The sequence below is a fragment of the Gilliamella sp. Pra-s60 genome (assembly GCF_009795755.1).
Lineage (GTDB): Bacteria > Pseudomonadota > Gammaproteobacteria > Enterobacterales > Orbaceae > Gilliamella.
Genome location: NZ_WTFA01000002.1, coordinates 1 through 57,671, shown reverse-complemented (window position 1 = coordinate 57,671; position 57,671 = coordinate 1). Strand labels below are relative to the sequence as shown.

Genomic DNA, 57,671 nt, shown 5'->3' with positions numbered 1-57,671 from the left:
CTTCGGCAAAATTATCACCGATACCCAAGTGGTTACTCAAACCGCCATTACTATTTAAATCACCATTATTATCTAAATCGGCATTATTCTTAGCGCCATTGTTGTTATTGTCGTATACGCAGGATACAGAGGCGTTAACGGCTTATACTTCAAGGGCTATCGAGGGGAGTGCGCCGTATTTAACGTTTGATGGAGGGGTAACAAAATTAACGAATACAGACCGTTTATTGTCAATAAAGTTGCAGGATGGAACGGTATACACAAGGTCAACCAACCCATCCACACCAACTAATCCAATCAGGTTGCCATATGTGGGGAGTAACTTAAGTCATATAGAGACGATAGTACCGCCATCAAGGAGTTCAATCACGATGAATGATTTGGTCAGTCAGGGTTATTGGGGTGATAATGATGGCGACGGACAGGTAACGGCATCGGGGAGTATATCGGTGGCGTTTAGGGATAAAAACGGTACTACGGTTAATCGTACTGATGCATTGGATATATGTAATGCACCGTATAAGGTAACTTTAACAAGTTCAGGTGGCACATTAAGCACGCAGTATGGGGTACCAAGAAGTAGTAGTTTTAGTGGCGCTACGGTGGATTATTATATTAATCCAAATGACGATATCCGTATTTGTTCGGTCAGGCCGAATTTGTTGAGGGGTGGAACAACTGGCATCGTTTCTTGGGACGACCCCCACTATGCAGGTCCAGCTAACATATGGAATCCTAGTAAGGGCTTTTTAGTTCAGTCAACGAGTCCATCATCTTACGACAGGAACTTTCCAACGACTGGTGCAGATGGTTTGTATTTTGATTTGGATATAGGTGGGCTTGACGCAAGTCAGTTAAGTTGGACAGTTAACACAAGTGGTAGTATAAGAGCAACGGTGAGTTGGATAAGGCCGCGTTCTGGTACATTCACAGACCCAGATAACCGTACTATCCAAGCTGATGAATGGATTATGGATAAATCCAAAAATGTAACACGGGTAACGTTGCATGGTCCAAGGGCAAGTAGTAGTCAAATAAGCTCAAGTAATCCACGTTCACTAACACGTCCATCTTTGCCACAGACGTTCGAGTTGGTGGGTAGAGGTAGTAATGGTAATGAGGTTCGTTACGGCTTTGTGTTAAAGCAGTGGTTCGTCAATCGGGGTGGTCAATGGAAACCTCATAATGACCAATCAGCATGGTGTAGAAGTTTGGGTTATCGGATGCCTAGGGTAAGGGATTTAACCAATGCGGTTTGTTCTGGTTGGAATATGAATAATAATTATCCTTGTACTGGTGCAGTAGGCGCTACGCCGTCGTCTAGTGGTAATGGTTACCAGCGTAACATAGGAGCAGGCTTTTTCACGGAGTGGGGGCTTATGTCCGACTACGATGCGGGCTTCGTCCGCTACTTCTACTGGGCGAGTGACGCAGCAGGTAGCAACAAGTTCGCTGTCTCTTCGACCTTCGGCAAGTTCGGCAGCTTCAGTGCCAGCGACCGCTATCACGCTGCTTGCACCGCACCTTAGCTTTTAGCGTTTAGTTCTTAATCCTTAGGGCGCGGAAGGGGGTTACGGTGCCTGAGAGGACAATATAACAAAGAATCAAGCCCCCGCGTAAGTTGGGGCTTTGAGCAGGCAAAGCCTGCGGACTCAGCGGTTTTATGACTGAAGGTCAAAAAACCGCGGTCCGATTTCACAGACTCCGAGCCAATAGCCGAAACCGCACTGAGCAACATAAATAAAACATTAACATTACAACATTTGCTGTTTTTATCATCATGGCAACCTAACAAATATCCCCCGATTGTGGATAGTGCGTTTATTCAAGAGTTAAAAAACTATTTCAGCCAATAGCAGCGCACACGGTGCCCGATGGGGCTATTGTTTTGGGTGTGTTTTTGCTAAAAACACATCAAGAAAAACTTCAATAAAATCAATACCTTTCCTGACCGATTTTTTAGCGGAAAATCAAGCCTTTTTTGTTTTTGTGAATAGAGTGGATTGAGTGCAGAGGTTTCGGACGTTTGGGCTTTGGTGAACAAAATAGCTACAGTGACCACGTCCGAGCAAAGGGAATTAAAGCGAATTCCCTTTGCAAACCCACGCTTTGGCTACAGAATGTGGCCTTCGGCTACGCTACTCGTATCATCATGATACTCGCCTCTACGAGGCCATCTTCGCTATGCTCAGGTGTTCAAATTTGTTCCAGACAAATTTGTCCGACGCCGAAACAAGACAACAACATAACCTTAGGTCTTTTTTGTGAGTTGTTTTTGTGTTAAAAAGCAATGCAAAAACCGCAAAAAAGCGGTCAGGAAAGGTATTGATTTTATTAAAGTTTTTATTTAACTCTTTTCAACCAAAATCAACTATTATCCTATGACTTAGTACATGTTTAAGTATATTTCTTCAAATATTCAAGATATGATATAGCAAAATAACCAATATAAAACAGAACAATGAGTAACGAAATCGAATTAAAATTTGAAATCAATACCAACGATATTGCCAGTTTAAAATATTATTTAGATCAATGGGCTGATTGTGACGAGGCCGAATTTTCGGCATCGTCAGCATTATCATCAACAAAACGCTGTGTTACCAAACAAAATTTGACCAATACTTATTACGATACTAGTGATTATTACCTGCGTAATCATGGTTGTGGGCTACGTGTAAGAGGGGGGGATGATGGTTTAGTAAAACGTTTTGAAATCACATTAAAACGTGACAAAAAATCGATTGCGGGGTTGCATGAGCGTGCTGAATTTAATGTCGATTTGCCAGATTCTGTTCCTGATTTAACTGTATTACCTTGCCATGCTTTGCCAAATGACTGTGATATTGCTGAGCTACAACGGAATTTACTGCCTTTGTTTACCACTGATTTTGAGCGGCAAGCGTGGTTAATTTCGTTTGCAAGTAGTGAAATTGAAGTTGCGTTAGATCAAGGGCAAATTAGTTCAAATAATCAATCTATCCCCATTAAGGAAGTTGAACTTGAAATCAAGCAAGGCAATACACACGATTTACTTAATTTTGCTATTGAGCTAAGTCGATTTAATTTACATCTATTTTCACAAAGCAAAGCTTCTAGGGGGTATCGATTATTGAATAATTTGGCACCTAAAAAGTGCGCTTATGCGCTTTCAAGTCAATGTGATTTGCCTAAATTGCTTGAGTTTTGGCAACAAAACGAAGAATATGCGTTAGAAGTGAATGATTTAGAATACTACAAGCAAACTTTAAATCAGGTAAATGATCAGTTAACCAATAAACTACTTTTTAACGAGCCGGAGTTTGCTCAATGGCAAGCGGCATTGTTGGTTATTAATTCTGTAAAAGAATTTGCTTTTAGTGAGATAAATACGAAGCTAAAACTAATGCTAATTATTGCAATAAATAAAACGAACGTATAAATATAAGGATATAGAGATGAAAACGTCATTTTTTAAATTACCTTTATTACTCGTTTTATTCTATTGGGTATTTAATATTGTTTTTGTTGTTACTTATTGTGTTGGATTTGATGATTATTTTTTTATATCGTCAGATATGACAATCTATCAGATTATTATAAAATTTATTAAACAAATATTACCCAATTTCTTTTTACAGTTGCCTAGTTCATTTGTACTATTTACGACTTCCGCATTGATATTGAATAAATATGCTATTAATCAAATCAATCAAAAAAATATCATCAATAGCTTATTTATTGCCGCATTAATTACATTAGGCGATATTGTTGGCCGATTGTATTGTTACCCCTATATTTATGAGTGGATGCAGGCTGGACGACAATATTTAAATCCCAATATATATTTCTTTTTTCCTAACTATATAACTAATCTTTTAAAGATAACAATAGGTTATTTTTTTATAGTATTGTTAACTTGCTTTAGCATCAAATTGTTTAATAAAAGTTATATGCATAACGACAATGCATTAACTCAAAACGAGAGCCAACAACTACATTTAGGTTTATTTATAGCACTTTATAACTGCTATTTTCTTACTGCATTATTTGCGCTAATTTTTTTATATGAAGATATGTATTACAGTTATTACAGTTTTAGAAAAATCATTATTGATATAGTTGGTTTAACTGTATTTTTATCAGTTGTGAATTTGCTTGGTTATTTTTTGTTAAGACGATGTTTTACTGGCGTAACGGAAACTATCGCTTTTAAAAAGCTTGTTTTTAGTTCAATAGGCATTTTTCTATTAAATCTTCTATTAAATTGTTTATTATTGATCGTATTAGTCATTTTTAGTATTTCATTAATAAATTATTTGAAATATTGGCACAAAATAAGTGACTTAGAAATAATAATGATTTGTTTTATGATCGTAGTTATTTTACTTATTTCAAGCTGTGTATTGGTGAGAATAGCGGTTAAACTACTATTTGGTAAAATGGATAAAAATTATCAAAATATGTCAGTCTAAATATAATTATTTATTAGCTAGCACTGCTTTTTATTATTGTGAATGAATTCTAAGAGAGCTTGCCCATGTCAGAATTTAACTCGTCGTTTTCTTCTTTGTTTGAACAACAAAAGCAAAAAGTCGCCCTTCAACTTGAACAATGCAATCTAGCTCAAGTGCAAGCTCACCTTGATATTTTGGTGCAGAGTGATTTTTTGGTCGATGCGTTTTGTCGATTCCCTAATTGGTTTGCCGATATAGTACAAAACCCACCGCAAGCCGATGAACGGCAATTTTATCAATCTTGGTTAGATGCACAATTAGCAGATGTGACGGATGAAGCTATTTTTATGAAAACGCTTAGGCTGTTTCGGCATTTTATGTTAGTGCGCCTTGAGTGGTCACAATTGGCTAAAATAAGTCATGATGAGCAGATTTTATTGCAATTGACCGAATTGGCCGAGGTGATTATTGTTACAGCTCGCGATTGGCTTTATGAGCTTAGTTGCAAAGAGTGGGGAACACCTTGTAATGCTCAAGGTCAGGCGCAGCCACTGCTGATTTTAGGTATGGGTAAATTGGGCGGTGGGGAGCTGAACTTTTCGTCCGATATTGATTTGATTTTTACTTATCCAGAACATGGGCAAACAAAAGGTGGTCGGCGAGAATTAGATAATGCTGTCTTTTTTACTCGATTAGGTCAACGCTTAATTAAAGCGCTCGATCAAATTTCCGAAGATGGTTTTGTGTATCGTGTAGATATGCGTTTACGTCCGCTTGGTGATGGGGGGCCTTTAGTTCTGAGCTTTTCTTCTATGGAAGATTATTATCAAGAGCAAGGTCGAGATTGGGAACGTTATGCTATGGTTAAAGCCAAAGTTCTTGGTGATCAGAACGCCCCTTATGTAGGTGAACTGTATCAAATGTTGAAGCCTTTTGTTTATCGTCGCTATATCGATTTTAGTGTTTTACAATCATTGCGTAATATGAAAAGCATGATTGAACGTGAAGTGCGTCGTCGTGGTTTAAAAAATAACATCAAACTTGGCGCTGGTGGGATTCGTGAAATAGAGTTTATTGTGCAAGTTTTTCAGCTTATTCGTGGCGGACGAGTAGTAGGGTTGCAAACTCGTTCGCTATTAAATGCACTTAATGTGATTGAACAAGAATCGCTACTTGCATCGAATGAAGTATCGTTATTACGAGAAAATTACCTGTTTTTACGTCGTTGTGAAAATCTTCTACAAGCTATTGCCGACGAACAGACCCAAACCTTGCCAGATAATGCACTGGACCAAGCTCGTTTAGCAACAAGCATGGGTTTTAATCATTGGCATGATTTTGAACAAGAATTATCAGTGCAAATGCAATGTAATCGCCAAATTTTTAATGAACTTATTGGCGAAAATGAATCAGAATCTGCTTCAACAACCAAGTCTTATAATGATCAATTTGACGATCTTTGGGTGCCAGATCTTCAAATAAGTGATGTCAGTGCCGTGTTACCCAATTATTCAGAAACACAAGCCACACAGATCCATCAAATGCTAATACAATTTCGTGATGATATTGGTAAACGTACAATTGGTGTACGGGGGCGTGAAATACTCGATCAATTAATGCCACGTTTATTAGAATCTATCTGTAGTGAAAAGCAAGTAACAATCGTGTTATCAAGAATTTTGCCGTTACTTGTTAATATTGTTAGTCGTACTACTTATTTAGAACTGTTACTTGAATATCCAACCGCTTTGAAGCAATTAATTCGTTTATGTAGTGCTTCGCCAATGATTAGTGATCAACTGGCTCATTACCCTATATTGTTAGATGAGCTTATTGATATCAATTCGCTTTATCAGACCGTTGCTCCAAATGAATATAAAAGCCAGCTTTATCAATATTTATTGCGTATTGAAGTGGATGATGAAGAACAACAACTTGAAGCTTTACGCCAATTTAAGCAGATGCAATTACTGCATATAGCAGCTGCCGATGTTGAGCATGTGTTAACTACTATGAAAGTTAGCGATCATCTAACTTATGTAGCCGAAGCTTTATTAGATTTTGTAGTGCAAATGGCATGGAATCAAATGATTGCTCGTTATGGCAAGCCTGAGCATTTGGCTGATAATCATAAAGGCTTGGTGGTAATTGGCTATGGTAAATTAGGCGGTTGGGAACTGGGTTATGGTTCGGATCTCGATCTGGTTTTTTTACATGATTGTCCTGTTAATAGTGTCACCGATGGTGATAAGCAGATCGATAGTCGTCAATTTTATTTGCGCCTTGTACAACGTATTATTCATTTATTTAATGTACGTACTAGCTTTGGTATTTTATATGAAGTTGATGTAAGACTCCGCCCTCAAGGTGATGCAGGACTTCTTGCTTGTAGTTTAGATGCGTTCGAAGATTACCAAATAAATGAAGCGTGGACATGGGAACATCAAGCTTTAGTACGAGCCAGAGCTGTATATGGTGAAGCCGAATTAATCGATCGTTTTAATCAAATTCGTCATAATGTACTTTGTAAAAAGCGTGATGAAGTTGTATTAAAAAAAGAAGTGCGTGAAATGCGCGAAAAGATGCGAGCACATCTAGGTAGCACACAAGATAATTCATTTAACTTAAAAATTGATGAGGGTGGAATTGGTGATATTGAATTTTTATCACAGTATTTGGTGCTTAATTATGCTTACCTGCATCCCCAAATGACAAAATGGAGTGATAATGTTCGTATTTTAGAGCTCGCAACAAAATATCAAATTATCGATAGTCACGAAGCACAGCAACTAACACAAGCTTATATTGATATGCGCAATAAAATCCATCAACTTGCATTGCAATTATTACCAAGCACGGTGAATGGTACACCGTTTAAGCAAGAAACACAAATAGTTAATCAAAGTTGGCAAAAGTGGTTAACGTAATTCATTGACTTTTATTTTAATAGTTTATTTTACTATCTCATTGATTTAAAAAATTTAGAGAATATAAAAAACAATGCCACATTAGTGGCATTGATGAGAAAATAGTTTGAGTATATGTAATACTTAGCAACTATTTTGCTTCTTTCCATAAAATCAAATCTTGATCTTCAAGATCTGAGCTATCAAAGCCTACAATCGGTTTGATATCTTCACGGTCAAAAGCGATATCACCACCATTCACGGCAAGATCACCTTTTTTAATGCCTTTAAAATCAAACAAATTAGTATCACAAAGATGGGATAAGGTAATGTTTTGTGTGGCACGGAACATGGTTTCAATTCGTCCCGGGAATTTTTTATCCCATTCATTAAGCATCTCTTTAATCACTTGCCTTTGTAAGTTTGGTTGCGAGCCACAAAGGTTACAAGGAATTATTGGAAATTGCTTAATTTCGGCATATTTAGCAATGTCCTTTTCTTTGCAATAAGCCAGTGGACGGATAATGATATGTTCGCCTGAATCATTCATTAATTTAGGTGGCATTGCTTTGAGCTTGCCACCATAAAACATGTTTAAAAAGAGCGTTTCTAAAATATCGTCACGATGATGTCCAAGGGCAATTTTAGTTGCACCAAGTTCGGTGGCTGTGCGATATAAAATGCCTCGGCGTAGTCGTGAGCAAAGTGAGCAAGTTGTTTTTCCTTCAGGAATTTTATCTTTGACAATGCCGTAGGTGTTTTCTTGCACGATTTTATATTCAATGCCTAACGAATTTAGGTATTCAGGCAATACATGTTCAGGAAATCCCGGTTGTTTTTGATCTAAATTAACCGCTATTAGGTCAAAATGTACTGGTGCGCTGATTTTTAAGTTAATAAGAATATCAAGCAAAGTATAACTATCTTTACCACCTGATAAGCAAACCATAATACGATCACCTTCTTCGATCATATTAAAGTCAGCGATTGCCTCGCCAGTTAAGCGACGCAATCGTTTGTGTAGTTTATTTTGATTATATGTATTCATCACAATTTTATTGGTTATTCAGCTCGGCTCATGTAACGGCGTTCAGCAATATGAACTTTGACTTTTTCGTAGTTATCAATATATTCAGGAACCTGAATAACAAGCCCTGTTGATAAGGTAGCCGGCTTGGTTCGTGCACTTGCTGAAGCACCTTTAATACTTGGCGAGGTTTCAATAATTTCTAGATCAACGGTTTGCGGTAATTCTAATGCAATAACTTCATCATCAGCCATTAATACCTGCATTCCATCCATTCCACCTTCTGGAATAAATAAGAGTTCTTCTTCAATTTGTTCTTTTTTGAAAGTAAATGGTGTGTAGTCCTCGTTATCCATAAACACGTATTCGTCGCCATCAATATACGAAAAGCTAACAGGACGGCGTGATAGTTCAATCGTATCAAGAATGTCATCGCCCTTAAAGCGCTCTTCCACTTTGCCACCATTTTTGACATCGGTAAAACGCATTTTATAAAGCGTGCTAGCTCCTCGTGCGCTTGGGCTTTGTACATCGATGTCTTTAACCAATAATAATTTGCCATTATAAGTGACAGCATCGCCACGTTTTATTTCATTTGCTTTAGCCATAATATTTATTCTTCACAATTAATAGAAAGGTTAAAAAATTAGCTCGCTATTTTACCGCTAACTTGCTATTGTCACCATCAAAATTTATTGGTTATCCTTAAAATGAAGGAAATATCGTGACAGATTTAGCAATATGTCGAAAAAACTGTGGAGCTTGTTGTATTGCCCCTTCAATTTCATCGCCTATCCCTGGCATGCCTAAAGGAAAGCCAGCTGGTGTGGCTTGTATTCATTTAGACGATAATTATCAATGCAAATTATTTTTGCATCCATCAAGGCCAACCGTATGCGGTCATTTAAAACCTTGTGTTGAGATGTGTGGCAATAATCAAGCACAAGCATTGAATTATTTAACTCAATTAGAACAGTTAACTAAAGGCTAGGTATTGCTTAAATTTAACAAACCAATTCAATTATTAGAATTATTTATCTCGCACTATATTTTTTTTGATAAACTTCTCGCACTTCATTAGAAAATGATAAATATCAATAATTTTAAGTTCGATTTTTGGTCATTAATTGCTTTATAAGCATATCAAATAATTGACTAATTTATTATCAAGCTTAATCCTTTTAGACAGAAGAAGTAACTATGAAAAATAAATTAAAACGAGATTTAAAAGCACGTCATTTAGCAATGATTGCTATTGGTGGCTCAATTGGTACGGGGCTATTTGTTGCATCGGGTGCAACAGTTGCACAAGCTGGTCCTGGAGGTGCATTACTTTCATACGCTGTTATTGGTGTAATGGTGTATTTTTTAATGACTAGTTTGGGTGAACTAGCTGCTTATTTACCTGTTTCAGGCACGTTTGCTACTTATGGTGCACGTTATGTTGATGAAGCCTTTGGTTTTGCTATCGGCTGGAATTATTGGTACAACTGGGCAATTACTGTTGCTGTAGACTTAGTTGCTGCTCAGTTAGTCATCTCTTATTGGTTTGATGCAGGGGCTTATAGTTGGTTATGGAGTTTTTTGTTTTTAAGCATTATCTTTTGCCTAAACTACATTTCAGTTAAAGGTTTTGGTGAAGCTGAATTTTGGTTTTCATTAATTAAAGTTGTCACAGTTATTATTTTTATTGTGGTTGGTTTATTAATGATTATTGGTATTTTTCATGGTGCTGAAGGGGCAGGCTGGAAAAATTGGACTATTGAGGAAGCCCCTTTTGCTGGTGGATTTTCAGCAATGATTGGCGTGGCGATGGTGGTTGGTTTTTCATTCCAAGGCACAGAACTTATTGGGATTGCCGCTGGTGAATCAAAAGATCCAGAAAAAAATATACCTAAAGCTATGCGCCAAGTATTTTGGCGAATATTATTATTTTATATTTTTGCGATTTTAGTCATTAGCTTGATCATTCCTTATACTGATCCTAATTTATTACGTAATGATGAAACCGATATTAGTGTCAGTCCATTTACTTTGGTGTTTCAAAATGCGGGATTATTGTCAGCGGCGGCATTTATGAATGCTGTTATTTTAACATCGGTATTATCAGCAGGTAACTCAGGACTTTATGCTTCAACGCGTATGCTTTATGCACTTGCCAAAGAAGGTAAAGCGCCTAAAATCTTTGCTAAATTGTCATCTTCGGGCGTGCCACGCGTAGCGTTATTGGCAACAACATTTGTGGCTATGCTTTGTTTTTTAACTTCTATGTACAAAGATCAGCAAGTCTATTTATGGTTACTAAATATGTCAGGCATGACAGGATTTATTGCTTGGCTTGGTATTGCCATCAGTCATTATCGCTTTAGAAAAGGTTACATAATGCAAGGTAATAATATTAATCAGTTACCATATCGTTCAAGTTTTTTCCCATTTGGTCCTATTTTTGCCTTTGTATTATGCCTAATTATCACTCTTGGGCAAAATTACGAAGCTTTTTTACAAGATACCATTGATTGGAATGGCGTAATAGCTACTTATATTGGTATACCACTATTTTTGATGATTTATTTTGGTTACAAAATAGTGAAGAAGACAAAATGGGTTAAATACGAACAGATGGACTTTTCTAAAGAAGAATAATTCATTCGTGTCGTTTAATCTCTTTCTCTTTCCGTCGACTAGGGTCGACGGATTTTTTATTAAAAAAGAGAAAATAAACCGTTATATAACTTAAACTCGTTTATTTTGATAACGATATTAGCGACTACGGAAGATGATACGTGCTTTAGATAGATCGTAAGGTGTCATTTCAACAGTAACTTTATCGCCTGTTAAAATACGAATGTAGTTTTTTCGCATCTTACCAGAAATATGTGCCGTAACGACATGACCATTTTCAAGTTCAACACGAAACATCGTGTTTGGAAGTGTATCAAGTATGGTACCTTGCATTTCAATGTTATCTTCTTTTGCCATTGGGGCCTCTTAATAATAAATACAAATTAAATATATTTAACTGACTCATCTACCTTATCACGCTAAGCGTACAATAACAAAACAAGAATGATGCTTTTATATCATCTTATTAGTGTGTTATTTGATGATTTAGCAAAGTTAAATATAAACACAAAAAACTGAATTTAAAATATATAAACACAGCGGCGAAATAATGCCGAAAAAACTGTCAGATGTAAAGTTCTTTCTACTTTTTCTTTGTACCATAAAGTCCTTGTGTATGAATATATTGCCAAACTTTAGGTGGTAGCAAATTTTTACAACTTTGTGAGTTGTTGATATTTTGTCTGATCTCTGTTGCCGAAATATTCTCAAGCGGTGTCTGCGCCAAATAGATATAACCATATGGTGAGTCGTGTAAATTTTTTACATTGGTGGTTTGGTGCGTATCAACCCATTGTTGTAATGTTGCATTATCAGTCTTGTCAGCATAACCTGGTCGGCGGCAAATTAGCAAATGACAATAATTAAGCAACGTTTGCCATTTATGCCAAGTTGGCAATCCTAGTAGTGAATCTTGTCCCATTATAAATGCTAGCGGATTTTGGTTACCATGTTTGCGTCGCCATGCTTGTAGGGTTTCAATAGTATAAGACGGGCGAGTCGATGTTTCGGGTAAGATCTCACTTACATCTAATGCAAATAAAGGTAAATCTTCAATAGCTAATGATAACATTGCTAAACGTTGCTCTGTATTAGCTTCTGGTTGTGGTTTATGGGGAGGAATATGATTAGGCAACAAACGAATTTGTTTTAAACCAATTTCATTAGCTAATGAAATAGCAGGGCGAAGGTGTCCATAATGGATCGGATCAAAGGTTCCGCCTAATAACGCAGTTAACATTTATCTAAACCCATAAATTGCATGGATAAACTAAATATAGCATCCCATATTTGCACTTGGTTATCATGCTTTAAGCTAATTTCAATTTCGGTCAATTTTGCGAGTAAATGAAACAGGCTTTTAAGATCGCAACGATTTAGATAGTTTGTATAAATCGTTCTTTTATTTTGCCAAACTTTATACTCATCAAAGGTTTGTTTCAATGATTTGTGTTGCAAACCTTTTTTTAAATTAATTAACAATATTAACTCACGTTGAATAATCCGTAATAAAAATAACGGCTCAAACTCATTTATTTTTAGCTGTTGTAAAATATGAATAGCTCGCTTAGTTTTATTTGCAAGCATTGCATCAGTCCAATGAAAGGGCGTAAATATGGCAGAATCGTTAATATTGCTTTCAACTTGATCATAAGAAATGTTTTGGTCTGGATACAACAATTTTAATTGTGCAATAACCTGTGTTAATGCTAATAAATTCCCTTCATAATAGTAACAAAGTAACTCAATTGCTTTTGGTTCAATGGTTATTTGTTGTTGCTGTAAATGGTTTTTAATCCATTGTGGTAATTGCAAAGTATCTGGTGTTGTACAATTAACCACGACTAACTTATCTGATAGTGTTTTATACCAAGTAGCGTTTTCTTGTGATTTTGTAATTTTATTGAGCGTAATTATTAGTGCAATATCCGGTGTTAAAACCTCACTTAGCGTATTAAGTTTGGCACTAGTACCTGCATTTAATGCGCTATCACCAAAATCAAGCAAAATCAAAGTATTGTTTGAAAATAGATTCATTGCTTGGCAACTATCCAAAATGACCGCCCAGTCAGTTTGATTATCAATTACAAACGTCAGTTGCTCATCAAATCCCGCATGGGTAAAGGCTTTTCGTAACTCTGTTTGAACGTGATTTTGTAAATAAGGATCACTACCTAAAATTAAATAATAGGGTGATCCTAATTTATGGCTAATTTGGTCAGCATTAATTTTAATCATGACAACGTTAATTTACCGCATCAATCGATTTTAATTTACGAATAACTTGTTTAGCAGCTTGTTTAAACATTTCATTTTCAATCAAATCTTGTTCGACTGTTTTTGCTAATGCCTCCGATGGATTATCAAAGAAAGTCCTAAAGACTCGAACATTAATTGGGTATGTTTGTTGACCTGCGATAACAACTTGTGCATCAACCGTTAACACTAATTGATATTCAGCCGCTTTACCATCTTGATAAATCGAAATTGTATTGCGACTGAGGTTTTCGCTTAACATCCTTAATGATGGCACTTTTTCAGTCGCATTACTCGTTAGCGTTACTTTGTTATCGTGTAATAGTTCTTTCATTTCACGAGACAGTCGTCCATAAGGATCATAACTTATATAAGAGAGCGTCTTAAATCGCTCCGGGACTTCTGTCTCATGCTGTAAATGAAATCCACATCCTGTTAAGGATATTGCCAATAACATCAATAAAGCTAAATACTTTTTCATATCTATAACCGCCTAAATTTAGTTATCAAACAATATTAACCAACAACCAAATTTAACAGTTTACCTGGAACATAAATTACTTTACGGATAGCAACATCGCTCAAGTATTTTTGAATATTCGGTTCTTGTTTTGCTTGTGACACAACAAAATCCTGATCTGCATCAGCAGGTACTGTAAATTTGCCACGGACTTTACCATTAATTTGTACAACAATGAGTTTTTCGTCCTCGATCATTGCCGCCTCGTCAGCAACAGGCCAAGTAGTATCATCAATCGACTCATTATGGCCTAAAGCTTGCCACATCACAAAACAAGCGTGTGGCATCATTGGGTAAAGCAAACGAACAATTGCGTTTAATGCCTCGTTCATTAGGGCGCGGTCTTGCTCGGTTTCTTGTGATGCTTTTTGTAAGCGGTTCATAAACTCCATGACAGCGGCAATAGCAGTATTAAACGTTTGACGACGTCCAATATCATCACTCACTTTCGCAATGGTTTTATGTAACTCACGGCGTAATGCTTTTTGTTCACTATCCAAAGCAGCAACATCAAGTTTAGCGGTTTGACCTTTTTGCGCATGTTCATACACTAAACGCCACACACGTTTAATAAATCGGTTAGCACCCTCAACGCCAGATTCTTGCCATTCTAGTGTCATTTCAGCAGGAGACGCAAACATCATAAATAATCGAACGGTATCAGCGCCGTATTTTTCAACCATTTCTTGTGGGTCGATACCATTATTTTTGGATTTTGACATCTTTGTCATACCCGCATGAACTAATTCATTACCCTGTTTATCAACGGCTTTAGCAATTCGACCTTTATCATCACGTTCAATGGTAACTTCAGTTGGCGATACCCAAATACGCTCATTGGTTGGGCTGGTATAATAAAATGCATCGGCTAATACCATGCCTTGGCATAGTAAACGTTTTGCTGGTTCGTCTGACGATACCAAACCAAAATCACGCATTAATTTATGGAAAAATCTAAAATAAAGTAAATGCATAATGGCATGTTCAATACCACCAACATACTGATCGACTGGCAACCAATAATTTGCTGCTTTTTCATCTAACATACCTTTATCATAATTCGGGCACGTATAACGGGCATAATACCAAGATGATTCCATAAAGGTATCAAAAGTATCAGTCTCACGCAGAGCAGGTTGACCGTTTACGGTTGTTTTTGCCCAATTAGGATCAGCCTTAATTGGACTGGTGATACCGTTCATTTCAACATCTTCTGGTAAAATAACCGGTAACTGATCTTCTGGCGTAGGAATGGTTGTACCATCTTCAAGGGTTACCATTGGAATTGGCGCGCCCCAATAACGCTGACGTGAAACGCCCCAATCACGTAAACGATAATTTACTTTACGCTGACCAATACCCAGTGAAACTAATTTATCGGCAACAGCATTGAATGCTTGCTCAAAATCAAGACCATCAAACTCGCCAGAATTAAATAATTTTCCGTGTTCAGTATAAGCTTGTTGTGAAAGATCTGGTATGTTACCGTCTTGCGTTAAAATAACAGGATTAATTGGTAAGTTATATTTTGAAGCAAACTCATAATCACGCTCATCATGTCCAGGTACAGCCATTACTGCACCTGTGCCATATTCAATTAACACAAAGTTAGCGATCCAAACTGGAACTTTTTTACCTGTTAGAGGATGAATTGCATAAAATCCTGTCGCAATACCTTTCTTTTCCATCGTAGCCATATCAGCTTCGGCGGTTTTGGTATTTTTACATTCAGCAACAAATTCAGCAATTTTAGGATCATTTTTTGCCGCTAATTGTGCAAGAGGGTGCTCTGCGGCAACCGATACAAAGCTAACACCCATTAATGTATCAGGACGAGTTGTGTAAACACGTAATTTATCAGCATAATTTTCAACAGCAAAATCAAACTCAACCCCTTCAGAACGACCAATCCAGTTACGTTGCATGGTTTTTACTTGCTCAGGCCAGTTTTCTAATGTATCTAAATCGTTTAGTAACTCTTCGGCATAGTCTGTAATTTTAATAAACCATTGAGGGATCTCTTTACGTTCAACTGGTGTGCTACAACGCCAACAGCAACCTTCAACTACTTGTTCGTTAGCAAGAACAGTTTGGTCGTTAGGACACCAGTTAACGGCAGAGGTTTTTTTATACACTAAGCCCTTTTCGTATAACTTAGTAAAGAACCACTGTTCCCATTTGTAATATTCTGGACGACAAGTTGTTACCTCGCGATCCCAATCGTAACCAAAACCTAACAGTTGTAATTGCTTTTTCATATAAGCAATATTTTCATATGTCCACTTTGCAGGCGCGGTATTATTTTTAACAGCAGCACCCTCAGCAGGTAAACCAAATGCATCCCAACCAATTGGTTGTAAAACGTTTTTACCATTTAAACGCTGATAACGTGAAATCGTATCACCAATAGTATAATTACGCACATGCCCAAGATGCAAACGCCCAGAAGGGTAAGGAAGCATCGATAAGCAGTAATATTTTTCTTTTGATGGATCTTCTGTAACATGGAAAGTTTTATTTTCTTGCCAGTGTTTTTGTACAGTGGCTTCGATTTCATCTGGGCGGTATTGTTCTTGCATGACGAGTTAATGTCCTATCTATTATTGCTAATAAAAATATGTTGCTAATTGTATTGGTTATTGACAAGTTTTACAAACAATATATAAATCACGATATTGATTTTTTGCCATGATAAATTTAAACATCTATTGGTTAAAATAATCGTTATCAGAAAGAATATTGTGTTACACTTGAAGCTATAGAAAAAGCTTGCAAGGGTAAATATAAAGGTCATGAACATACTAGAGGTTATCCCCTAAAAGAAGTATCAAAAATTGTTTGGTAAAAAATATTTATTTTGGGGATGGTTTGTTTTGTGATTAACTTATCAAAGTTAACTTATCAAATTCATCATTAGCATTAGCCAATAAAGAAAAAACATTATGATACGTTTGTTTGCAAAAAATAATTTAAAATGTTGGTATCGCTACTTGATTGCTATTTAACCAAAATTAAATAGCAATCGATGTGATTTAAAATAATGATTGAAATTTAAATTAAAACAGCCTAACCGCCATTAAAAACGCTAGTAAAGCGTGATAGGAACGATTTTTCTTCTTGTTTTGGCATGTTTTCAATATTGGCTTGAATTAGCTGATCAACTTTTTGTGTTTCGTTAACTAAACCTAACTCGTTATAAGCATTACGCATTAATAGCAATGCCTCTTTTGTTGAATCGGTATCAGGGAACATCGATAGCATGTCAGTCACACGATTAATTACCGCTACATAAGCACCGCGCTTAGTATAAAACTGAGCTATTTTTAACTGATAGCGTGCTAATCTATTTTTCAAAAAAACAAGACGTTTTTGTGCATCGGCCGTATATTGACTACTTGGAAAACTTGATACTAAATAAGTAAAGTCCTTAAATGCAGCAGCTGCATAATCAGCATCGCGGTCTGAACGATCAACGTTAAACCAACCTTGGATCATGTTATCATCTTGCGCCATATTTGAAATACCACGCATATAAATAACCCAATCAATATTTTGGTGTGTTGGATTCAACTTTAAAAAACGGTCAATTGATGCAATTGCTAATGGTAAATCAGCTGACTTATAATAAGCATAAATCAAATCAAGTTGTACTTGTTGTGAATAAGGACCAAATGGATAGTTCTTGTCCATAGTCTCTAATACAGCAATACTGGATTTAATATTTCCATTTTCAAGATCTGATTTTGCTTTATTATAAAGCTCAATTTCAGGTACATTTTCAACATCGGGTTTGGATGACGTACAGCCAATTAGCATGCCACTTAAAACAATTGCTAACAAAGAGTGTAAACGTAGTTTCATTCAGTTTTCAATCCAAATATAATTAAACATTAAAGACCATGATTGGTATATAATACTCTAAAACATAATAGCTTAAAATAGATAAATTACACATGCATAAGTTAAAATTATCAACCGAAATTGAACAAACCCAATTAGGAATGCGCTTAGATCAAGCTTTATCAGCGCTTTTTCCTGATTACTCACGCTCAAGAATAAAAGATTGGATCGTCAATAATAAAGTTACTGTTAATGATGTTATTGTCAATAAACCCAAAGAAAGAGTGCTAGGTGGTGAAAAAATTATAATCAATGCTGAAATCGAAGAAGAAACCTATCACCAGCCAGAAGATATAAAACTCGACATTGTTTATGAAGACGACGATATCCTTGTCATCAATAAACCTCGAGATCTTGTCGTACATCCTGGTGCAGGTAATCCTGATGGTACGGTATTAAATGCGTTATTACATTATTACCCCGACATAGCTCGTGTGCCACGAGCTGGTATTGTTCATCGACTCGATAAAGACACTACAGGTCTAATGGTGGTTGCTAAAACCATTAATGCGCAAACACATTTAGTTGATGCACTTCAACATCGTGAAATTACACGTGAATATGAAGCTGTCGCTATGGGCATTATCACTGCAGGAGGCACGATTGATCAACCTATCACTCGTCATCCAACCAAACGCACTCACATGGCGGTATTTCCGACAGGAAAACCTGCCGTAACACATTACAGAGTGATGGAAAAGTACCGCCTACATACTCGCTTACGTTTGCGCTTAGAAACTGGTCGAACTCACCAAATTCGTGTACATATGGCGCATATTGCTCACCCATTAATTGGCGATCCCCTTTATGGTGGGCGCCCAAGACCCCCTAAAGGTGCAAGCGAATCGTTTATTCAAACCTTGCGTGATTTTGATCGTCAAGCACTGCATGCAACCATGTTACGTTTGTATCACCCTATTACAGGCGAGCTTATGCAATGGAATGCTCCAATACCGCAAGATATGCAAACGCTAATTCAAGCCTTGCAAGAAGATACCGAACAACACAAAGACGAACTAGATTGGTAACCAACATGATAAAGTCGATTTTCCCATATTGGATAGCGCCAAAAAACATCCATGCTCTGACCACAACACGAATAGGCGGTGTCAGTCTGGCACCATTTACGAGCTTAAATATGGGAAGTCGAACTGGCGATAATTTAAAAGATATAACCCAAAACCGACAGCGTGTTATACAAGCGGAACAAATACCCAGCGAGCCCTATTGGTTAACTCAAACCCACAGCACCATAGTGCTAGACATATCGCAAAATCCCTTAAAAGCAGCAACCGGTAATATCCCTAATCAAACGGTAGAAGCCGATGGATCGTATACTAATCAACCCAAACAAGTGAGTGTTGTACTGACAGCCGATTGCCTGCCAGTCTTATTTTGTACAACTAAGGGGGACGAAGTTGCAGCAGCACATGCAGGATGGCGTGGATTATGTAACGGAATATTAGAAGAAACCGTCAAAAACTTTTCTTCATCACCGTCAAATATTATCGCATGGCTTGGACCAGCAATTAGTGCTAAAAAGTTTGAAGTTGGTATTGAAGTCAAGGAACAATTTGAAAAAATTGACCGCAATGCACAAATCGCTTTTAAATTAATCAATCCTACTGAACAAAAATACCTAGCTGATCTTTATTTAATTGCGAAACAACGCTTACAAGCAATGGGCATAACTAAAATTTTTGGTGGTGATTTTTGTACTTATACTGAACAAGACAAGTTTTTTTCATACCGTCGGGAAAGCAAAACGGGTAGGATGGCGTCAATGATCTGGTTTGAGTGAGTTTTTTGTAAAAAACAGCAAAATAAAAAATTTAATAAAATCAATACCTTTCCTGACTGATTTTTAGGGTAAAATTAAAATGTCTGAAATTATAGTGTCGATCTTATTTATTGTTCTGATAAAATTTTGGATGAGGATTGATTTTATTGATGTTTTTTATAGCTGTTAATCCCTAGCTTCTTTTTATAAAAAATAACCCGCTTAAGCGGGTTAGTCTCAAAAAATACCGTGTCTTTAATTTGCGATTAAAAATCAATATCCATCCCTAATTGGAATGTCCTACCTGGTGCGGTAAACATTTCTAGGTATTTATAATTTGATGTTTTGTATAATTTATTATTGCTCAGGTAATCCCAGTATTTTTGATCGGTAAGGTTATAAATACCACCACTTAATTTTACGTTTTTAGTGATATTAACATAACCTGTTAAATCAATAATTCCATGGCCTGCAATTCTAAAATAATCATCAGTTGAGTCTTTAATTGGTTTACCATCGTTGTTATATGTTTCACGAGTTGTACCGTCAGTTTTTTTGCCTTTTTGGAATGTTGTTGTCAATGCAAAACCGTAGTATTGGTTAGGGTCATCCCATGCGAGTCCAATAGTGCTTTTTAATGGCGCTATGGTGTCCATTTCAATGTATTTGTCGCCCAAATAACTTGATTTTGATTTGCCTTGGTTGTAGCCGATGGCAAATCTTGCACTTAAGCCATTGACTGATTCAAACCACGTTCCGATGTTAAATTCGCTACTTAGTTCTGCACCGTAAATGTAGGCTTTATCTCGGTTTTCAGATTGGTAGACGATTCGGTTACCGACTCCTACAAAGTTCTTTTTGTAACGAGAATAAGCAATAAAGTTTTTGTATTTATTATAAAAAGCCGCTGTCGATAATGTAATGCCCGCTGTCGGTTGTCCTTTTAGGCCTAGTTCAAAGTTATCGCTGGTTTCAGTTTTTAGATTTGAATCCCCCACAAGTACATACATTTGGCTATGTGCTAAATATGAGCCATATAATTGGTTTTGATTTGGCATTTGTGCACCACGTTTGTATTGTAAGTAAGTGGTGAAGTTGGGGGTAATGTCGTACATGAATGACAGCGATGGTAGGATTTTGAAGTCACTGTTGCTGCTGTACTGTTTGCCAAGTTGGTTTGCGTTGATATTAGTTACGCTCATGTTTTCAAGATGTTGAGGTTTTGTGTTTTGGTATATTGCTCTTGCACCCGGAACTAAATAAAAGTTGTTGCTGTTGTTGATATTAAAACTAATACGGTCTTCAATAAATCCACCTAGTTGATAACTACGGCTGTCTGCTTGTGGTTTTGTGTAATCACCATCAGGGAAGAAATTTCCATATTGTGATTTTGCTGATGTATAAAATGGTGATTCGTCTTTGCCCCATTTTGCATTTAAGCCTGCGCTGATTTTTTGGTTGTCATAGCTTTTTAGTAAGGTGGTGATGAAGTTGTAGGTTTTTGTGTTGTAGTGTGTTTGTGTGTTGAAATTGCCTCTAGATATATGTTTTAGGTCTGTGTTATCGTAAACGTGAGTTTGTTGGTAGTTGATTTGAGTCGTTAGGGTATCAATCCAGCTAATGTTAGTTGGTTTCCATTGATCTTTGAAGGCTAGATTAAAGCGATTATTTTTGCTTTTTTGGTGATCAAGAGATTCAATTTTTTTGCCGTATTTATCCCATGTGTTGTAATGAGCATTTTTTGTTTTTGTGTTGTAATCAATAGTAGTATTGAAAAGGTGTTCACTATTTATTTGCCAACCAAAACCCGCTAATAGTGAATTTGAGTGCCAGTTTTCTGGGTAGTTGTTGATTGAGTCGCCATGATTACGGCCTTGTTGACCATCGCGTCGGCTTAATACTAAGATACCATTTAAGTCGTCATCACCACCAGCCATAGTTAGTCCTTGATGGTAACTTCTATCAGTACTGTCATAATTGTTTTGGTAACCAAAGTAACTTGTTTTACCTGGATATAGATAGTAGCTAGCAGTTTTTGTTTGGAATGATACCGAACCACCTAATGCATTATTGGCGTTACTAACCGATGTTGCACCTGATTGGATATCAACGTTGTTGTACATGTAGGTATCTATATAATCGCGACCAATACCATAAGTCCCAAAACCAGCTCTACCCACTGAGTTGACGCGTCCTTGTGCGATGGGTAAAGGCATGCCATCAATGTCAATAGAAACTCGGTTGGCGTCTAATCCACGGATGTTATAACCTGTAAACCCTCCACGATCCCAACTACTTTTGCCACTGCCTGAGCCAGAAATGTTGCCCGGTGCCGAAATGAGTGGTTGATAACGCATGAGTGTGCCAAAATTAGTGCCACCATCGCGTCTGATATCTTGTTCTGATATTTCCGTTTTGCTGCCGGGCTTTTTTGTTGCTTCGTGCGCAGTAACTGTCATGACGTCATTGTATTTTTCATTGTCATTATTTTCTGCTGCAATTGTTGGCATGGCAAAGGATAAACTAAAAGCTAATGCACTAGTTTTTTTTAAATGAGTAAAGTTAAGCATTTTATTCCTTTCAAACATAATAAATTAAATAATACGCTTCAATTGCTTCGCTTAAAATTGTTATAAATCAAATATAATTATTATGTTATAAACCATTTTCCCAATATTATTTAGGGTAAAAATGTTGGTAAAGTATTTGCGCTACTTCGTCAACTCTTGGTCCTATACCAAATAGGTAGCTGTCATCGATGGTAATGATGCGATTATTTTTAAATGCTGATGTTTCGGTAATTCCCGCAATGGTATTTAGTTTTTCGATCCCGCCTAATTGTTCAATTGAATATTTATTTAATACGATAATTTCAGGATTCATAGCAATTAAAGATTCTGCGGTATAAGTTTTGTAGCTGGTATGTTTGGCAAGGTTTTCCCCACCTGCGATGGTGATTAGGGCATCAGCTGTGGTATTTTTACCGGCGACTGAATTAGTCCCCCCCATGCTCATTAAAAAAAGCACTTTTGCTTTATTAGGATGGTTGTTGGTTTTTTCTTGAATTTTAGTTATGTTAGTTTTGATTTTATTGATTAGCTGTTGCCCTTGAGTTTGTTTATTTAGTTTGTCAGCAATTTTTTCAATATTAGTATAGAGTAAATCAAGTGTACCTGGTACACGCTGTAATGATAGTACATCAACTTTAGCTTGATTGACTTGGCTGATTATGTTATCCGGTTCGACATCGCTTAATGTAATAAATAATGTAGGTTTTAGAGATAAGATCCCTTCAATATTGAGTAATTTCCAATAGCCAATTTGTGGGAGTTTTTTTACTGAATCAGGGTAACTACTTGTTTTGTCAACCCCCACAATCTGATCACCTGCACCAAGGGCAAAGACGATTTCAGTTAATGCCCCCCCTGCAATTACAATTCGTTCATTGGCAAAACTGTTATTAAAGCTGTTAAGGGCGAATATGAATAAAAATAGCCCGATTTTTAATATAAAATTTTTTTTCATTGGTTAATCTCTATCCTTGTGTTTTTGAAAAAAACACCAATCACTATAATTAAAATGATAATCATTATCAATAAAAAATATGGTGTTTATTTACATTTTGTTACTTTATTAAGAACAATTAAATTGATCTTTAAAGATTTTTTTTATTTTTATAAGACATTTATCAATATAAATATCAAATGGTTATAAAAATAACTAATAAAAAATGTTGCTAAATGATAATAATTATTATTTAATTTATGGAGATTATTTGTTCAAGAAATGTTGTTATGAGATCATTAGATGTTAGTGCGTTTTATGCAGAAAACGCCGCGTTACCTTTTAAAAATCGTTGGGCAGTCATGCCTTTACAAGCCAGTTTACCTTTATCTCCACAAGATGTTGTGCCTCAATGGGAAGTTATCCAAAATACTGCTTTAGTCGGTAAAAAAAGATTAATTTATATTCATATTCCTTTTTGTGATATTCACTGTCAATTTTGTGGTTTTTATCAAAATCCGTTAAGGAAGTTTAATACTGAAACTTATATTGATTATCTATTGAAAGAAATATCACTAGAAATCCATAGTAAAGCGATGCAATCAGCTCCTATTCATGCTATCTATTTTGGCGGTGGTACGCCATCGGCTTTAGCCGCTGGGCAAATTGCACGAGTGATTCGTTATTTTAAACAACATGCTCCTTTGGCTCCCGATTGTGAAATTACAGTAGAAGGGCGCATTTCTGATTTTGATGATGAGCGGGTTGATAGTTATATTGAAGCTGGTGCAAATCGGTTTTCAATAGGAGTGCAAACGTTTAATTCTGAAATTAGGCAGCGGTTAGGTCGTGAATCAAACGAAGCTCAAATTATTAAACGCTTTGAGCGCATTGCATTGCGCGATAGTGTTGCTTTGGTATGTGATTTAATGTTTGGTTTACCCAATCAAACCACGCAAACTTGGCAGCGAGATTTAGATATTGCAAACGATTTGCCATTAGACGGTGTTGATCTTTATTCGCTAAATTTGTTACCGACAACGCCATTAGCTAAGGGCGTTGAGAATAAACGTATCGAGATCCCGTCTGTCACTGATAAGTGTGACTTTTACCATCAAGGCGCTGAGTTTCTTGCTAAGCAAGGTTGGGTTCATTTGACTAATGCGCATTGGGCAAAAAATAGTCGTGAACGTAATTTGTATAATTTTTTAATTAAGCAAGGTTCAAATTTTTTTGCTTTTGGATCTTGTGCTGGTGGGCGCTTAGGCGGGCAATCGTTTATGATACAACGTGATTTGAACACCTACTATGCGCAGCTCGATCAAGGAAGAAAACCCATAATGATGCTAACGGGGAAACCGTTGGTAGGTGAATGGTTGTATCAATTACAAGCCGGTATTGAAAAAGGGCGTATTGATTTAACTCAGCTAACTGAACATTTTCAATTGTTTGATCCTTTGATTCATCAATGGTATCAAGTTGGGCTTTTGCAAAATAAAAGCCATTGTATGCTTTTGACGTTATCGGGACGTTTTTGGTCAAGCAATATTTTGCAAGCCTTGCAACAATTATTGTTACAACTTAATAACCCTGAATATATCCAATTACAACAAAAAATAGCACAAGCAAAACAATCAAAACAATCAAAACATGGTCAAGTTGTAATGCCTCATTCTGCTGTTAAAACAGTAAAAAATCCACATAACATTTAGTCATTAAAGGAATTATTATGGTAGATAAACAATCACTTTTAGCCAACTTAGCAGCTTATATGCAAACCAACCCTGAAGAGTTATTAGAAAAAATTGCTCAGGATCATCATGTTACTTTGACACAAGTTATTCAAGCATTGCCGGATGCAAAAATCGTTGAAGGTTGTCATTTTGATACAATTTGGAATGAAGTGACAACTTGGGGAGAAGTGCTGTTTTTAGTGCATACCGGTGATGTCATCGCTGAAATTTCGGGCGAATTGCCACCGGGATCGTATAGCCAAAAATATTTTAATTTACGTCATCAGACAGGGTTAAGTGGTCATATCAAAGCAGATCATTGTCAATATATTGCTTTTATTGAACGCAAATTTATGAAAATGTCTACAGCGTCAATGATATTCCTTAATCATAAGGGGCAAGCAATGTTTAAAATTTTTGTTGGCCGTGATGAAAAACATCAATTAAAAGCTGACCAACTAGAAAAATTCAGAGCATTATCTAAAAGAATTGATTGATTTTAAGAAGTTAATATTATGAAAACATTATTGATCTTTGGGGTAAGCTCAAAACTTGGAACGGGCTATCAAGTTTTACAGTTAGCAAAGCAAATTTATCCTAATTGGCGGTATATTGTTTTAGTTCGAGATAATGATTTTGCCAAGCAATTATCAAGTCAAGGTGTTGAAAGCTATGTCGGCGATGCGACTGATGTTTCACTTGTAAAGCAGTTGTGTGAGTTAGCAAGTGCAGATGCTACGATTGTGTCAACCTTGGGTGGCGAAACAGGAAACTATCAAGCACAACGCGTCATTATTGATTGTGCCGAGCAAGTTGGTATTAAGCAGATGGTTTTAGTTACTTCGTTAGGGTGCGGCGATTCGTGGCCTACGTTATCAGATAAAGCTAAACAGGCTTTTGGTAATGCTGTAAGGGAAAAGTCATTAGCTGAACTATGGTTGCAAACCAGTACGTTAAATTTTGTTATTTTAAGACCAGGTGGTTTGCGAGATGGTGAAATGACACAACATGCCGAGTGTTATTATCAACAAGAAGTTCATGGATTTGTTTATCGTATTGATTTAGCGAAAATAATTATTGACAAAATTGCCACAAATCAGTTTGAACAACGTGCTTATAGTGTTGTTGATCCTAGTTTGAATGTGACTTATTGATGGGTGGCATGACGTGAATCAATCGAAACAAAAAAGAGGTTAGTGGGTGCAAAATAATGATCATCGTTCCAATCGCCATCGTTCGTTGTTATGGGGATTAATCGGTCTACTTTTGGTACTTGTTTTGTTTTCTGCCAATTTAGGTGCTTTGAAGTTGTCTATCACACATTTAATAAGTAAGCCATTTGATGATCCTTTGTGGAATATTTGGCTTAATGTTCGTATGCCACGCATTATGTTAGCAGTTATTGTTGGTATGGCGTTAGCCAGCTCTGGGGCGGTGATGCAAGGTTTGTTTAGAAACCCATTGTCCGATTCAGGTTTATTGGGTATTAGTAGTGGTGCATCTTTAATGGTTGGATTATCGATTTTGTTTCCTACGGTCTTTCCTCCTATTATGATGCTTTACGGTAAGATGGTTGCTGCGTTTACTGGTAGTTTGTTTATTTGTCTGTTGATTTATGTTTATAGCTTAAATGCGCAATGTAATTTGGCCAAAATGGTTTTGTTAGGCGTGGCGATTAATGCCATTATTGGTGCGATTATGGGATGCTTAAGTTATATTGGTGATGAAATCCAATTACGGCAAATTTCGTTGTGGTCGATGGGTAACTTGGGTAAAGGGTCGTGGGATCTGGTTTTAGTTGCAGTATCATTGATTATTCCTGCTCTGTTTTGTGTTTTTAAATTGTCTCATGAGCTTAATATTCTTCAACTTGGTGATGAAGATGCGCATTATTTAGGTATTAATGTACAGCGAATAAAACGTTATCTGTTATTACTGTGTGCAGTTTTAATAGGAACTTCGGTCGCAGTTAGTGGTATTATTGCTTTTGTTGGTTTAGTTGTTCCGCATATGATTCGCTTGCAAGTAGGGGCAAATCATCGTTGGTTATTACCTGCCTCTGCACTGGGTGGTGCTTGTTTGTTGCTACTTGCAGATACTTTTGCACGAACTTTAGTTGCTCCTACCGAAATCCCTGTTGGGCTTTTTACAAGTTTGATTGGTGGTCCTTATTTTCTATGGTTAATCTTAAAACATAAATAATAGATGGAATCTGATTATGTTAACTGCTGAACATTTGACTTTTAGTTATGCAAATCGCACTTTAATTAATGATGTGTCTTTAACGATAAAAGCTGGTGAAATTATAATTATAATTGGACCAAATGGTGCAGGTAAATCAACACTGTTGCGTTTGTTAACTGGGTACCAAAAACCATCATCGGGAGAGTGCTATTTATTTGATAAGCCGTTATCACAATGGTCAGAAAAGCAGTTATCTAAGGTCAGAACGGTGATGTTACAACAAAGCCACTTGACCTTTCCTTTCAAAGTGAAGGAAGTGGTTGCAATGGGGCGTTCTCCTTATGGCAAGGCCGATTTTAATCAAGCTGTTCAGGAAACCATGTCACAAACTGATTGCTTAAAGCTAGCTGAGCGTGATTACCGTAGTTTGTCAGGGGGGGAACAGCAACGTGTACAGTTAGCTAGAGTTTTGGCACAATTGTGGCAACCGAAGCCAACCGAAAAATTGCTGTTTTTAGATGAACCGACCTCTGCACTTGATTTATATCACCAGCAACAGACTTTAAGATTATTAAAACAACTTGCGTGCAAACAAAAATTAGCAGTGTGTTGTGTTTTGCATGATCTTAATTTAGCAGCATTATATGCCGACAAAATCCTATTAATTAATCAAGGAAAAATTGTTGAGGAAGGCTCTCCTAAAGACGTTTTAACCGCTGATAATGTTGAGCGTTGGTATGGTGTGGAATTGGGTATTTATCATCATCCTGACAATTCTTGTATTCCACAAATTTATTTAATGCCTTAGGGTAGAATATAAACACTAATTAGTAGCTCCATTTTAATCTAAATTCAGTATATAATTTAAAAAAACCATAACAAATGGGGTTATAATGACGAATCAAAATAGTGAAAGTGTTATTTCTGTTTCTCATCTTTTAGAGGCTAATCCAGCATTTTGTTGTCAATTAGATGGTAAAGGCAAAGCTATACCGCTTAATGAACATAGCATTCCTTCTGTTTCACAACCCTTTTGGATTCATTTAGACTTTGCTAAACAAGAAACGGTCAATTGGATAAACACCACTCCCCTAATTCCTGATTTAATTAAAATTGAGTTAGTAAAGCCAAATCAAATATCCAAAGAAATCCGTTTTGATTCGGGGGTTTTAGTAGTATTAAAAGGCGTTAATTTTATTCCCAATGAGCTTCCTGATCCTATTGTTACCTTCCGTTTTTTTATTACCGATAACATGATCATTTCAACTCGACATCAACAAATTTCTGCTATTGCTGAATTAAAAGATCATCTAGAAAAGGGTATTGGTCCTGTGGATGTAGCAGATTGGTTGATTCAAATGTCTGATTTAATAAGTGATCAAGTTAACTTATCTTTTGATAGTGTCCACAATAAAATTATTAAGCTAGAGGATTCTGTATTAAATCAACGTATCTTTTCTTATAAAGAGATCGGTCGAGTTCGTAAACAATTGATCGTTTTACGCCGATTATTGTCGCCACAACGTGATATTTTTGTAAAAATTTCGACTGAAAGAATATCATGGATTGACGATAACGATCGTCAAAGGTTGCATGATATTTCTTATCAACAAAATCATTATGTATCAGATATTGATAGCTGTTTGTTGCGGTTAGCTTCAATTATGGAGCAGATTAATAGCTTTTTGGCCGAATCAACCAATAAACGAATTTACTTAATGTCGCTATTTACCATTATTTTCACACCAATTACGTTTTTAACCAGTTTACTTGGGGTCAATTTAGCAGGTATTCCTTTTAGTGGTGAAGGTTGGTCTTTTGTTGGATTAATATTGTTACTTGTTATTATTTGTATTATTTCGGTTATTTGGCTTAAATATAAAAAATGGTGGTAATTAGGCTAATCTTTTTTGTAAAAAACGAATAAGCGTTTATAATTTTTGGTATTTTTAATGAATAATTGTTGTTATGCAGTCTAATCAGCCCTATCGTTTATTTATTGCTGAAAAACCCAGTTTAGCTCGGGCCATTGCTGATGTGTTACCAAAACCTCATCAAAAAGGTAATGGTTTTATTAAAGCAAGTAATGGTGATGTCGTTAGCTGGTGTATTGGGCACTTGCTTGAACAAGCCTCCCCAGAAGTTTATGATCAGCGATATAAAAAGTGGGTAATTAACGATTTACCCATTGTGCCTGAAAAGTGGATATTGACGCCAAAAAATACGACAGAAAAACAATTTAATATTTTGGTGGATCTCATTAAATCGGCCGATCAAATTGTGCATGCAGGTGATCCGGATAGGGAAGGGCAGTTGTTGGTTGATGAAGTTTTAAATTATTGCCAATTACCACTAGATAAACGCAAATCAATAAAGCGCTGTTTGATTAGTGATTTAAATGCTAGCGCTGTTGAAAAGTCATTACAGCAATTACGCAGTAACCAAGATTTTATCCCTTTGTCTACATCAGCCTTGGCAAGAGCACGAGCCGATTGGCTTTATGGTATCAATATGAGCCGACTTTGTACTATTGTTGGGCAAAAAAACGGTTATCGGGGTGTATTGTCAATAGGGCGAGTACAAACGCCTATTTTAGGGCTAGTTGTTAGGCGTGATTTGGAAATAGCACAATTTGTACCAAAGCCATTTTATGATGTGTTCGCTGTTCTGCAAACCAAAGATAATGAAATTTTCAAAGCCAAATGGCAACCAAGTGAAGCTTGTGCCCCTTATCAAGATGAAGAAGGGCGAGTATTAGTCAAAAAATTAGCCGAAAACGTTTGTCAGCGTATTAACCACCAACCTGGAACTATTGATAAAGTCAGCAATAAAAAGAAAGAGCTTGCCCCGCCAATGCCATTTAATTTATCGGCACTGCAAATTGAGATGGCTAAAAAAAATGGACTGAGTGCTCAAGATGTGCTTGATGTTTGTCAATCGTTATATGAAAAACACAAATTAATTACCTATCCAAGATCAGATTGTCGATTTTTGCCTGAAGAGCATTTAAAACAGATTGCTGGTATAAGATCTGCCATTGAAAATAATTGTCCAGAACTGCAAACCGCAATTAGTAATGCCGATTATACTTTACGCACTAAAGCGTGGAATGACAAAAAAGTAGAGGCGCACCACGCTATTATTCCAACTTTACGTAAAGCAAAAATGGATAACCTAACTGTTAACGAAAAAGCTGTTTATCAAGCCATTGCAACGCAATATTTAGCGCAATTTTACCCCGCTTACAAGTACGCTGAATTACAAATTGATGTTGATATCAAAGGTGGTAAATTTGTTTCTAAAGCTAACCAAATGCTTGATGAAGGTTGGAAAGTTTTGTTTCGAAGTAAAAACAACCAAATAGAAGCTAATAACGACGATAATGAAAGTAATGGTTTATTAACTAAATTAGTTAAAAAAGGCGAAACAGTGCAATGTATTGATACTGAACTGGTTAGCAAAGAAACGCAACCACCAAGGCCGTTTACCGATGCAACACTATTGTCGGCAATGACGGGGATTGCTCGATTTGTTAAAGATCCTGAAATCAAAAAGATACTGCGTGAAACTGATGGACTAGGCACAGAAGCAACTAGGGCAGGGATTATTGAATTGTTATTCAAACGACAGTTTTTAACCCGTCAAGGTAAAACAATACGCTCAACCGAGGTGGGTAAAAAACTAATTTTATCGCTGCCCGATATAATGTCCATGCCCGATATGACAGCCCATTGGGAATTACAATTGGATGAAATTAGTAAAAAAGCATTTTCGTATCAGCAATTCATGCATCAACTCAATTCATCATTGTTAGATCTTGTTAATCAGTTAAAAAACACAAGATTAAACATTCGTGCTTAGTTGTTATCTATTAGTTGTTATCTAAAAAACAGGATGAAAAGTCATGACTATAATTCACCCTGTTGATTGAATTGTTATGGATTGGTTATTTTTCTGATTCTGTTGTTTCTTCTAACATTGAGGTGTTATTTTTATCTTTTATTACTTTAGCCAATTCATTATTTGCTCTTTTTAAAAAGCTGTTATCTTTTAAAATTAAAAGATAAATTTTGAATCGTTTTATTGGTGCTAATGCAAAGCGAAACAATGCTATGATGATGATAAAAATAGTTAAAATAGCAACCATAACATTGATTATCCAAGAAGAACTAAAGATCGTAATTATATTAGATAACAACACAATAAAGGCAAATGTAAATGCTGCACCGCTAAGTATAACTTCTTTAATTAAATAAGGTTTTATTGGTATTATGCTATTATTTTTAATACTAAAATATTGTGTTAATAAATCCAATTGAGTTAGTTCTATAAGGTTATGAACGTCAGCATTAATTAACGAAATAGCAATACTTTCTTTATCAACATTACCCGCTTTATAAAAGCAGACCTTGTCCCAAATAAGTTTCTTTTTGATATTATTTAAATAATCTGTTTGATATTGGGGATGGGGTGTTTTTGCTAAAATATCAGCATATTTAATAATATTGTCAAAAACATCATTTTGTGGACGTTTTTTATAAATAAACGTGACTAAAGAAAGCATAAAAATAGTGATTAAATTGAACCAATTGTCATGGAGTAATTCAGAAATATCCATTTTAAATATTCTCATTAATTAATTGTGTTACGATTTTATCTTATATTGGATAAAATCGGTATTAATTCCGCATCAAAATGAGTATGAAAAAGACGAAAAGTGCTGTTTTCCAACAATCACTACTTTCTTTTTTCTTTATGGGTTGACTTTTGCCTCTTAAAAGCGTATAAATTGCCCGCCTTTTGAGCTTTTCTTCCTTTTTTAGCTATGGAAGTTAAAAACGAGGGTGAAGGGAAGTTGAAATATAAAGTGAAGAGTTCAATTTACAGGAGAAATATGGACACTCAATCGGGTCACCCCAAATGTGGGGGAGATAAATTTAAACACATCATTATCGGTTAATGAACCTGTCTAAATCATCATTTTTTCAGTTCACAAACCGAAATTGATAAAACGGTAATGGTGAACGATATGCATTTTTTTACACGCTATCACACAAATTCAAAACATCAATGCGCACACAGCTTTATGCAGTGTATTTTGCACCTTTCAGAAAAACATTTAGAACCACCGAGTTGTATCTAAATTCTTAATTAACACTTTTGCTAATTAAATTTAATGCTTAGGGCTAGCTATACAAAGTAGCTTTATAGGCTAGTTTTGCTATGCAATAAAATTTTAGCTTATCACAAAATTTAATCACTTATCGTTATTTGATAACAATGAGTTGGCATGCTTTTGCCGAAATTATGAATATAGGTACTAAAGATGACAAAAAATGTATCAAAAAATAAAGCACAAAATAGTGCAGATATCAAAGCTATCAACGAAGCGCAAAGCAGCCTTGATAGTATTTTATCTAAATTTCAATCTAGCCTTTCTGGTTTAACGCAAGAGAGTGCAAAATCACGAATTGAACAATATGGTAAAAATGAAGTTGCTCGCGAAAAGGCGCCGTCAATTTTAGTGCAATTATTAATGGCATTTAATAATCCATTTATATTTGTATTATTAGCGTTAGCTATTGTTAGTTTTGTGACTGACTATTGGTTACCTTTGCAAAATGGTGAAGAGACTGATTTAACGGGGATTATTATTATTCTAACGATGGTCTCACTCAGTGGGTTATTGCGTTTTTGGCAAGAGTTTCGCTCGAACAAAGCGGCTGAAGCCTTAAAATCAATGATTCGCACAACAGCAACCGTATTGCGTCGTGCGCATAAAGATATGACCCCAGAGCGCATTGAAATTCCATTAAGTGAAATTGTTCCGGGGGATATTGTTTATTTATCAGCGGGGGACATGATTCCAGCAGATATCCGATTGATTGAATCTAGGGATTTATTTGTTAGCCAAGCGGTGTTAACAGGGGAATCAATTCCTGTTGAAAAGTATGACACTTTAGGTGCTGTAACGCAAAAAACGACAGATAACATTGAACAAGCAAACATCGACAAAGATAATGCCCTTGATGTCAATAATATCTGTTTTATGGGCACCAATGTGGTTAGTGGTACTGCTACTGCCATTGTAGTTGCCACAGGTGCTGATACGCATTTTGGTTCGTTGGCAAAGTCAATTGTTGGTTCCCGTGCTGAAACTTCGTTTGATCGTGGTGTTAACAGTGTGAGTTGGTTGCTTATTCGCTTTATGTTAATTATGGTACCAATTGTCTTTTTTATTAACGGTTTTTCAAAAAATGATTGGGGTGATGCGGCACTGTTTGCACTAGCGGTTGCTGTTGGTTTAACACCAGAAATGTTACCAATGATTGTAAGTGCCAACCTAGCCAAAGGCGCGGTTGGTATGGCAAAACGTAAAGTGGTTGTTAAACGCCTTAACGCTATCCAAAATTTTGGCGCAATGGACATTTTATGTACCGACAAAACAGGCACTTTAACGCAAGATAAAATTATTTTAGAGCATCATCTTGATATTAATGGACAAGTTGATTCATCCGTTTTAGAGCTAGCTTGGCTTAACAGCTATTATCAAAGCGGTATGAAAAACTTAATGGATAAAGCCATAATTCGTTTTACCGAAGAAAAGACCCGTATGAAAAAGGTAGGTACCGGCCTATACAAAAAAATTGACGAATTACCGTTTGATTTTGTACGTCGTCGTTTATCAGTAGTAGTACAAAATGGAAGTGATAATCATTTGATGATTTGCAAAGGTGCCGTTGAGGAAATGTTATCTATTGCAAGTCATGTTTATGAAAATGGCGAATATTTACCATTAGATGATAAACGTAAACAAGCATTAATTGCTTTAGCGCATGACTATAACAAAGATGGTTTTAGGGTATTAGCGGTTGGTATAAAAGACATTCCCGCTAGCGAAACAAAAGCACAATACACTGTACAAGACGAAACAGCCCTTGCGATTCGTGGTTTTTTGACCTTTCTAGATCCACCAAAAGAAAGCGCATTTGAGGCTATTTCGGCATTGAGTGAACATGGTGTCGGCGTTAAAGTGTTAACAGGTGATAACGAAATCATCACTATCAAAGTGTGCCGAGAAGTCGGTTTAGAACCAGGTACACCATTACTCGGTACTGAAATTGAAAAGATGGATGATGCTGAACTTAAAATACAAATCGAACAACGTACTATTTTTGCTAAATTAACGCCATTGCAAAAATCAAGAATTATTCGATTATTGCAAGATAATGGTCATACCGTTGGATTTTTAGGGGATGGTATAAATGATGCGCCAGCCCTTCGTGATGCCGATGTTGGAATATCAGTTGATACCGCAACTGACATCGCTAAAGAGTCGGCCGATATTATTTTGCTTGAAAAGAGCTTAATGGTGTTAGAAGAAGGTGTAATATGTGGACGTGAAACCTTTGGTAATATCATGAAATACTTAAACATGACAGCAAGCTCAAATTTTGGCAATATTTTTTCAGTATTGGTTGCTAGTGCGTTTCTACCATTTTTACCTATGCTAGCGATACATTTACTCATTCAAAATTTGCTGTATGATATTTCACAACTATCATTACCATGGGACAAAATGGATGATGAGTTTTTACAAAAACCACGTAAATGGGATGCGTTAAATATTAAACGATTTATGATCTGGATTGGACCTACGTCGTCTATTTTTGACATCTCAACGTATGCTTTAATGTGGTTTGTTTTCAGTGCTAATAGCATTGAAATGCAATCATTATTCCATTCGGGGTGGTTTATTGAAGGGTTACTATCACAAACGTTAGTGGTACACATGCTTAGAACACAAAAAATTCCATTTGTGCAAAGCACTGCGGCATTCCCCGTAATTGTGATGACATTGCTAATTATGGCTGTGGGTATTTATATTCCGTTTTCTCCACTTGGTGGGGTAATTGGATTAGAACCATTACCTTGGTCATACTTTCCATGGCTTTTAGCAACCCTATTTAGTTATTGCTGTGTTGCACAATTGATGAAACGGATTTATATTAAACGCTTCGGACAATGGTTTTAATGCACCAATAACAACTGATTAACAATAACGGCTAAGCGATATCAATATCGCTTAGCGATTTTAAAATTTATATAGTAAAAATTATTAAAAAATCAATTTATTAACCATATAATTATAACAAAAGGAAATAATCTATGAAAAAACCACATAAAAATTTAATTATGTTGCTCAAAAGCCGAAAACAAAAAAAAGCACAAGCGCAGCTAAACAATTAAAACCAAAAGGTTAGTATAAACAATTAGGTTTAAAGATAATAAAAAACCCCAGCTATTGGGGTTTTTATTTGCTCTTTTTATAATAAATTAATTAAAATATTGGATTATATGGCTCAATCCGTATTAGACACCTTTTTCAAAATTTCATAAATTTCATCTTTAATTTTTAGTTTTTGTTTTTTTAATGCTTCTATCGTTTCAGTTGTATTGATAATAATGCCAGATTCAATATTTTTGATTTTTTGATCAAGCTCATTATGTTGATCAAACAATTTTTGAAAACGTAAATCGGTATTTTTTAATTTAGAAATGATTTCTCGATATTCTGGAAACATAACGCCTCCTTATATAGGCAAGATGGAATAATAACAATAGCGACTATTGCTAATTCAGAATACAATATTATCAGTTGTTTTCATAGAGAAATTGTTTTGTGACAGATTTAACAGTATAACGATATCTTTTAAACACAAATTAATAAGGGGTAAACCCATGAGTGAATCGATTGTAATTGCCAAAAGCCAAGGCAAAGATTTATCTATTATAGCGGCGTTAGCTAACCGTCATGGATTAATTACTGGCGCAACAGGTACGGGTAAAACAGTAACATTGCAAAAAATGGCTGAAGGTTTTTCGAAAATTGGTGTACCCGTCTTTCTTGCTGATGTAAAAGGTGATCTGACAGGCATTGGTGAACAGGGCATATTATCTGAAAAGTTAAGAGCTCGCTTAGCTAGCATTGAAGTAAATGATTGGCAACCCGATTCATCACCGATTGAATTATGGGATGTGTTTGCTGAAAAGGGAACCCCCGTTCGCAGTACAGTGTCAGATATAGGACCGATTTTACTTAGTCGATTACTCGATTTAAATAACGTTCAATCAGGTGTATTACAGCTGATATTTAAAATTGCTGATGACAACAACTTATTATTAATTGATTTTAAAGATCTTCGTACATTAATTCAATTTGTGGGAGATAACGCAAAAACTTTCACAAACCAATACGGCAATATTTCGTCATCATCAATTGGTGCAATCCAACGAGGATTATTAACATTAGAACAACAAGGTGCTGAATTTTTTCTTGGGGAACCGATGTTAGATATTCAAGACCTAATACAAGTCAATGATCAAGGTCGTGGTGTCGTTAACATACTATCGGCAGAAAAATTATATAATTCACCAAAATTATATTCTATCTTTTTATTATGGCTATTGTCCGAAATTTTTGAACACTTGCCTGAAGTAGGCGATCTTGATAAGCCTAAACTTGTTTTCTTCTTTGACGAAGCTCATTTTCTTTTTAACGATATTTCCCCTGCATTATTACAAAAAATAGAACAAGTTGTACGCTTAATTCGTTCTAAAGGTGTTGGTGTTTATTTTGCCTCTCAAAATCCGACCGATATCCCTGATACAATCTTAGGACAATTAGGCAATCGTGTGCAACATGCCTTACGAGCATTTACCCCTAAAGATCAAAAAGCAGTCAAAACAGCCGCTCAAACTATGCGAGCTAACCCAAATTTTGACACCGAAAAAGCAATTATGGAACTTGGTGTTGGTGAAGCGCTTATTTCATTTCTAGACGAAAAAGGCCGCCCAAACATGGTTGAGCGTGGTTATATTATTGCACCCAGTTCCAAAATGGGGGCAATGTCACCAGATAACCAATCATTGATTATGCACCAATCTTATTTTTATAAGAAATATGAACAAACTTTAGACAGGAAATCGGCCTATGAAGTATTAAAAGCGGGATTTTCGTTAAATAATATGTCTAATCAAAATACTGATAAGAGTGATAAAAAAGACGATGAAGATACCAACAATAAACAACATAATGGCGGGTTGCTTAACTTTTTAAGCACGCTTCTTTTTGGCTCAAAAGGACCAAAAGGTGGACAACATGATGGCATAACCCAACAAATTGCCAAAAGCGCAACAAGACAAGTCGTTAATCAAATTGGCAAGCAGATTACTCGTGGTATATTAGGCAGTTTAAAAAAATAATCGTGCTGAATTTATTACCTTTAAAAGTTAGCAAAATAGGAGTGTTTTAATGTTAAAAATGTTTATTGAATGGTATAAAAAGCGCTTTAGCGATCCGCATGTCGTATCACTAATGGCGGTTATTATTGGTTTATTTATTATCATCTATTTTTTCAATAAAATTCTTTTGCCTGTTTTTATTGCTATTGTGCTTTCCTATTTGCTTGATAGTCCTGTTAACTTTCTACACAAAAAAAATATCCCAAGAACGCTGGCTGTTGTAATTGTATTGTTGCTTTTTATTCTTGTAGTATTGGTAGGATTTATGATCTTATTACCACTAATTTGGCAACAAAGTATTAGTTTGATCACCAATATTCCAAACATGCTAAATTTTGCTAACAATTTTTTAACTACTTTGCCTGAACATTATCCAGAGTTGATTGATGTAGGCTTGTTTGATTCTATTATTCAAGGTATTACCAGTAAAGTAGTACAAACAGGTAATTCATTGTTGCAGTTTTCAATTGTCTCTTTATTAGGATTAGTTTCGATTGCGATTAATGCGGTATTGGTACCAATTATGATGTTCTTTTTATTAAAAGACAAAGCCAAAATATGGGGGTACTGCTCAAAAATTTTACCTAAAAATCGTACAATCTTAAATAAAGTCGCTATTGAAATGGATATGCAAATAGCTAACTATATTGTTGGTAATGTACTACATATTATTATTTTAACCATTTGTGTTTACCTCCCTTTTTGGTATTTTGGTTTAGATTACGGACTTTTATTAGCTGTGATTGTTGGTTTATCGGTATTGGTGCCTTATGTTGGTATTATTATCTCAAGTATTCCTGTTGTTCTTATTGCACTCTTTCAATGGGGATTAACCGCTCAATTTGGCTATTTGTTGTTTTTCTATATTTTAATACAAGCATTAGATGGTAACTTATTGGTACCGTGCCTGTTTTCTGAAAAGCTTAACTTACATCCACTGGTTATTATTTTAGCGGTGATTATATTTGGTGGTTTATGGGGATTTTGGGGAATATTTTTCGCAATTCCATTAGCGACATTGGTTAAAGCAATTATCAATGCTTGGCCAAAACAAGACGAATTAAATAACGTAAATGGCGAGAAAAAAGCAGATTAGTGGCTAATCTGCTTTTATTTAATAAGACTATTTGGCGTGGTTTTTAAGATAATCTAAAACCACTTCATGATGGTTAGCAGTTTTAAAATCATTAAACACTTTTTCAATTTTACCGTCTTTACCAATTAAAAAGCTAATACGGTGAATACCATCATAGGTTTTACCCATAAATTCTTTTTCACCCCAAGTACCAAATGCTTGGGCGACTTCGTGATTTTCGTCAGAAAGCAATGTAAAATTTAACAACTCTTTTTCAACAAAACGAGATAATTTTTCTGGTTTATCAGTACTAATGCCAAGAATTGCTACATTATACTTTTTAAACTCATCAGCACAATCACGTAAATTACAAGCTTGCACAGTACAACCCGGTGTCATGGCTTTTGGGTAAAAATAAATTAAAACACGGTGACCTTTAAAGTCTTTTAAACCCATTAGCTCTCCGTCTTGGTCTGGTAACGAAAATTGAGGCGCTTGTGCACCTTCTTTAAGTGGATTAACCATATAATTATTACCTATTTTAAGTTAAGTCGTTTAATTTGTTATTTCTTTGGGTATATTAAAAACAGCATCATCTTTTTAAATTACTAAAAAAACGGTTTGCAGCATCAATTGTGTGATTGATCTCTTTATCTGTATGTTTAAGTGACATGAAGCCCGCTTCAAATGCAGACGGTGCAAAATAGACACCTTCTGTAAGCATATGATGATAGAATTTTTTGAATAATTCAACATCACACAGCATCACATCTTGATAACTGGTTACTTCAGGAGCAGTTGTAAAAAACAACCCAAACATCGCACCCACATAATTCACCACTAATGGCACATTATGCTGTTTAGCTACTGCCAATAAACCATTGGCAAGCGATGCGCTTTTATCTTCTAATTCCTGATATATACCAACTTCCATCAACTTTGTTAATGTCGCATATCCTGCTGCCATGGCAACAGGATTACCTGAAAGCGTACCAGCTTGATAGATTGGTCCTGTCGGTGCTAATTGTTTCATAATATCTGCACGACCACCAAAAGCGCCAACAGGCATACCACCACCAATAATTTTACCTAAACAAGTTAAATCAGGCACGACATCATAATAATCTTGAGCACCACCCAGCGCGACTCTAAAGCCTGTCATCACTTCATCAATAATCAACAACGCACCATATTCATCACAAAGCGCACGCAAGCCTTGTAAGAACGCTTTTTTTGCTGGCACACAATTCATATTGCCAGCAACTGGCTCAATAATAATGGCGGCGATATCATTAGGATATTGTGCAAATTGTTTCTTGACTGATTCTAAATTGTTATAGTCACAAACTAAGGTATGTTTAACAAAATCACTAGGTACTCCGGGCGATGTTGGGTGACCAAACGTAAGGGCGCCAGAACCGGCTTTAACTAATAAATAATCGGCATGCCCATGGTAACAACCTTCGAATTTAATAATCTTATCTCGCCCTGTAAAGCCACGCGCAACACGAATAGCACTCATGGTTGCTTCGGTTCCTGAATTTACCATTCGCACCATTTCAATGGACGGCATTAATTGTGAAACCAAATTAGCCACTTTTATTTCAATCTCGGTTGGTGCGCCATAACTCAGCCCATTATGCACCGCATTAATGACCGCATTGGCAACATCGGGATCGTTATGTCCAAGAATCATTGGTCCCCAAGAACCGACATAATCAATATAGGCTTTATTATCTACATCATAAATATATGCACCGTTTGCACGCTCAATAAACAAAGGTGTACCGCCTACACCATTAAAAGCACGAACAGGTGAATTAACACCACCGGGCATAACGGATAAGGCTTGATGGTAAAGCGTTTCTGATTTAAAAGTATTTAGCATAGTTAAGATAATCTTTCTAAAAAAATTTGTTGTATTTATTCATAAAATCAAAACAAATTCAAGCTAGCTAACAAAAATTTATTTAATAGAAGTTTTCTATTTTGTATTTTCATTTAGCAAAGGTATATAATACGAAGATCACTATATTAGGAGAAGAACATGAGCGATGCCTTACCAATCAACTTTACTGATGCAGCCGCCAATAAAGTTAAGTCACTTGTCACCGAAGAAGAAAACCCAAACCTTAAATTAAGAGTTTACATTACAGGTGGGGGATGTAGTGGATTTCAGTATGGATTTACGTTTGATGAAAAAGTAAACGAAGATGACTTAGCAATCGAAAAAAACGGCGTATCACTCGTTATCGACCCAATGAGTTTGCAATATCTTGTTGGTGGTACAATCGATTATGTTGAAGGTTTACAAGGCTCTCGCTTTGTGGTTGACAACCCTAACGCAACAACCACTTGCGGTTGCGGTTCATCATTTAGTGTTTAATTTATAAAATTAGACTTTAGCCTTTTATTAAAGGCTAACCATTTTTATAGTTAACAATAAATTCTATTTTTTTAACTTTTAAAGCAAAAGGTTAACAAACCACATAAAATGTGACAAACATTGAGCAGTTAAACAATAATTTGAATTTTTTTGTTGACGATAAATTTAAGATGAGTAAAATGCACAGCATTCAAAACGCAATTACTTCTTTGTAATTAGTTTTGAGCCCGGGTGGTGAAATCGGTAGACACAAGGGATTTAAAATCCCTCGGCCTTTTTGGCCGTGCGAGTTCAAGTCTCGCCCCGGGCACCACTTCTTACCTATGCGGGAATAGCTCAGTTGGTAGAGCACGACCTTGCCAAGGTCGGGGTCGCGAGTTCGAACCTCGTTTCCCGCTCCAAATTTTAATCTACAGATGTCCAGTGATGTCTTAAGTCCTAGGTAATAAAGACGTTACGTATCTAATTTTTCCAAGTAAAGCCATTAAAATGTACTCAAATACATGTCACATAAGTACATCTTTTTTCAATTTAAGTGCTTCGGTACTCATTATCTGATTTAGTCTGATTCTGTAAATATCCCAAACTTAGTACACAACTCACGTAGAAAATTAAGCTGCTTGTTTTAGTGTTTTATACTCAATCGGTGTCATGTTATTTAATGCCTCATGCGGTCTTTCGGTGTTATAAATCGTTAACCATTCTTCGATTATTCTCCTTACCTGTTCCAGATTATTAAAAAGATATAAATCCAATACCTCTGTACGGTACGAACGGTTAAATCGTTCAATATAGCCATTTTGATAAGGGCTACCGGGCTGGATATAATCAATGGCTATATCATGTGATTTAGCCCAGTTTATAAAGGTTTTTCCTGTAAATTCTGGTCCATTATCGACCCGTATTTTTAATGGATACCCATGATATTCGGCCAGTTTATCTAAGTAACGGGTGATCCTTCCTGCTGGTAAGCTTACTGCAATATCAATCCCTAACGCCTCACGATTAAAATCATCGATGACATTGAATGTTCTAAAGCGACGTTGATTACGGCTACTGTCACTCATAAAATCCATTGACCAACATTCACCTTGCTTATTGGGGACTAATAACCTTTCCGGGCATCGTGGAGGAATACGTTTTTTACGCTTTACCCTGAGATTAAGCTTTAATTCACAATACACCCGATATACCCGTTTATGATTCCATTTATAGCCGAGCTTTCTAATACGATTAAAGCATTTAGGAAAGCCCCAGCGTAAAGGCCGGTCTGTGATAGCATTCAACACCGAAACAATCACCGAATCATCCTGTAACTTAGGTTTATAATAGTAAGCACAACGGCTTAAGCCAACAATGGCACAACTCATAGCAATAGTAACTAAATAATTTTGTTGTCGTTGCTGTGCCCACATTTTACGTGCCTTTGTGGGCACTAAAGCTTTTTTATGATTTCTTCCTGAAGCTGGGATTTTAAACTCAGTTCGGCAAACATCTGCTTAAACTTGCGGTTTTCAGCCTCCAGCTCCTTTAAGCGTTTGATATCCGAAGTTTCCATTCCACCGTATTTTTCCCGCCATTTATAGAAAGTTGAATTACCCATGCCCTATTTACGGCACAGTTCTTTAACCGGAATACCCGCTTCAGCTTCTTTTAATATCGATACGATTTGGTGCTCTGTCATCTTTTTCATGTTTCAATCCTCTTTTACTTTTATCATAGAGAATTTTCTACTTTTTTGCTGTACTATTTTAGGGGATAGTGAACTGCACCCCAAAAGTTGGATTGTTTAAATCTACTTTTGGGAACAAAATTATGGCAAAAAAATATACATTCGATTTTAAAAAACAAGTCATTGAACATTATTTTAAGAGTAATGATGGTTATGGTTTAACCGCTTGGCACTTTCAAGTGCCTGTCGGTACAGTGGAGTCGTGGGTAAAGTTATATAAAAGAAAAGGAATTGATGGACTAAAACCCATCACAAAACCAAGGTGTTTTTCTCCGGAGTTTAAATACAAAGTGGTCAGGTATTTTATAAACAATCATCTTTCTCAAAATCAAGCTGCTTTGGCGTTTGATATACACTTTGGATGTGTAGTCCACTGGTTTAAAATATACCAAAAATATAGCAAAGCAGGTTTTTCAATGACACTGAATCCACCACAGGGAAAAGCGGATAAAAAAATGGCTCAAAAAGTTAAAAAAAATAGTGAAAAAACAAAAGAAGAATTGCTCGAAATGGTCAGTGACCTTGAAGTGGAGGTGGCTTATCTAAAAAAGTTGGATGCCTTACTTCGACAAAAGAGATTGGAAAAAAAGAAAAGTATCAAATAGTTGATGAATTAAGGAAAAAATACCCCTTAAATAAATTGCTTAGCGCATCAGGTTTGTCGCGAAGCACTTTTTATTATCACGATTCGGCTAAATCTAAAATTGATAAAAATAGTGAATTAAAAGCGCTTATTATCAAGATTTATGAAGATAACTTTAGTCGCTATGGTTATCGACGAATTACGGCTGAATTACATAATCAGAATGTCATTGTGAATCATAAAAAGGTGCTACGTTTAATGAAAGAAATGGGATTAAAATCCTTGATAAGAGGAAAGAAATATCGTTCTTATAAAGGTCGTCTTGGTGCTGTGCCCAATCTATTAAACCGTGATTTTAAGGCGACTAAACCTGGTCAGAAATGGGTAACAGATGCAACTGAGTTTAAAGTGGGAAGTAAAAAACTGTATTTATCACCTATATTAGATTTATACAATCGGGAAATTGTGGCTTATAACTTCAGTGAACGTCCTTGTTATGAATTGGTTGGTGATATGTTGGATAAAGCCATTAATAAACTCAAAAAAGACGATTTTCCTATTTTACATTCCGACCAAGGTTGGTATTATCATATGTGTTATTATCAGCAAAAGCTAAAGGAGAGAAATATCATACAAAGTATGTCTCGAAAAGGAAATTGCTTAGATAATGCTGTTATTGAGAACTTCTTTGGATTGTTAAAATCCGAGGTCTATTATTTAAATAAGTATGATACTATTGAGCAGTTAAAAGCGGATATTGAGGAATATATCCATTATTATAATCATAGAAGAATTAAATTAAGCTTGGACAAAAAAAGTCCTGTTCAATATCGGGAATATTATTTTCCAGCAGCTTAGTTTTTTTGTACAACTTTTGGGGTGCAGTTCATAGTTACAATTCTACTGTGTTTTGTCGTAGATCGACCTCTTGATGTTTTCTTTTTTTTATTTCTTTTTCATTTTTATCTTTTATCAAGATGATATGGGTATGAGTCGTTTAACGGATTTAGGAATTTGCCATGTGAATGTGAAGTCGCCGGTTAAGCCCTTGATGTCTGAGTTTTACAATCGAGAAAGAGTACACTCTGGAAAATATTGTTATGGGAAGACACCATGGCAAACATGGAATGATACAAAAGGGTTGGTTAAGGAAAAGCAATTGGAGAATTTATTTTCCTCATCGGACGCGCATTTTGTTAAAATGAACGCCGATGAGTAATATGTGTTTGTCAGGTTAAGTTTGAGCTACTACATATATGGCTAGTTAAACCTATATTTTCTTTCTCTTTTTTTAAATGCTTCTTTTCCACCCTCAACAATATCTGCTATATGTTGTCGAATGCCCATTGATTTCAAAATATCAGCTTCATTATCCTTTCGATCAAAAGAATTTTCAATTGAACCATTTATGTAATCAAATTGGAAAGGACTTGATGTGTTATCATTATTTTGCCCTTTTTGGTTTGCAACAATTATGTTCTCCGCATCTGCATTAACCACAATATTTGCGTTATGAGTGACAATAATAATCTGTCTTTCCAATTTTTTTTCGCGAAGATAATGGACTAAATCGGTAGTAATTGACCTATTGTCAAGATTATCTTCAGGTTGATCAATAAGAATTGGAGCTTTAGAAGAACTTAGTCCAATGATTAGCATTAAAATTACAAAACTAGCTTTTCCTGTAGACATTTCTCCTAATTTGTCATTTTTGTAAGTTATCTCCCAATAATCAAAAAAGTAATCATTTAATACAATTTTAATGACATCAGGAATAGTTGTTCTGCTTGAAATTGCATAATCTTTCTCTATTATTTTAGTAAATAATCGTTCTATCTCTGTACGAACCACATCATAATCCAACTCATCTATAGATTTTTTTTCTTCTTTTAAAATACTATAATCTCTATAAGATGCTGTTCTTTTATCACTTACGTCTAGCAGTTTTTTTCTTAGATTTGTAAAATTAAATTTAACTTTACCCTCTATACTTAATCCATCTTTTTTAAGTTCGTTTGTTCTAACCTTTAAGTTTTCAATAATATTGGTGTATTCTCGATAACTTGCACTATAGAGATCAAATATCTGTACTTTAATTTTATCTAAATCTTGCTTTTTAGCATCTATTGATTCAGTCAGTTTATCTAAATCAGCCAATAACCTCTTATCATTAAAAATAGAAACCTTCAGTTGCTCTATAAGTTTTTTTTCCTCTTCATTTTGTGAATATAGTTGAATTTCTTGATTTAACTCTTTTTCTTCTGTATCTAAGGTTGTCAAAATACCATTAATCTTAGATTTTAAAGAGTCTTCTAATTTATAAATTTTGTCATAAAAAGAGTCAAAGATAGTGGAAGTTTCCTTATAATAATTTTCTATTTCTGGTAATCCGCTGCTTGAAAGAAAATTATTTTTTTTTAATTTTTTAAGGCTTGATATAATTTGTTCAAGTTCAGAATTGAAATTTTTTATAGCATCAAAATCATTATTAACCTGAGTTTTTTTAACATTGTTGGCTTCTAATTTTTTTTGTGTTTTTTTGTATTTTTTTATTTGTTCTTTAGATAATCCAATATGTTGTGTTAATTCTTCTATTCTTTTTGAATTTGTTTGAATATTATTATTTAGAACATCTTTATTTGATTTAGTTTTGAGATCTTTACCTAATTCATCTATTTCTGAATGGGTTTGAAAATACAAATCTATTAGTGAATTTCTTGATTTATCATTTTTAGTAACTGTAGAGAGAAAATTTTCATATAATTTTTTTGCTTCAATATTTTCTGTAATTAATCTTCGAACTAATTTATTAAGTGGATTACTCGTTTTATCCATATCTTTCTCAGCAAGCTTTACTAAATAATTTTGGGGAATATATTTTATTTCCGGAATAATTGAGTTCTCAGCATATTGATTTCTATTGCTTAATCTTTGGATAATCCCCCCTTTAGATGTCACTTCAAAATCAAACTCGCTCTCAATTTTTTTGAAATCATATAGTTCTGATTTATCTTCATTTTTTAATATAGAAGATTCAGTATCCTCATAAATTGTTTTAGCGATAGCATATAAAAGAATGGATTTTCCAGAAGATTTACCTCCTATTATCACATTTAAATTAGGATTAAGATAAATTGGTTTTGTAGAAAAGATATTATTTGGTGAAATAAATTGCACCTTATTTATTAACAGTTTTTCTTCTTTAAAATCAGGCCTTTCATTTTGAATTTTCACCCTTTGCTCTGGCTCTAAACATACTTGTTTTAACCCTTCAAAATTTAAGTCAGCTTTGATCCAAGTAAATGCAATGCCTTCTTTTTTTTCAAATAAGTCAGACTCTGTATGAGCATCACAACCAACAAGACAGGGTTTTAGAGAACCGGTAGAACGTATCACCTCGTTACGTTCATCCCTACACATTTGTTCATTGTATGTTTCACTACCCACTGACTTTTTGCCAAGGAAATATTTAATATCTTTACAGTTTGAAGAGAATATAGCATCTGACAAACAATAAATGGATTTTCTTATACCATCTAAACTACCAGGTTCATTTTCAAATAAGTCATAATGCTTTTGTGTACCGGAGGCTCCATCTGTACTCGAATTGCTGACCACTACTAGCATGTTATCTTTAAGAGCTCTATTGGAGTTAAGCAGTTTTTTAAGGGTATCTATATTTATAGCATAATTCTCAATTCCTTTTTTATAGAGTAAATTTGTATCTGTAGTATTGGGATATAGGCTCTTACCATAATCAGTAATGCCCTGTCTTGTCATTAGCTTATCATCTTGGTTCTTTATTTTAGAAAAAAAATCATGTTCTAAACTTTCAACAATCTTTGGATTAAATAAACAATGAATATTAATTAACCTTCCTTTATCCGTCGCAGGCATCATCCTTAGCTCTACATTAGGGAAAAGAAATATATTTTTAATAAAATCAATTTCTTCATTGTTAAAAAGAGGCTGGCCATTTGAGTCCATTCTGCTTTCTATCTTATTTTGGTAATCAATTGCTTTCTGATACATCTCAATTGAAAAATAATCAGTTATGCCTATAGCCGATATTTTATTAGCAGAAGCCTTTTTAAAAAACTGATAAAAAAACTCATCCATTGACTTCGATGTAAATTGATCGTTTTTGTTTGTTCCTTTAGTATGAACATGAAAGTCCCATTTTTTCCAATCAGAACCACAATTAATCATATAATCACCTTTATATTAATTTAGTAGTAAATTTGCAAAAAATAAATCATCCATTAATTACTTCTGACAATTATTTTTATAGTTTGATTTTAAGTATTCTCTCAACAATATATTCTTGTTACATTCACCTTAACTTATAAAGATTACGTTATTATTTTAAATACTGAGCAACTTCACTGATAAATAAGATATCACTGCTTTTCATTATTCATTTTCGCTATTACCATACTCTAAATGCGGAAAACCTGAATATTAAATTATTTAAAGAATTAAGACGAGGAAAAGATATATCGCATTATCTGTTTTATCTAAACAAATAGTCTAAAATGTTAAATTTAAACTTAAGTAGATCACAATATGATAATCCATCATAGGTATAGAAGGAAAAGCCTGTTTTTCGTTATTAAGCCATTATTTCTATATGGTTTTAGATAATATAATTATTTTCCTGTTATAAATATAGCATATCTATGTAATATATAAAGTGTTTATTAATAAGAGGATTGTTATTTAGAATGCTTTGAGACCGACATTAGTCTTTGACAGGATACATTAGAGAATTAAAGAAATATGAGTTACGGAGCCATCAAATAATAAAAATACACAAAAAGTTTTTTGTGTATTTTATTCTTTTTTACAGAAAAAAGTGAGATTGTGAACGCTTTAACTATTTAGATAACCAAACGATAAAAGCCCAAAATTTTCATCCAAACTAGATTTATCTTCTAACCCTACAAATAGTGGTTAATAAATATTTTTAATCTATTATTTTTGTCACTATTGATTGCTAGAATATAGGTATGCTAATTTTGTTAAGAAATAAATTTCAATTAATTTGTTAAGTACCATTTTCTTGGTAAAAATTTGGAGTAGAATAATGGTATTCACTTTTCTAATTCGTCTTATCTTGGCAGTTTAAACTGTTCTAAAAATAGTAATAAACAATAAACTATATTTCATTTACATTTAGTTAAAGCTTAATTAAAAAAAGTTATACCGATTTTTTAGATAAATTGTTACTCGTTGCAAATCAAAAGGATTATTGAACTTTGTATTTGCGCTTGTCGTTCAACATATGATGTTTGGCTTGGAGGAAAAAATGTATTTATTAGAAATGGCACCAAAGTTTTTATTAGCTTTATTTATTTTACTTATTTATGTGAAATTATCAGGAAAAAGTCAGATTGCACCAATGTCACAGCTTGATCAGGTTGGGAGTATGGTTATTGGTGCGCTAGTCGGGGGCGCATTACTTAGCCCGACTGTATCACCTTGGGAAGCGGCAGGGTTAGTTGCAATTTGGGCTGGTTTGCTTGTTTTAATTCGATTTATCAAATCTAAAAACTCACGTTTACGCGACACAATTGATGGTAAACCAATCCAATTGGTTAAAAATGGTCACTTAATAACGGATAATTTTATCAAAGCAAACTTACCAGTAAGGGATTTTGAAACGTTAGTTAATGTTCAAGGTATTTCTTCATTTGGTGAATTAAAAGAAGTATGGTACGAACTAAATGGTTCTTTAACGGTTATTAAAAAAGGTGAAAAAGATATCGCATTGCTTATTATCGAAAATGGTGGCATTAGCCATGATAACCTTGAGCAACTTGAAAAAGATGAAGATTGGGTTAAACGTGAGATCACCAAACAAGGTTACGAAAAAATAGAAGATATTTTTTGTGCCGAATGGTTTGATAATAAATTAATTATTTACCCTTATGATTCGGTTGTTGAGGGCAAAAAATAGTTATTATTTTCTACATTAAAACGATAACATACTTAAAATGGGGGTAGCCCCCCATTTCTAAGCACAATCAGCTATTAACGAAGTTGGCTATCTTTACTACCTCGACGATTATATAAGCTAAATGCTTTAGCCGTTTGTTTATCGATTTCTTGCTGACAGCTTAAACAGTATTGCACACCTGGTAATGCTTGTCTTCGTGCTTCTGCAATAATATCACCACATTCAACACAAAAATGTGCACTTGCTATGCCGTGATGGAGTTGTCGCCTTGCGTTTGTAATAGCATCGACAATTGTACTATCGATTTGTTGATTAACGGCATCGTCAGACGCCCATCCACTTGCCATAACCAATTCCTCTATAACGAAAATAGTTGTTAAACAAGATGGTGTTTTTTTATTCTTTTTCAAGTAATATGCTTGCTAGTAGCATGACATGCTAATGTGAATGATAAAACCTGTATTAGGCAACAGGCGGGGCGATATTTAAACATTATAAAATCATAAACTTATAAACTCGAGAGGTTATTATGCAGCAATATGAACAAGCAACATTTGCAGGCGGTTGTTTTTGGTGTATGGTAAAACCGTTTGATCAGTATGAAGGCGTGATTAATGTGGTGTCGGGATATACAGGAGGGCATGTTGCTAATCCGACTTATCAGCAAGTTTGTGCTGGTAATACTGGGCATACCGAAGCAATACAAATCACATTTGATCCTAAAATAATTAGTTATAAAAAACTCCTTGATATCTTTTGGCATCAAATTGATCCAACTGATTCAGAAGGTCAATTTGCTGATAGGGGGAACTCTTATCGTCCTGCTATTTTTTACCATAACGAATTCCAACACAAATTGGCATTGGCATCGAAACAAGCTCTACAAGACAGTGGCCACTTTGATAAGCCAATTCAGGTAGCTATTGAGCCTGTATCTACTTTTTATTTGGCTGAAGATTATCACCAAAATTATTACCTTAAACAACCACAACTTTATCATCAATATTACCAATTATCAGGACGATCTCATTTTTTATCTGAGCATTGGTCAAAAAACAAATAGAAGGATGACTTAATCATGCAAAACTACCCACAATACAGTAGTAAACAAAAATGGATCCATTGGTTAACATTAGTATTGATTGTGCTCACCTATTTATTGGTGCAGTTCAAAGTAACGTTATCACCCTATTTAGGTGGTATGTTTAATATTTATTTATTTCATAAATCATTTGGTGTGCTGATTTTGGGGATAACACTGTGGCGCTTTATCGTCATTAAGCAAGACGGAGTGCCTGATGTGTTACCCAAAACACACAAACGACAACGTATTTTGTCAAAATCGGTACAAGGTTTTATTTATCTTTTACTGATTATTGTGCCTCTTTCTGGTTATTTAATGAGTAGTCGTTCACTGAATTTTTTAGGTGTTATCTCTATTCCTGCTATTGATATGCCAAATAAAGCTTATCAATTATTTCATCAAATTCACCAAGTCAGTGCCTATTTATTGTTAGTTTTACTTATTGTACATATAGTTGGCGCTTTGTTTCATTATGTTTGGATTAAAGATAAAGTATTACAGTCAATGTTAAAACGTAGTTAATCAACATAATTAAAACAAACAACATAATATAAGGTGGCTTATGGATAATACAATGAAAGAAAAAGCGCTATCAGTATTAACACCTATGCAATATCATATTACGCAACGAAATGGCACTGAACCACCCTTTGATAATCAATTTTATGCCAATTATCGGGAGGGTATCTATGTCGATATCGTATCGGGAGAACCACTATTTACTTCGTTAGATAAATTTGATTCAGGCTGTGGCTGGCCAACTTTTTCAAAACCGATAGAAAAGCGCAATATTGTTGAAAAAAAGGATACCAGCTTTGGTATGCGCCGTACCGAGGTTCGATCGGCTGGCGCCGATTCACATCTTGGTCATGTGTTTAATGATGGTCCTAAAGAGCTTGGTGGGCTACGCTATTGCATCAATTCGGCCGCGTTACGATTTATTTCGAAAGATGAACTTGAAGATGCTGGGTATGGACAGTATTTAAAGCTATTTGATAAATCATAAATAAAACCGAATCATCCAATTCTCAAATAAAAATCCTATCATCTCAACAAAGATGATAGGATTGATAAAAACACCGTTAGCTTAGCTTTTCGTTTGAATTTAGTTTGTTTGAACTTAGTTTTTTCGCTTAAATAAAATATAACTAATTAATAAAAACACAAAACTTGTGATAAGCGATCCAATCAATGGGTAAATGCCCATTACAATGCTGACTTGGGCAAACAAATTATCGGCAATATAAAACAAGAAACCAAAGCTAATGCCAATGACTACACGAATCCCCATCGACACGCTACGCAGTGGACCAAAAATAAACGATAGGGCTAACAACATCATCACCGCCACTGAAACAGGCTTAATAAGCTTTTTCCAAAACAGTAAATCGTAATATTTGGTATCTTGCCCTGAGCTTTTTAGATATTGTGAATATTGATAAAGCCCAGAGGCTGACAACGAATCAGGATCAAATGCAACAATGCTGAGTTTGTCGGGTGTAATATTGGTTTGCCAAGGAATAGAGACCATATTGACGCCCACCACCTTATTGGGTTCTGTTAGGTCGTTCTTTTCGATTTGTGATAAAGTCCAAGCATTATTTTCATAAACACCATAAGCGGCGTGAGTAATGGATTGTAATTTATTTTGATCGACCGAATAGATATACACATTTGAAATTGAATTATCGTTATTTATATGCCCAATAAATATATAATCATTCCCATCTTTTGCCCAAAGACTGCCTTGCTCAACCATTAGCGAATTACCGTACAGTTTTTCAGAACGCATATTACGCGCAGTTTGTTCACTTACAGGAGCAACCCATTCACCAATTGCCATAGTAATCAATACTAAAGGTATGGCTGTTTTCATTACAGCAAAGGCAATTTTAAAACGGCTAAAGCCAGAGGTTTCCATCACGGTTAGTTCACTATGTGACGCAAGGATTCCCAAGCCAATTAAAGCACCCAATAATGCTGCCATCGGGAAGAACACTTCTAAATCTTTTGGCACCATCAACAGTGTGTAAATACCGACAGAAAACGCATCATAATCAACTTTGATTTTTCGAAGTTGATCAATAAAACGGATAATTCCTGATAAGCTAATCAACAAAAAAAGACTAACACCAATGGTGCTTAAAATAGTTTTACCTATGTAACGGTCTAAAATCGAAAACACGCATATCTCCTTAAGATGCCGAATATTTTAAGCGAAGTTTGCGCATAAATAGGCTATCCCAACAATTTAACATTAGTGCTAATAAAAAGTAACCGATATTCAAAATGTAAAACCAAAAATCAGGATCTAACCGACCTTTACCTGCATTGGCCTTAATCGAACTGGCTGATAAAAAGTAAACCAAATAAAGCAACAAAGCAGGAAAAACTTGTGCAAGACGCCCTTGACGAGGATTAGACACACTCAATGGAATAACCAAAAACGCCATCAATGGCACGGAAATAATTAATGTTAATCGCCAATAAAATTCGGCATTGGCTTTAGGCGTATCCATATCGGCAAGCGTCTGTAATCCTAACTGTTGAACATCGACTTTATCGGTATCTTCATTCACATCTAGTGCTTTAGGTTTGATAATGCCTAAATAATTGTGAAAGTTAGAAATCCGAAAATCCTTAAGTTGTGCCGTACCCTCGTAACGGTTAGCATCTTCAAGCGTGATGATTTGATTACCTTCATTATCGTGGCTTGTTTTGCCTTTATTGGCAATAATAATCGAAGGTCGCTGATTGGCTTTGGGATTGATTTGCGCAATAAAAACATTTTCTAAATTATTCTCATTCACATTCCCAATATAAATCATTGAATTGCCATCAGGGGTTTGTTGAAATTGCCCCGCTAACAGCCCAGCTAAACTTGGATTAATTTTCGCATTGGCAAGCAATTGATCTTGCTTAACACTAGACCAAGGACCAAACCACAGTGAGTTCAACGCCGTTAATAGGCAAGTTAAAATACAAAGAAACAGCACCACCTGATAAGTTAAACTCTTTTTAACACCACAAGCATGCATTGCCACCATTTCGCTGTCAGCATAAAGCCGCCCAAAAGTCACCAGCACACCAAGAAATAGGCTTAACGGTAAAATCAGATCCGCCATGTTCGACACACCCAACATCAATAAAGGCATAATCAAATCACGAGGGATAGAACCATCAATCGCATTTGATAAAATTCTAATTAATTTTTGAGAGAAGAAAATAAGCAACAAAATAAATAATATTGCCCCTTGGGTTTTCAGTGTCTCTTTAACTAAATACCGACGAATTATCACATTTTACCTATACATGTTGGTACAAAATTTGGTTATTATAATCTGAATTGCTTCTTTTTAGTTATCTTTTTGTTGCTATCCCATAATGAACCGATAGAATATTCATTATTCCCATCAACCATAAATGGAAACATCATGGAATTTCAAATAAAAAACAGCACTATTATAACCAAACAAAAAACAGAGTGTTTAGTTATTTCAATTGATTCAGGAAAAAGTCAGTCAGATATTGTTAAAAATATCGACAACTTAACTAACGGCCTAGTAAGTCAGCTTATCAAATCAGGCGACATTAGCCACGAATTAGGTAAAACGACGCTATTGTATCAAACTAATAGCGATCTCAAACAAAAACTCCTATTTGTTGGATGTGGTAAAGCCAACGACTTTGGAGTAACGCAAGCCAAAAAAGTGATTCAAGCTGTTATCAAAGAACTGCTTGCCAAAAAAATTAAAAGTATTGCGTGGGACTTGCTAACTGTCAATCAAAACAATAGTCTACAAATTGCTAAACAGCTACCACAAATAGTTAGTGACATAACGTATCGGTTTGATGAATTTAAAACTAGCAAAACGCCGGCGCCAAGCTTAGCAAAAGTGACATTATTAACGGGCAATAAAAGCAATATTGATGAATTAACTCGCAACTTGTTACAGGGTGAAGTTATAGCTAATGCCATTACCGCAACCAAGACTATTGCCAACATGCCATCGAACGTTTGTAATGCAAAATATTTAGCCGAACAAGGCAAACAGTTAGGCAAATTACACTCATCGCTCAAAGTCACCTGCCTTGGCGAAAGCGAACTGAAAAAATTAAATATGAATGCCTATTTAGCCGTTGGGCGTGGATCGCAAAACGAATCGATCATGACCATTATTGAATACCAAGGCACCAAAGATAAAAAAGCCCAACCTTATGTCTTAGTTGGTAAAGGGCTAACGTTTGATTCGGGCGGTATATCAATCAAACCTGCTGCCGGCATGGACGAAATGAAATACGACATGTGTGGTGCTGCAACGGTTTATGGTGTTATGCAAGCCGTTGCTGAACTTAAATTACCGATCAATGTTGTAGGTGTTATGGCGGGTTGTGAAAACATGCCTGACGGTAATAGCTACCGCCCTGGTGATATATTAACTACCATGTCAGGCACTACGGTTGAAGTCATCAACACTGATGCCGAAGGGCGGCTTGTATTGTGCGATGCTTTAACCTATGTTGAACGTTATAATCCCAAAACCGTCATCGATATAGCCACCTTAACAGGTGCTTGTATTGTGGCACTTGGTCATCACTATACGGGTGTTATGGGCAATAACGATAAGTTAGTCGCACAATTGATTAGCGCATCACAAAAAGCGGAAGATAAAGCATGGGCACTGCCGATTGACGACCAATTCCAAGAACAGATCAAATCGACATGCGCTGATATTGTTAACGCTGGTGGGCGTGATGGTGGCACAATTACTGCAGCGTGTTTCCTATCTCGTTTTACTGAAAAATATCAATGGGCGCATTTAGATATTGCGGGTACTGCATGGAAATCGGGCGCACAAAAAGGTGCAACAGGCCGTCCTGTTGCTATGTTGATTCAATACTTACTTGATCAATAACTCGAGTCAGCATTTATGAAAAAAGTGATCTTCTATCTACTTGAAAACCAAACAGAAGCCAACGAATCAGGCATGCTATATTATGAAAAACTCGCATGCCAAAAAATCGTCGAAGCATGGCAAGCTAATTTGCGTGTACAAGTTGCTTGTCAAGATCAAGCACAAGCTGAGCGAATCGACGAATACCTATGGCAACTGAGCACCGACAGTTTTGTACCACATAACTTAGCTGGCGAAGGTATGAAGGGGGGATCACCAGTCGAAATCAGCTGGCCACAAAAACGTAGCAGCGGTAGTAGGCCGCTGCTAATTAATTTACAAAAACAATTTCCTGAATTTGCCAATGTCTATCGTGATATTATTGATTTTGTGCCTGTTGGCGAGGATTTAAAAGCATTAGCAAGGGTAAGGTATAAATATTATAAAGAAGCTGGATTTAATCTCAAAACTATACCGGTTACTTGTGAATAGGGTAAGGAACAAACTGCACTATACCCGCCATTTTATACTAACAAATCTTTACAATAAACCAACAAAAAAAGTGGCGGATTATTCGTCGCCAAGTTATAATTTTTAGTCTTTTTTAGACAAGGAATCGCTTATTAATTAGGCGAATTATTATTAAAAATCCAAATAAAACAATAAATTACTTGACAGGAAAATAAAAATGCACTACCATGGTTGGCATCTGGCATCTGGCATCTGGCCTGCCAAACCTATGCCCTAAATCTTATTGATTCACACGGTGGCCAAAAACAGGCGCCACAGTTATTTTCATCACCGAAGTCATTTCGCGTAGCGAAATCGACGCCGTCATTAGCAAAATCTTCGGCAAAATTATCGCCGATATCCAAGTGGTTATCCAAACCTTCATTATTATCTAAATCCTCATTATTCTTTGCGCCATTGTTGTTATTGTCATATACACAGGGGGCTCAGGCGTTAACGGCACAGACATCAAGGGTAATAGAGGGTAGTGCGCCGTATTTAACGCTCGATGGTGGTCGAACAAAGGTAACGAATTCAGACGGTTTGTTGTCTATTAGGTTGCAGGATGGTCGAGTAATCACACCATCAGCCAATCCATCAAGTGCAACAAATCCAATAAGTTTGCCTTATGTGGGAAGTAACTTAAGTCATATAGCAATGATAGTTCCGCCATCCCAGAGTTCAATCACGATTAATGATTTGGTTAGTCAGGGAAATTGGGGAGATGATGATGGCGATGGACAGGGTACAAATGGTGTTACAGCGACAGGAAGTATATCGGTATCATTTACGGATAAAAATGGTAATACAGTCAGTCGTAGTGATGCATTAGATATATGTAATGCACCTTATAAGGTGACATTAACGAGTACAGCTGGTAATTTGACGACACAGTATGGCGTACCGAATATTACTTCTTTTGGTAGTCAAACAGTGGATTATTATATCAAACCGAATACGTCCCCCGTTATTTGTTCATCCAGACCAAATTTGCGCCATGGTAGTCGTTATGATAATTCTTGGGGTATTGATTTTGCCGGTCCGTCCAACATATGGGATTCAGCCAAGGGGTTCTTAACTCAGTCTACAAGTTCATCATCTTACGGTAATAATTTCCCGACAACGGGTTCTGATGGATTGTATTTTGATTTAGATATTAGTGGGGTGGATGCAAGTCAGTTGATATGGTCTCCGGTTTCTCATAATGGGATAACAGCAACGGTGAGTTGGACAAGACCACGTTCTGGTACATTCAGAGAGCCAAGTGGGCGTACAGTACAAGCCGATAGTTGGATTAGTGATAAATCAAAATATGTAACTCGAATAACCTTAAAAGGGCCAGAGGCAAGAAACCAGATAAATAATGATAATCCTAATCTAATTACCGTGCCAACTTTACCACAGGAGTTTGAGTTAGAAGGGCACGATAGTCAAGGTAATGTGGTAGTGAAATATGGATTTGTATTGAGACAATGGTTCGTCAACCGAGGGGATAAAAAGAGCACAGCTCTTAACCAAATGACATGGTGTCGTAGTTTAGGTTATCAATTGCCTCGGGTAAGGGATTTAACTAATGCGGTTTGTTCTGGTTGGCATTCAGGAAATTGGTGTCAAGGAGCAGTTGGTGCTACGCCATCTTCACCTCAGAACACTTACCAGCGACGAATTGGTACTGGTTTTTTCTCTGAGTGGGGCTTTATGAGCAATTACGCTGATGCAGGCTTTGTTCCCTACAGCTACTGGACGAGTGATGTGGCTAACAACTTCAATTTCCCTGTCCACTCAGGTTTAGGCAATGTTGACAGTAGTACTTCGCTCTACCGTTATGGTCTTTGTGTTGTGCCTTAGTCTATTAATTCTTTGGTTGTTTAGTTTCGCCCCAAGCCAATTAGGTTGGGGTATTTTTATAAACCGAATAACCAAGCAGTTGGTGTTTATGAGGTGCGGTAAGTGCTTTCAACGTGTTTTGATAAAGCGTGTTAATTCTAATATAAGACACACCTAATATCAAAATTCACAACTTAGATTACAACTTCCTAATCTGAATGCGACTAATTTTGAGTTTAACCTCATTAAAACAATCAACTGAATTAGCTTAAAGTCACAGAAAATTGTCTCGCACCCCTGTATTCTTAGTAGAAATCAGTCAGGAAAGGTATTGATTTTATTCAACTTTTTTAAATTATATCCCTGGATTCAAACATGAAGTGCAATTTTAAACACGGTGGAGTGAAGAAAGTGAAAGGTGATTTATACTAGCACCTTCGCACCACC

The 57,671-nt window shown here is 35.6% G+C and carries 46 protein-coding genes, 2 tRNA genes and 1 pseudogene (1 of these 49 running past the window's edge); 30 read left to right on the top strand and 19 right to left on the bottom strand.

The genetic code is table 11. From position 1 onward, the window contains the following. From GQ596_RS01925 to glnE, 4 genes are all read left to right on the top strand, one after another. Window positions 1-1,529: the 3' portion of a hypothetical protein gene (locus GQ596_RS01925; RefSeq protein WP_160400000.1), read on the top strand. It extends 229 nt beyond the left edge of the window; 1,529 of the gene's 1,758 nt are visible here — the last part of the coding sequence; the start codon falls outside the window, past its left edge; the stop codon is at window positions 1,527-1,529. 932 nt (window positions 1,530-2,461) lie between these two features. Next, window positions 2,462-3,421: an inorganic triphosphatase gene (locus GQ596_RS01920; RefSeq protein ID WP_160399999.1), complete on the top strand. Its 960-nt coding sequence runs from the start codon at window positions 2,462-2,464 to the stop codon at window positions 3,419-3,421. Between the two features lie 16 nt (window positions 3,422-3,437). After that, window positions 3,438-4,454: a hypothetical protein gene (locus tag GQ596_RS01915; RefSeq protein WP_160399998.1), complete on the top strand. Its 1,017-nt coding sequence runs from the start codon at window positions 3,438-3,440 to the stop codon at window positions 4,452-4,454. Between the two features lie 65 nt (window positions 4,455-4,519). Continuing rightward, entirely contained in the window at window positions 4,520-7,363 is a 2,844-nt protein-coding gene (gene glnE, locus GQ596_RS01910; RefSeq protein ID WP_160399997.1) for a bifunctional [glutamate--ammonia ligase]-adenylyl-L-tyrosine phosphorylase/[glutamate--ammonia-ligase] adenylyltransferase, read from the top strand. 130 nt (window positions 7,364-7,493) lie between these two features. Here glnE and ttcA read toward each other — a convergent pair whose 3' ends face one another. Then, window positions 7,494-8,390 (bottom strand): tRNA 2-thiocytidine(32) synthetase TtcA, encoded by an 897-nt coding sequence (ttcA, locus tag GQ596_RS01905; RefSeq protein ID WP_160399996.1) that lies wholly within the window; start codon window positions 8,388-8,390, stop codon window positions 7,494-7,496. 14 nt (window positions 8,391-8,404) lie between these two features. Next, entirely contained in the window at window positions 8,405-8,977 is a 573-nt protein-coding gene (gene yeiP, locus GQ596_RS01900; protein ID WP_160399995.1) for an elongation factor P-like protein YeiP, read from the bottom strand. A 116-nt stretch (window positions 8,978-9,093) separates the two neighbouring features. Here yeiP and GQ596_RS01895 point away from each other — a divergent pair, with 116 nt between their 5' ends. Together GQ596_RS01895 and GQ596_RS01890 are read left to right on the top strand one after the other, a co-directional pair. After that, the gene (locus GQ596_RS01895; RefSeq protein WP_202112569.1) at window positions 9,094-9,360 is read left to right on the top strand and encodes a YkgJ family cysteine cluster protein; all 267 of its coding nucleotides are present in this window, start codon (window positions 9,094-9,096) and stop codon (window positions 9,358-9,360) included. Window positions 9,361-9,569: 209 nt separating this feature from the next. After that, window positions 9,570-11,012 carry an amino acid permease gene (locus GQ596_RS01890; protein WP_160399994.1) on the top strand — a complete coding sequence of 481 codons (1,443 nt, stop codon included), beginning with the start codon at window positions 9,570-9,572 and terminating at the stop codon, window positions 11,010-11,012. Between the two features lie 117 nt (window positions 11,013-11,129). Here GQ596_RS01890 and infA read toward each other — a convergent pair whose 3' ends face one another. From infA to bamD, 6 genes are all read right to left on the bottom strand, one after another. After that, window positions 11,130-11,348, bottom strand: coding sequence for a translation initiation factor IF-1 (gene infA, locus GQ596_RS01885; protein ID WP_025315083.1), 219 nt, complete (start codon window positions 11,346-11,348; stop codon window positions 11,130-11,132). A 226-nt stretch (window positions 11,349-11,574) separates the two neighbouring features. Continuing rightward, entirely contained in the window at window positions 11,575-12,231 is a 657-nt protein-coding gene (gene nadD / locus GQ596_RS01880; protein ID WP_160399993.1) for a nicotinate-nucleotide adenylyltransferase, read from the bottom strand. Beyond that, complete coding sequence (gene holA, locus GQ596_RS01875; RefSeq protein ID WP_160399992.1) at window positions 12,225-13,229, bottom strand: DNA polymerase III subunit delta; 1,005 nt, start codon at window positions 13,227-13,229, stop codon at window positions 12,225-12,227. Before holA ends, nadD begins: the two co-directional genes overlap by 7 nt. 7 nt (window positions 13,230-13,236) lie before the next feature. After that, the gene (gene lptE / locus GQ596_RS01870) at window positions 13,237-13,728 is read right to left on the bottom strand and encodes an LPS assembly lipoprotein LptE (RefSeq protein WP_160399991.1); all 492 of its coding nucleotides are present in this window, start codon (window positions 13,726-13,728) and stop codon (window positions 13,237-13,239) included. 35 nt (window positions 13,729-13,763) lie between these two features. After that, entirely contained in the window at window positions 13,764-16,346 is a 2,583-nt protein-coding gene (leuS, locus tag GQ596_RS01865; protein ID WP_160399990.1) for a leucine--tRNA ligase, read from the bottom strand. A 487-nt stretch (window positions 16,347-16,833) separates the two neighbouring features. After that, window positions 16,834-17,628, bottom strand: a complete 795-nt coding sequence (gene bamD / locus GQ596_RS01860; protein ID WP_160399989.1) for an outer membrane protein assembly factor BamD — start codon at window positions 17,626-17,628, stop codon at window positions 16,834-16,836. A 92-nt stretch (window positions 17,629-17,720) separates the two neighbouring features. Between bamD and rluD the strand changes: the two genes are divergently transcribed. After that, a complete protein-coding gene (gene rluD, locus GQ596_RS01855) occupies window positions 17,721-18,695 on the top strand; it encodes a 23S rRNA pseudouridine(1911/1915/1917) synthase RluD (protein WP_160399988.1) in 975 nt (324 codons plus the stop codon). 8 nt (window positions 18,696-18,703) lie between these two features. Further along, window positions 18,704-19,468 carry a peptidoglycan editing factor PgeF gene (gene pgeF, locus GQ596_RS01850; protein ID WP_160400219.1) on the top strand — a complete coding sequence of 255 codons (765 nt, stop codon included), beginning with the start codon at window positions 18,704-18,706 and terminating at the stop codon, window positions 19,466-19,468. A 245-nt stretch (window positions 19,469-19,713) separates the two neighbouring features. On the opposite strand, the gene GQ596_RS01845 is transcribed toward pgeF, so the two are convergent. Together GQ596_RS01845 and GQ596_RS01840 are read right to left on the bottom strand one after the other, a co-directional pair. Beyond that, window positions 19,714-22,017 (bottom strand): TonB-dependent receptor domain-containing protein, encoded by a 2,304-nt coding sequence (locus GQ596_RS01845; RefSeq protein ID WP_160399987.1) that lies wholly within the window; start codon window positions 22,015-22,017, stop codon window positions 19,714-19,716. 106 nt (window positions 22,018-22,123) lie between these two features. After that, complete coding sequence (locus GQ596_RS01840; RefSeq protein WP_160399986.1) at window positions 22,124-22,972, bottom strand: hemin ABC transporter substrate-binding protein; 849 nt, start codon at window positions 22,970-22,972, stop codon at window positions 22,124-22,126. A 269-nt stretch (window positions 22,973-23,241) separates the two neighbouring features. Between GQ596_RS01840 and hutW the strand changes: the two genes are divergently transcribed. From hutW to GQ596_RS01805, 7 genes are all read left to right on the top strand, one after another. Next, on the top strand, window positions 23,242-24,663 hold the full coding sequence (gene hutW, locus GQ596_RS01835; RefSeq protein ID WP_160399985.1) for a heme anaerobic degradation radical SAM methyltransferase ChuW/HutW: 1,422 nt from the start codon (window positions 23,242-23,244) through the stop codon (window positions 24,661-24,663). A 17-nt stretch (window positions 24,664-24,680) separates the two neighbouring features. Continuing rightward, window positions 24,681-25,181, top strand: a complete 501-nt coding sequence (hutX, locus tag GQ596_RS01830) for a heme utilization cystosolic carrier protein HutX (RefSeq protein ID WP_160399984.1) — start codon at window positions 24,681-24,683, stop codon at window positions 25,179-25,181. A gap of 18 nt (window positions 25,182-25,199) precedes the next feature. Next, window positions 25,200-25,838, top strand: coding sequence for an NAD(P)H-binding protein (locus tag GQ596_RS01825; RefSeq protein WP_160399983.1), 639 nt, complete (start codon window positions 25,200-25,202; stop codon window positions 25,836-25,838). A gap of 46 nt (window positions 25,839-25,884) precedes the next feature. Continuing rightward, window positions 25,885-26,886: an iron ABC transporter permease gene (locus GQ596_RS01820; RefSeq protein ID WP_337189507.1), complete on the top strand. Its 1,002-nt coding sequence runs from the start codon at window positions 25,885-25,887 to the stop codon at window positions 26,884-26,886. 16 nt (window positions 26,887-26,902) lie between these two features. Next, on the top strand, window positions 26,903-27,676 hold the full coding sequence (locus GQ596_RS01815) for a heme ABC transporter ATP-binding protein (RefSeq protein ID WP_160399982.1): 774 nt from the start codon (window positions 26,903-26,905) through the stop codon (window positions 27,674-27,676). An 85-nt stretch (window positions 27,677-27,761) separates the two neighbouring features. Next, the gene (gene zntB / locus GQ596_RS01810) at window positions 27,762-28,763 is read left to right on the top strand and encodes a zinc transporter ZntB (RefSeq protein WP_160399981.1); all 1,002 of its coding nucleotides are present in this window, start codon (window positions 27,762-27,764) and stop codon (window positions 28,761-28,763) included. Window positions 28,764-28,836: 73 nt separating this feature from the next. Then, the gene (locus tag GQ596_RS01805) at window positions 28,837-30,729 is read left to right on the top strand and encodes a DNA topoisomerase III (RefSeq protein WP_160399980.1); all 1,893 of its coding nucleotides are present in this window, start codon (window positions 28,837-28,839) and stop codon (window positions 30,727-30,729) included. Window positions 30,730-30,814: 85 nt separating this feature from the next. On the opposite strand, the gene GQ596_RS01800 is transcribed toward GQ596_RS01805, so the two are convergent. Continuing rightward, window positions 30,815-31,486 (bottom strand): hypothetical protein, encoded by a 672-nt coding sequence (locus GQ596_RS01800; RefSeq protein ID WP_160399979.1) that lies wholly within the window; start codon window positions 31,484-31,486, stop codon window positions 30,815-30,817. Window positions 31,487-32,194: 708 nt separating this feature from the next. Between GQ596_RS01800 and mgtA the strand changes: the two genes are divergently transcribed. Continuing rightward, window positions 32,195-34,903, top strand: a complete 2,709-nt coding sequence (gene mgtA / locus GQ596_RS01795; RefSeq protein ID WP_160399978.1) for a magnesium-translocating P-type ATPase — start codon at window positions 32,195-32,197, stop codon at window positions 34,901-34,903. A 328-nt stretch (window positions 34,904-35,231) separates the two neighbouring features. Here mgtA and GQ596_RS01790 read toward each other — a convergent pair whose 3' ends face one another. Next, on the bottom strand, window positions 35,232-35,453 hold the full coding sequence (locus GQ596_RS01790) for a YdcH family protein (protein WP_160399977.1): 222 nt from the start codon (window positions 35,451-35,453) through the stop codon (window positions 35,232-35,234). A 157-nt stretch (window positions 35,454-35,610) separates the two neighbouring features. Between GQ596_RS01790 and GQ596_RS01785 the strand changes: the two genes are divergently transcribed. Further along, window positions 35,611-37,134: a helicase HerA-like C-terminal domain-containing protein gene (locus tag GQ596_RS01785; RefSeq protein WP_160399976.1), complete on the top strand. Its 1,524-nt coding sequence runs from the start codon at window positions 35,611-35,613 to the stop codon at window positions 37,132-37,134. Between the two features lie 49 nt (window positions 37,135-37,183). After that, complete coding sequence (locus GQ596_RS01780; protein WP_160399975.1) at window positions 37,184-38,269, top strand: AI-2E family transporter; 1,086 nt, start codon at window positions 37,184-37,186, stop codon at window positions 38,267-38,269. Between the two features lie 27 nt (window positions 38,270-38,296). Here the strand turns inward: GQ596_RS01780 and bcp are convergent, their stop codons facing one another. After that, on the bottom strand, window positions 38,297-38,773 hold the full coding sequence (bcp, locus tag GQ596_RS01775) for a thioredoxin-dependent thiol peroxidase (protein ID WP_160399974.1): 477 nt from the start codon (window positions 38,771-38,773) through the stop codon (window positions 38,297-38,299). A gap of 67 nt (window positions 38,774-38,840) precedes the next feature. Further along, entirely contained in the window at window positions 38,841-40,136 is a 1,296-nt protein-coding gene (gene hemL, locus GQ596_RS01770) for a glutamate-1-semialdehyde 2,1-aminomutase (RefSeq protein WP_160399973.1), read from the bottom strand. Window positions 40,137-40,295: 159 nt separating this feature from the next. Between hemL and erpA the strand changes: the two genes are divergently transcribed. The 3 genes from erpA to GQ596_RS01755 all read left to right on the top strand — a co-directional run bounded on the left by erpA (window position 40,296) and on the right by GQ596_RS01755 (window position 41,035). Next, the gene (erpA, locus tag GQ596_RS01765) at window positions 40,296-40,634 is read left to right on the top strand and encodes an iron-sulfur cluster insertion protein ErpA (protein WP_034914816.1); all 339 of its coding nucleotides are present in this window, start codon (window positions 40,296-40,298) and stop codon (window positions 40,632-40,634) included. Between the two features lie 225 nt (window positions 40,635-40,859). Beyond that, window positions 40,860-40,947: transfer RNA gene (locus tag GQ596_RS01760), tRNA-Leu, on the top strand. A gap of 12 nt (window positions 40,948-40,959) precedes the next feature. Beyond that, window positions 40,960-41,035 (top strand) — tRNA-Gly (locus tag GQ596_RS01755). 210 nt (window positions 41,036-41,245) lie between these two features. Here GQ596_RS01755 and GQ596_RS01750 read toward each other — a convergent pair. Then, window positions 41,246-42,327: pseudogene (locus GQ596_RS01750) on the bottom strand (IS3 family transposase). Window positions 42,328-42,449: 122 nt separating this feature from the next. Here GQ596_RS01750 and GQ596_RS01745 point away from each other — a divergent pair. Together GQ596_RS01745 and GQ596_RS01740 are read left to right on the top strand one after the other, a co-directional pair. Beyond that, entirely contained in the window at window positions 42,450-42,971 is a 522-nt protein-coding gene (locus GQ596_RS01745; RefSeq protein ID WP_160399972.1) for a helix-turn-helix domain-containing protein, read from the top strand. Continuing rightward, the gene (locus tag GQ596_RS01740; protein WP_160400217.1) at window positions 42,944-43,807 is read left to right on the top strand and encodes an IS3 family transposase; all 864 of its coding nucleotides are present in this window, start codon (window positions 42,944-42,946) and stop codon (window positions 43,805-43,807) included. The genes GQ596_RS01745 and GQ596_RS01740 overlap by 28 nt, the downstream gene beginning before the upstream one ends. A 402-nt stretch (window positions 43,808-44,209) precedes the next feature. On the opposite strand, the gene GQ596_RS01735 is transcribed toward GQ596_RS01740, so the two are convergent. Then, window positions 44,210-47,158, bottom strand: a complete 2,949-nt coding sequence (locus tag GQ596_RS01735) for a TrlF family AAA-like ATPase (RefSeq protein ID WP_160399971.1) — start codon at window positions 47,156-47,158, stop codon at window positions 44,210-44,212. Between the two features lie 1,099 nt (window positions 47,159-48,257). Between GQ596_RS01735 and GQ596_RS01730 the strand changes: the two genes are divergently transcribed. Beyond that, window positions 48,258-48,908: a DUF421 domain-containing protein gene (locus GQ596_RS01730; RefSeq protein WP_160399970.1), complete on the top strand. Its 651-nt coding sequence runs from the start codon at window positions 48,258-48,260 to the stop codon at window positions 48,906-48,908. 74 nt (window positions 48,909-48,982) lie between these two features. On the opposite strand, the gene GQ596_RS01725 is transcribed toward GQ596_RS01730, so the two are convergent. After that, complete coding sequence (locus tag GQ596_RS01725; RefSeq protein ID WP_160399969.1) at window positions 48,983-49,255, bottom strand: DksA/TraR family C4-type zinc finger protein; 273 nt, start codon at window positions 49,253-49,255, stop codon at window positions 48,983-48,985. A 182-nt stretch (window positions 49,256-49,437) separates the two neighbouring features. Between GQ596_RS01725 and msrA the strand changes: the two genes are divergently transcribed. Genes msrA through msrB form a run of 3 tightly spaced genes read left to right on the top strand, consistent with a single transcriptional unit; the run spans window position 49,438 to window position 50,998 of the window. After that, the gene (gene msrA / locus GQ596_RS01720) at window positions 49,438-49,971 is read left to right on the top strand and encodes a peptide-methionine (S)-S-oxide reductase MsrA (protein ID WP_160399968.1); all 534 of its coding nucleotides are present in this window, start codon (window positions 49,438-49,440) and stop codon (window positions 49,969-49,971) included. 15 nt (window positions 49,972-49,986) lie between these two features. Further along, on the top strand, window positions 49,987-50,514 hold the full coding sequence (locus tag GQ596_RS01715) for a cytochrome b (RefSeq protein WP_160399967.1): 528 nt from the start codon (window positions 49,987-49,989) through the stop codon (window positions 50,512-50,514). Between the two features lie 52 nt (window positions 50,515-50,566). Then, window positions 50,567-50,998, top strand: coding sequence for a peptide-methionine (R)-S-oxide reductase MsrB (msrB, locus tag GQ596_RS01710; RefSeq protein WP_160400216.1), 432 nt, complete (start codon window positions 50,567-50,569; stop codon window positions 50,996-50,998). Window positions 50,999-51,112: 114 nt separating this feature from the next. Here the strand turns inward: msrB and lptG are convergent, their stop codons facing one another. Beyond that, window positions 51,113-52,177, bottom strand: a complete 1,065-nt coding sequence (lptG, locus tag GQ596_RS01705; RefSeq protein ID WP_160399966.1) for an LPS export ABC transporter permease LptG — start codon at window positions 52,175-52,177, stop codon at window positions 51,113-51,115. Between the two features lie 10 nt (window positions 52,178-52,187). Next, complete coding sequence (gene lptF, locus GQ596_RS01700; protein WP_160399965.1) at window positions 52,188-53,291, bottom strand: LPS export ABC transporter permease LptF; 1,104 nt, start codon at window positions 53,289-53,291, stop codon at window positions 52,188-52,190. A 135-nt stretch (window positions 53,292-53,426) separates the two neighbouring features. On the opposite strand from lptF, the gene GQ596_RS01695 reads away from it, so the two are divergent. The 3 genes from GQ596_RS01695 to GQ596_RS01685 all read left to right on the top strand — a co-directional run bounded on the left by GQ596_RS01695 (window position 53,427) and on the right by GQ596_RS01685 (window position 57,245). Continuing rightward, window positions 53,427-54,908 (top strand): leucyl aminopeptidase, encoded by a 1,482-nt coding sequence (locus GQ596_RS01695; protein WP_160399964.1) that lies wholly within the window; start codon window positions 53,427-53,429, stop codon window positions 54,906-54,908. Window positions 54,909-54,923: 15 nt separating this feature from the next. Continuing rightward, on the top strand, window positions 54,924-55,379 hold the full coding sequence (locus tag GQ596_RS01690) for a DNA polymerase III subunit chi (RefSeq protein WP_160399963.1): 456 nt from the start codon (window positions 54,924-54,926) through the stop codon (window positions 55,377-55,379). 210 nt (window positions 55,380-55,589) lie between these two features. Then, the gene (locus tag GQ596_RS01685) at window positions 55,590-57,245 is read left to right on the top strand and encodes a hypothetical protein (protein ID WP_160399962.1); all 1,656 of its coding nucleotides are present in this window, start codon (window positions 55,590-55,592) and stop codon (window positions 57,243-57,245) included. Window positions 57,246-57,671 lie beyond the last annotated feature (426 nt).

Bases quoted from the DNA above. Each gene is read 5' to 3' on its own strand.
- leuS (WP_160399990.1), bottom strand. From the start codon at position 16,346: ATGCAAGAACAATACCGCCCAGATGAAATCGAAGCCACTGTACAAAAA.
- glnE (WP_160399997.1), top strand. From the start codon at position 4,520: ATGTCAGAATTTAACTCGTCGTTTTCTTCTTTGTTTGAACAACAAAAG.
- ttcA (WP_160399996.1), bottom strand. From the start codon at position 8,390: ATGAATACATATAATCAAAATAAACTACACAAACGATTGCGTCGCTTA.
- GQ596_RS01745 (WP_160399972.1), top strand. From the start codon at position 42,450: ATGGCAAAAAAATATACATTCGATTTTAAAAAACAAGTCATTGAACAT.
- GQ596_RS01920 (WP_160399999.1), top strand. From the start codon at position 2,462: ATGAGTAACGAAATCGAATTAAAATTTGAAATCAATACCAACGATATT.
- GQ596_RS01915 (WP_160399998.1), top strand. From the start codon at position 3,438: ATGAAAACGTCATTTTTTAAATTACCTTTATTACTCGTTTTATTCTAT.
- msrB (WP_160400216.1), top strand. From the start codon at position 50,567: ATGAAAGAAAAAGCGCTATCAGTATTAACACCTATGCAATATCATATT.
- GQ596_RS01785 (WP_160399976.1), top strand. From the start codon at position 35,611: ATGAGTGAATCGATTGTAATTGCCAAAAGCCAAGGCAAAGATTTATCT.
- erpA (WP_034914816.1), top strand. From the start codon at position 40,296: ATGAGCGATGCCTTACCAATCAACTTTACTGATGCAGCCGCCAATAAA.
- GQ596_RS01840 (WP_160399986.1), bottom strand. From the start codon at position 22,972: ATGAAAAAAAATTTTATATTAAAAATCGGGCTATTTTTATTCATATTC.
- bcp (WP_160399974.1), bottom strand. From the start codon at position 38,773: ATGGTTAATCCACTTAAAGAAGGTGCACAAGCGCCTCAATTTTCGTTA.
- infA (WP_025315083.1), bottom strand. From the start codon at position 11,348: ATGGCAAAAGAAGATAACATTGAAATGCAAGGTACCATACTTGATACA.
- GQ596_RS01815 (WP_160399982.1), top strand. From the start codon at position 26,903: ATGTTAACTGCTGAACATTTGACTTTTAGTTATGCAAATCGCACTTTA.
- GQ596_RS01790 (WP_160399977.1), bottom strand. From the start codon at position 35,453: ATGTTTCCAGAATATCGAGAAATCATTTCTAAATTAAAAAATACCGAT.
- GQ596_RS01690 (WP_160399963.1), top strand. From the start codon at position 54,924: ATGAAAAAAGTGATCTTCTATCTACTTGAAAACCAAACAGAAGCCAAC.
- GQ596_RS01845 (WP_160399987.1), bottom strand. From the start codon at position 22,017: ATGCTTAACTTTACTCATTTAAAAAAAACTAGTGCATTAGCTTTTAGT.
- msrA (WP_160399968.1), top strand. From the start codon at position 49,438: ATGCAGCAATATGAACAAGCAACATTTGCAGGCGGTTGTTTTTGGTGT.
- GQ596_RS01780 (WP_160399975.1), top strand. From the start codon at position 37,184: ATGTTAAAAATGTTTATTGAATGGTATAAAAAGCGCTTTAGCGATCCG.
- GQ596_RS01805 (WP_160399980.1), top strand. From the start codon at position 28,837: ATGCAGTCTAATCAGCCCTATCGTTTATTTATTGCTGAAAAACCCAGT.
- mgtA (WP_160399978.1), top strand. From the start codon at position 32,195: ATGACAAAAAATGTATCAAAAAATAAAGCACAAAATAGTGCAGATATC.
- GQ596_RS01735 (WP_160399971.1), bottom strand. From the start codon at position 47,158: ATGATTAATTGTGGTTCTGATTGGAAAAAATGGGACTTTCATGTTCAT.
- GQ596_RS01730 (WP_160399970.1), top strand. From the start codon at position 48,258: ATGTATTTATTAGAAATGGCACCAAAGTTTTTATTAGCTTTATTTATT.
- GQ596_RS01825 (WP_160399983.1), top strand. From the start codon at position 25,200: ATGAAAACATTATTGATCTTTGGGGTAAGCTCAAAACTTGGAACGGGC.
- yeiP (WP_160399995.1), bottom strand. From the start codon at position 8,977: ATGGCTAAAGCAAATGAAATAAAACGTGGCGATGCTGTCACTTATAAT.
- GQ596_RS01800 (WP_160399979.1), bottom strand. From the start codon at position 31,486: ATGGATATTTCTGAATTACTCCATGACAATTGGTTCAATTTAATCACT.
- GQ596_RS01890 (WP_160399994.1), top strand. From the start codon at position 9,570: ATGAAAAATAAATTAAAACGAGATTTAAAAGCACGTCATTTAGCAATG.
- zntB (WP_160399981.1), top strand. From the start codon at position 27,762: ATGACGAATCAAAATAGTGAAAGTGTTATTTCTGTTTCTCATCTTTTA.
- GQ596_RS01725 (WP_160399969.1), bottom strand. From the start codon at position 49,255: ATGGCAAGTGGATGGGCGTCTGACGATGCCGTTAATCAACAAATCGAT.
- rluD (WP_160399988.1), top strand. From the start codon at position 17,721: ATGCATAAGTTAAAATTATCAACCGAAATTGAACAAACCCAATTAGGA.
- hutX (WP_160399984.1), top strand. From the start codon at position 24,681: ATGGTAGATAAACAATCACTTTTAGCCAACTTAGCAGCTTATATGCAA.
- hutW (WP_160399985.1), top strand. From the start codon at position 23,242: ATGAGATCATTAGATGTTAGTGCGTTTTATGCAGAAAACGCCGCGTTA.
- hemL (WP_160399973.1), bottom strand. From the start codon at position 40,136: ATGCTAAATACTTTTAAATCAGAAACGCTTTACCATCAAGCCTTATCC.
- GQ596_RS01695 (WP_160399964.1), top strand. From the start codon at position 53,427: ATGGAATTTCAAATAAAAAACAGCACTATTATAACCAAACAAAAAACA.
- GQ596_RS01715 (WP_160399967.1), top strand. From the start codon at position 49,987: ATGCAAAACTACCCACAATACAGTAGTAAACAAAAATGGATCCATTGG.
- nadD (WP_160399993.1), bottom strand. From the start codon at position 12,231: ATGTTAACTGCGTTATTAGGCGGAACCTTTGATCCGATCCATTATGGA.
- holA (WP_160399992.1), bottom strand. From the start codon at position 13,229: ATGATTAAAATTAATGCTGACCAAATTAGCCATAAATTAGGATCACCC.
- lptE (WP_160399991.1), bottom strand. From the start codon at position 13,728: ATGAAAAAGTATTTAGCTTTATTGATGTTATTGGCAATATCCTTAACA.
- bamD (WP_160399989.1), bottom strand. From the start codon at position 17,628: ATGAAACTACGTTTACACTCTTTGTTAGCAATTGTTTTAAGTGGCATG.